The sequence below is a fragment of the Bradyrhizobium sp. WSM2254 genome (assembly GCF_000472645.1).
Taxonomy (GTDB): Bacteria; Pseudomonadota; Alphaproteobacteria; order Rhizobiales; family Xanthobacteraceae; genus Bradyrhizobium; species Bradyrhizobium niftali.
This window is the reverse complement of sequence record NZ_AXAB01000057.1, coordinates 1-54,892: the sequence shown is the minus strand read 5'-3', so window position 1 is coordinate 54,892 and position 54,892 is coordinate 1. Positions and strand designations below refer to the sequence as shown.

47 protein-coding genes and 4 pseudogenes are annotated in these 54,892 nt (G+C 58.7%); 16 read left to right on the top strand and 35 right to left on the bottom strand.

The genetic code is table 11. The features are described 5' to 3' along the window. On the bottom strand, nt 1-383 hold a 383-nt coding region (locus A3M7_RS0133455), incomplete at its 3' end, for an NAD-dependent epimerase/dehydratase family protein (protein WP_027547815.1). A gap of 403 nt (nt 384-786) precedes the next feature. On the opposite strand from A3M7_RS0133455, the gene A3M7_RS0133450 reads away from it, so the two are divergent. Together A3M7_RS0133450 and A3M7_RS47525 are read left to right on the top strand one after the other, a co-directional pair. Continuing rightward, a complete protein-coding gene (locus tag A3M7_RS0133450; protein WP_027547814.1) occupies nt 787-1,032 on the top strand; it encodes a DUF1488 family protein in 246 nt (81 codons plus the stop codon). Nucleotides 1,033-1,904: 872 nt separating this feature from the next. Beyond that, a complete protein-coding gene (locus tag A3M7_RS47525; protein ID WP_027547813.1) occupies nt 1,905-2,132 on the top strand; it encodes a cold-shock protein in 228 nt (75 codons plus the stop codon). A gap of 39 nt (nt 2,133-2,171) precedes the next feature. On the opposite strand, the gene A3M7_RS0133440 is transcribed toward A3M7_RS47525, so the two are convergent. The 4 genes from A3M7_RS0133440 to A3M7_RS0133425 form a co-directional block, all read right to left on the bottom strand. Beyond that, complete coding sequence (locus A3M7_RS0133440) at nt 2,172-2,957, bottom strand: hypothetical protein (protein ID WP_027547812.1); 786 nt, start codon at nt 2,955-2,957, stop codon at nt 2,172-2,174. 396 nt (nt 2,958-3,353) lie between these two features. Beyond that, entirely contained in the window at nt 3,354-4,559 is a 1,206-nt protein-coding gene (locus A3M7_RS45370; protein ID WP_049823854.1) for a glycosyltransferase family 4 protein, read from the bottom strand. A gap of 17 nt (nt 4,560-4,576) precedes the next feature. Next, the gene (locus A3M7_RS0133430) at nt 4,577-5,710 is read right to left on the bottom strand and encodes a radical SAM protein (protein WP_027547811.1); all 1,134 of its coding nucleotides are present in this window, start codon (nt 5,708-5,710) and stop codon (nt 4,577-4,579) included. A 1-nt stretch (nt 5,711) separates the two neighbouring features. Continuing rightward, nucleotides 5,712-7,067: a glycosyltransferase family 4 protein gene (locus A3M7_RS0133425; protein WP_198033855.1), complete on the bottom strand. Its 1,356-nt coding sequence runs from the start codon at nt 7,065-7,067 to the stop codon at nt 5,712-5,714. Between the two features lie 344 nt (nt 7,068-7,411). Here A3M7_RS0133425 and A3M7_RS0133420 point away from each other — a divergent pair, with 344 nt between their 5' ends. Together A3M7_RS0133420 and A3M7_RS0133415 are read left to right on the top strand one after the other, a co-directional pair. After that, nucleotides 7,412-9,553, top strand: coding sequence for a type I secretion system permease/ATPase (locus A3M7_RS0133420; RefSeq protein WP_049823857.1), 2,142 nt, complete (start codon nt 7,412-7,414; stop codon nt 9,551-9,553). A 69-nt stretch (nt 9,554-9,622) separates the two neighbouring features. Beyond that, nucleotides 9,623-11,656: an HlyD family type I secretion periplasmic adaptor subunit gene (locus tag A3M7_RS0133415; RefSeq protein WP_156937054.1), complete on the top strand. Its 2,034-nt coding sequence runs from the start codon at nt 9,623-9,625 to the stop codon at nt 11,654-11,656. Between the two features lie 47 nt (nt 11,657-11,703). On the opposite strand, the gene A3M7_RS45365 is transcribed toward A3M7_RS0133415, so the two are convergent. The 5 genes from A3M7_RS45365 to A3M7_RS0133390 all read right to left on the bottom strand — a co-directional run bounded on the left by A3M7_RS45365 (nt 11,704) and on the right by A3M7_RS0133390 (nt 15,800). Next, entirely contained in the window at nt 11,704-12,078 is a 375-nt protein-coding gene (locus A3M7_RS45365) for a hypothetical protein (protein WP_063629481.1), read from the bottom strand. Nucleotides 12,079-12,208: 130 nt separating this feature from the next. After that, entirely contained in the window at nt 12,209-13,570 is a 1,362-nt protein-coding gene (locus A3M7_RS0133405; protein WP_027547807.1) for a DUF4910 domain-containing protein, read from the bottom strand. Nucleotides 13,571-13,599: 29 nt separating this feature from the next. Then, complete coding sequence (locus A3M7_RS0133400) at nt 13,600-14,835, bottom strand: class I SAM-dependent methyltransferase (RefSeq protein ID WP_027547806.1); 1,236 nt, start codon at nt 14,833-14,835, stop codon at nt 13,600-13,602. Nucleotides 14,836-15,005: 170 nt separating this feature from the next. Then, entirely contained in the window at nt 15,006-15,587 is a 582-nt protein-coding gene (locus tag A3M7_RS45360; protein WP_049823850.1) for a dTDP-4-dehydrorhamnose 3,5-epimerase family protein, read from the bottom strand. A gap of 30 nt (nt 15,588-15,617) precedes the next feature. Then, a complete protein-coding gene (locus A3M7_RS0133390) occupies nt 15,618-15,800 on the bottom strand; it encodes a hypothetical protein (protein ID WP_027547805.1) in 183 nt (60 codons plus the stop codon). Between the two features lie 360 nt (nt 15,801-16,160). On the opposite strand from A3M7_RS0133390, the gene A3M7_RS45355 reads away from it, so the two are divergent. Beyond that, complete coding sequence (locus A3M7_RS45355; RefSeq protein WP_049823849.1) at nt 16,161-17,570, top strand: glutamate-1-semialdehyde 2,1-aminomutase; 1,410 nt, start codon at nt 16,161-16,163, stop codon at nt 17,568-17,570. Between the two features lie 129 nt (nt 17,571-17,699). Here the strand turns inward: A3M7_RS45355 and A3M7_RS50800 are convergent, their stop codons facing one another. The 6 genes and pseudogenes from A3M7_RS50800 to rfbF all read right to left on the bottom strand — a co-directional run bounded on the left by A3M7_RS50800 (nt 17,700) and on the right by rfbF (nt 22,243). Further along, on the bottom strand, nt 17,700-17,972 hold the full coding sequence (locus A3M7_RS50800) for a helix-turn-helix domain-containing protein (protein ID WP_245284373.1): 273 nt from the start codon (nt 17,970-17,972) through the stop codon (nt 17,700-17,702). A gap of 96 nt (nt 17,973-18,068) precedes the next feature. Next, nucleotides 18,069-18,362, bottom strand: a pseudogene (locus A3M7_RS51380) (hypothetical protein); the annotation flags it as partial. A 353-nt stretch (nt 18,363-18,715) separates the two neighbouring features. Continuing rightward, nucleotides 18,716-18,984: pseudogene (locus A3M7_RS51375) on the bottom strand (transposase); the annotation flags it as partial. A 285-nt stretch (nt 18,985-19,269) separates the two neighbouring features. Then, nucleotides 19,270-20,040: a response regulator transcription factor gene (locus tag A3M7_RS45345; RefSeq protein ID WP_049823847.1), complete on the bottom strand. Its 771-nt coding sequence runs from the start codon at nt 20,038-20,040 to the stop codon at nt 19,270-19,272. A 288-nt stretch (nt 20,041-20,328) separates the two neighbouring features. After that, nucleotides 20,329-21,387: an NAD(P)-dependent oxidoreductase gene (locus A3M7_RS0133365; RefSeq protein WP_027547803.1), complete on the bottom strand. Its 1,059-nt coding sequence runs from the start codon at nt 21,385-21,387 to the stop codon at nt 20,329-20,331. Nucleotides 21,388-21,400: 13 nt separating this feature from the next. After that, nucleotides 21,401-22,243, bottom strand: a complete 843-nt coding sequence (gene rfbF, locus A3M7_RS45340; RefSeq protein ID WP_049823846.1) for a glucose-1-phosphate cytidylyltransferase — start codon at nt 22,241-22,243, stop codon at nt 21,401-21,403. A gap of 163 nt (nt 22,244-22,406) precedes the next feature. Between rfbF and A3M7_RS45335 the strand changes: the two genes are divergently transcribed. Then, nucleotides 22,407-23,666: an acyltransferase gene (locus A3M7_RS45335; protein WP_245284372.1), complete on the top strand. Its 1,260-nt coding sequence runs from the start codon at nt 22,407-22,409 to the stop codon at nt 23,664-23,666. 50 nt (nt 23,667-23,716) lie between these two features. On the opposite strand, the gene A3M7_RS50795 is transcribed toward A3M7_RS45335, so the two are convergent. Together A3M7_RS50795 and A3M7_RS50790 are read right to left on the bottom strand one after the other, a co-directional pair. Continuing rightward, a complete protein-coding gene (locus tag A3M7_RS50795; protein ID WP_371090229.1) occupies nt 23,717-24,628 on the bottom strand; it encodes an aldo/keto reductase in 912 nt (303 codons plus the stop codon). A gap of 210 nt (nt 24,629-24,838) precedes the next feature. After that, nucleotides 24,839-25,921 (bottom strand): annotated as a pseudogene (locus A3M7_RS50790) (acyltransferase family protein); the annotation flags it as partial. An 803-nt stretch (nt 25,922-26,724) separates the two neighbouring features. Between A3M7_RS50790 and A3M7_RS45330 the strand changes: the two are divergent. The 3 genes from A3M7_RS45330 to A3M7_RS45325 all read left to right on the top strand — a co-directional run bounded on the left by A3M7_RS45330 (nt 26,725) and on the right by A3M7_RS45325 (nt 32,151). Next, a complete protein-coding gene (locus A3M7_RS45330; protein WP_156937053.1) occupies nt 26,725-29,217 on the top strand; it encodes an Ig-like domain-containing protein in 2,493 nt (830 codons plus the stop codon). A gap of 414 nt (nt 29,218-29,631) precedes the next feature. Further along, nucleotides 29,632-30,642: a glycosyltransferase family 2 protein gene (locus A3M7_RS0133330; RefSeq protein WP_027547802.1), complete on the top strand. Its 1,011-nt coding sequence runs from the start codon at nt 29,632-29,634 to the stop codon at nt 30,640-30,642. Nucleotides 30,643-30,864: 222 nt separating this feature from the next. After that, nucleotides 30,865-32,151 carry a lipopolysaccharide biosynthesis protein gene (locus A3M7_RS45325; protein WP_156937052.1) on the top strand — a complete coding sequence of 429 codons (1,287 nt, stop codon included), beginning with the start codon at nt 30,865-30,867 and terminating at the stop codon, nt 32,149-32,151. Between the two features lie 34 nt (nt 32,152-32,185). On the opposite strand, the gene A3M7_RS0133320 is transcribed toward A3M7_RS45325, so the two are convergent. From A3M7_RS0133320 to A3M7_RS45315, 3 genes are all read right to left on the bottom strand, one after another. Next, nucleotides 32,186-32,911 (bottom strand): FkbM family methyltransferase, encoded by a 726-nt coding sequence (locus tag A3M7_RS0133320; protein ID WP_084302748.1) that lies wholly within the window; start codon nt 32,909-32,911, stop codon nt 32,186-32,188. A 71-nt stretch (nt 32,912-32,982) separates the two neighbouring features. After that, nucleotides 32,983-33,906: a glycosyltransferase family 2 protein gene (locus tag A3M7_RS45320; RefSeq protein ID WP_049823841.1), complete on the bottom strand. Its 924-nt coding sequence runs from the start codon at nt 33,904-33,906 to the stop codon at nt 32,983-32,985. 71 nt (nt 33,907-33,977) lie between these two features. Beyond that, entirely contained in the window at nt 33,978-35,645 is a 1,668-nt protein-coding gene (locus tag A3M7_RS45315) for a hypothetical protein (RefSeq protein ID WP_049823840.1), read from the bottom strand. Between the two features lie 150 nt (nt 35,646-35,795). Here A3M7_RS45315 and A3M7_RS45310 point away from each other — a divergent pair, with 150 nt between their 5' ends. The 5 genes from A3M7_RS45310 (at nt 35,796) to A3M7_RS0133285 (ending at nt 41,807) form a co-directional block, all read left to right on the top strand. Then, nucleotides 35,796-36,965, top strand: a complete 1,170-nt coding sequence (locus tag A3M7_RS45310) for an O-antigen ligase family protein (protein WP_049823839.1) — start codon at nt 35,796-35,798, stop codon at nt 36,963-36,965. A gap of 29 nt (nt 36,966-36,994) precedes the next feature. Next, a complete protein-coding gene (locus A3M7_RS45305) occupies nt 36,995-38,008 on the top strand; it encodes a hypothetical protein (protein WP_156937051.1) in 1,014 nt (337 codons plus the stop codon). Next, entirely contained in the window at nt 38,005-39,150 is a 1,146-nt protein-coding gene (locus A3M7_RS0133295; RefSeq protein WP_084302747.1) for an acyltransferase, read from the top strand. The genes A3M7_RS45305 and A3M7_RS0133295 overlap by 4 nt, the downstream gene beginning before the upstream one ends. A gap of 444 nt (nt 39,151-39,594) precedes the next feature. After that, nucleotides 39,595-40,209: a hypothetical protein gene (locus A3M7_RS49100; protein ID WP_156937050.1), complete on the top strand. Its 615-nt coding sequence runs from the start codon at nt 39,595-39,597 to the stop codon at nt 40,207-40,209. Nucleotides 40,210-40,457: 248 nt separating this feature from the next. Continuing rightward, a complete protein-coding gene (locus A3M7_RS0133285; protein WP_245284371.1) occupies nt 40,458-41,807 on the top strand; it encodes an undecaprenyl-phosphate glucose phosphotransferase in 1,350 nt (449 codons plus the stop codon). A 1,140-nt stretch (nt 41,808-42,947) separates the two neighbouring features. Here A3M7_RS0133285 and speB read toward each other — a convergent pair. Genes speB through A3M7_RS0133250 form a run of 5 tightly spaced genes read right to left on the bottom strand, consistent with a single transcriptional unit; the run spans nt 42,948 to nt 46,913 of the window. Then, nucleotides 42,948-43,907: an agmatinase gene (speB, locus tag A3M7_RS0133270; RefSeq protein ID WP_027547796.1), complete on the bottom strand. Its 960-nt coding sequence runs from the start codon at nt 43,905-43,907 to the stop codon at nt 42,948-42,950. Between the two features lie 18 nt (nt 43,908-43,925). Continuing rightward, nucleotides 43,926-44,714, bottom strand: coding sequence for an amino acid ABC transporter ATP-binding protein (locus A3M7_RS0133265; protein ID WP_027547795.1), 789 nt, complete (start codon nt 44,712-44,714; stop codon nt 43,926-43,928). A 5-nt stretch (nt 44,715-44,719) separates the two neighbouring features. After that, nucleotides 44,720-45,370, bottom strand: coding sequence for an amino acid ABC transporter permease (locus A3M7_RS0133260; RefSeq protein ID WP_027547794.1), 651 nt, complete (start codon nt 45,368-45,370; stop codon nt 44,720-44,722). A 1-nt stretch (nt 45,371) separates the two neighbouring features. Next, complete coding sequence (locus A3M7_RS0133255) at nt 45,372-46,025, bottom strand: amino acid ABC transporter permease (protein ID WP_027547793.1); 654 nt, start codon at nt 46,023-46,025, stop codon at nt 45,372-45,374. A gap of 30 nt (nt 46,026-46,055) precedes the next feature. After that, complete coding sequence (locus tag A3M7_RS0133250) at nt 46,056-46,913, bottom strand: transporter substrate-binding domain-containing protein (protein WP_049823835.1); 858 nt, start codon at nt 46,911-46,913, stop codon at nt 46,056-46,058. 128 nt (nt 46,914-47,041) lie between these two features. Between A3M7_RS0133250 and A3M7_RS0133245 the strand changes: the two genes are divergently transcribed. Next, nucleotides 47,042-47,974, top strand: coding sequence for a LysR family transcriptional regulator (locus tag A3M7_RS0133245; protein WP_027547791.1), 933 nt, complete (start codon nt 47,042-47,044; stop codon nt 47,972-47,974). Between the two features lie 231 nt (nt 47,975-48,205). On the opposite strand, the gene A3M7_RS0133240 is transcribed toward A3M7_RS0133245, so the two are convergent. Beyond that, nucleotides 48,206-48,589 carry a hypothetical protein gene (locus tag A3M7_RS0133240; RefSeq protein ID WP_156937049.1) on the bottom strand — a complete coding sequence of 128 codons (384 nt, stop codon included), beginning with the start codon at nt 48,587-48,589 and terminating at the stop codon, nt 48,206-48,208. Between the two features lie 118 nt (nt 48,590-48,707). Next, on the bottom strand, nt 48,708-49,076 hold the full coding sequence (locus A3M7_RS0133235) for a cupin domain-containing protein (RefSeq protein ID WP_027547789.1): 369 nt from the start codon (nt 49,074-49,076) through the stop codon (nt 48,708-48,710). Between the two features lie 238 nt (nt 49,077-49,314). Here A3M7_RS0133235 and A3M7_RS45295 point away from each other — a divergent pair, with 238 nt between their 5' ends. Continuing rightward, nucleotides 49,315-50,289 carry a helix-turn-helix transcriptional regulator gene (locus A3M7_RS45295; RefSeq protein ID WP_049823834.1) on the top strand — a complete coding sequence of 325 codons (975 nt, stop codon included), beginning with the start codon at nt 49,315-49,317 and terminating at the stop codon, nt 50,287-50,289. A 398-nt stretch (nt 50,290-50,687) separates the two neighbouring features. Here the strand turns inward: A3M7_RS45295 and A3M7_RS0133225 are convergent, their stop codons facing one another. The 7 genes and pseudogenes from A3M7_RS0133225 to A3M7_RS0133200 all read right to left on the bottom strand — a co-directional run. Next, nucleotides 50,688-51,365 carry an RraA family protein gene (locus tag A3M7_RS0133225; protein ID WP_027547788.1) on the bottom strand — a complete coding sequence of 226 codons (678 nt, stop codon included), beginning with the start codon at nt 51,363-51,365 and terminating at the stop codon, nt 50,688-50,690. A gap of 55 nt (nt 51,366-51,420) precedes the next feature. Next, on the bottom strand, nt 51,421-51,885 hold the full coding sequence (locus A3M7_RS51120; protein WP_256374905.1) for an amidohydrolase family protein: 465 nt from the start codon (nt 51,883-51,885) through the stop codon (nt 51,421-51,423). Between the two features lie 73 nt (nt 51,886-51,958). Continuing rightward, nucleotides 51,959-52,321 (bottom strand): annotated as a pseudogene (locus A3M7_RS51115) (amidohydrolase family protein); the annotation flags it as partial. 56 nt (nt 52,322-52,377) lie between these two features. Then, nucleotides 52,378-52,689: a hypothetical protein gene (locus A3M7_RS50785; RefSeq protein ID WP_245284370.1), complete on the bottom strand. Its 312-nt coding sequence runs from the start codon at nt 52,687-52,689 to the stop codon at nt 52,378-52,380. 200 nt (nt 52,690-52,889) lie between these two features. Continuing rightward, the gene (locus A3M7_RS51110; RefSeq protein WP_256374904.1) at nt 52,890-53,024 is read right to left on the bottom strand and encodes a hypothetical protein; all 135 of its coding nucleotides are present in this window, start codon (nt 53,022-53,024) and stop codon (nt 52,890-52,892) included. Nucleotides 53,025-53,485: 461 nt separating this feature from the next. After that, on the bottom strand, nt 53,486-53,974 hold the full coding sequence (locus tag A3M7_RS0133205) for a cyclophilin-like fold protein (RefSeq protein WP_245284369.1): 489 nt from the start codon (nt 53,972-53,974) through the stop codon (nt 53,486-53,488). 72 nt (nt 53,975-54,046) lie between these two features. Beyond that, the coding region (locus A3M7_RS0133200; RefSeq protein WP_027547785.1) for a molybdopterin cofactor-binding domain-containing protein at nt 54,047-54,892 on the bottom strand (846 nt) is incomplete at its 5' end.

Genomic DNA, 54,892 nt, shown 5'->3' with positions numbered 1-54,892 from the left:
GAATCGGCATTGCCGTAGACGGCGCCGGTCGAGGAGAACACGATGCGATGGCAATCTGCGTTGCGCATTGCCTGGAGCAGCGACAGCGTGCCCTGCAAATTGTTGATGTAGTACTTCTGCGGGTCGGTCATGGATTCGCCGACGAGGCTCGCCGCCGCGAAATGCATCACCGCCGTGATCTTGTNATCGGCGAAGGCGCGCGCCAGCGCTGCGCCGTCGAGAAGGTCGCCGGTCACCAGGGGGCCGGCAACGAAGCTGCGATGACCTGTCGAGAGATTGTCATAAACGACGGGCTGATAGCCGGCGGCGGCCAGGGCGCGGCAGGCATGCGAGCCAATATAGCCCGCACCCCCTGTGACGAGGACGGTCGGTCGGTCGGTCATAGTTGCTACCCCGAAACGAAGTCACTAATCGCCCAATCAATCGTCGACAGCATAAACTCTGCGCAGAGCGCAAGCAGAGCGAGCTTCAACCATCCAGGATCCTTTGCGGCGCAATCGAGCGCGACGCTGGTTCGGACAAGCGGACCAGAGACAGCCATTGCGGAGAGTCGATAGCGAACTCGTTTGGCATGAGACGATTTGATGCCCGGGGCCGGTCCCACAACTTGACCGTGATCAGATTCAACATTGCTTTATTTCCCTAGCTTCCATCTCGCGCAAGGCAGTCTTCGCCGGCATAGGGCGTAGTGCAAAAGCAACTCCTGAGCCCCCGGAGCAAACGGCGACGAAGAGTTCACAACGGAGATCCGCTGCGATGCCCCTTCGACATGACCCTTCCGGAGAGATGACCGTTGTTGACCAACATTCAGGCATCCTGTTCGCGATGTTTGACGGTCCCAAACGAGTGATCTGCAAAGTTGATTGGGACGCTCTTATTGATCGCGCAGCGGTCGATGGCGCCGATGAAATGGACATTCGCGCGACCTTTCATCGGCATCGCGAGGCCATCCAGGCTATAGCCAGCCAGAACTATGATGCGGGGCAAGCAAGCCCGATTGTCACGACTTACCAGCTCACCCCGCTTCCCTGACCCTCGAGACCGTTGCCTCTTCGTAACCGCCTGAAAAGGAGCGCCATAGTGTTGGCCCCGCACACCACCAAGCGAAAGGTTGCTCCGCCATGGAGTCATCACGAAATCGAGCAGGTACGGTTCCTCATTTTAGAGGGAAAGAGCTTGCACGCCGTCTCACGACGCCTTGGAAGAACACCACAAGCTGTGAGAAAGATCGTTAGCAGGCTAAAGCTCCCACTCCGGCTTGTCGATCTGACGAGGTGAATCGGCTTCAATCTCCGGCACTCGACTGACGTCATCTCACGCGGACGGTCGGAGAATATCAGACATACTTGTCAAACTTGCGCCTCCCGACGAGACCAAGGCAGGCGCCTGCTCTGCTCATCCCTCTCCGTCGCGGATCGCTTTCGCCCCAGACCCTAGCCGGTTGTCGCGAAAGGGGTGCGTTGCGCGACATTTCATACTGCCGTAGCTCTTTTTGAGTTTAACTGGGCTTTCAGATCGCGATCACTTTGCCACTGCGTCTTTGCAACTAATAGCAAGATGCCGCATATTCTATTCCAGGTCGATCGACGGAGGCATTTCGAGAGGCGCTTGCGCCTACAACACATGCAAAGCAGCAAGCGCATCTGCAAATAAACGCGGCATATTGCTTATTTGCGCAGCAAGAATTAACGAGTCTATTGTGAGGATGTGAGCTTTGGACGGCGAGTTCCGATTTATGCGCGGCATATCGCAGCGCCGGTCAGTCTGGATGAACGAAACTCGACCCTCACCGGACCAAGGGGTAACAGGGGTTTGAGCAAAAAGAAGTCATTCTACGCCCGATGTGAACTTGCTACGCTTTCAATCTTTACGTCGGACTAGATCATGCGGATGCCGGAGGAACTTTGGCTAACGGATTCGTAGTCTGGTTCAATAAGTTTAAGGGTTACGGCTTCATAAGGCCCGACGGCGGAGGCAAGGATGTATTCGTTCATATGTCCGCCGTCGAGGAAGCCGGCATTTCGACGTTGATTCAAGGGCAAAGAGTGAGCTACGAGCTCGCTTCCGTTGCAGGCAAGGTAACAGCCAGTCAGCTGCGAGTCGGCACCCAGGAATCAAAATCTGCAGGATGAATGGATATTTCGTGTCGCCGACAGTTCAAAATCTTCGTCTCAGATTCGGCGATACCGGAGTTCGAGGTTCTCGACCATGTCGTTGTAACGACCAATAAGGTCTATCAGCTCGCCACCATGATCCGACAAAAAACCAGCGATGCTGGAACTAACGATTTGTACAGTCGCGTCGATCTCTTCCAATAGCTCGCGCCGCGCAGCGTCACAGTACTCCGCAATGAGTGCGTCAGCGATCGACAACTCGCTTGCTATCCTCATGGTCTTGAACGTTGGCGCTTCGTGCTGCGGCACAACTTCGAACCAGCGATCTACCCGCGTGTTCCGCTCGCCCGCCCTCGTTCGAGGAGAGCCATCAGCAACTGCTCTTTCGACATCGACAGAAAGCAACTCTAGCGTTTCGTTGTGAAGGCGATCGAGCTCAGTCATGGAATGATCAAACATGCTGCTCAGCTGTGCGAGCTGTAGCCACGCGAGTCTCAAATGTTGATACGGCGACAATCGGTCTTGGTTCCAAGGATAGCTGCCGGCAACAATGCGACAAACAATCAGATCGCCGTATACGGTCCGCAGCTTAAGAAGCGCAGCAAGCTCCGCTTTCAGGCGCTGATGAATGGCCGATATCGCTCCTGTCATCCGCTCCGGCACGAACTCGAATGACGGATCGGACAAGCGCACTAAATTTCCACCGGCCAGTTCGATGATCGAAACAATCCGCTCGTCAATCTCACCGGTCGTTAGCTCATCCACCCTGCTCATTCTCACATAATCCAGCAACGCCCGGCGCTTCGACACCTGGCCAGCTTCGTCGGGCTTGCGAATCCCCACCCCGAAGCCTTTCAGGGTTCAGCCGCTTTCGGAAGCCCCAATCTATGTTCATTATCTAGGCAATGGGAGGGGACTCGAGCTAGTGCTGGCGGATAGTTTAGCCCACCGATAGGATCCAGTCACAAAAGCCCGTGACTCGCCAGGATTTCGATCGCTGGCTGCAGACTTTGGACGCCACGCCCATCGACCATGGCCGGCGCTATCGCCAACCTTAGCGGGACGACCACAAAAGCTGAGATCTCAGCACTGGGAACCGGGGACGCCCGACCTGAAATCAGGCTCCGAGCCACAATCCTCGGTGCCGCCAGCCCGGGCGCGGCATCGCTTCAACCCGATCAACGCATGAGGCGCGCCAATATGCTGCCAGACTTTGTCGTCGAAAGCGCTGGCAATGCCTCAATGGTTGGCTGGTCTGCCGTATGCCGATTGTTGCGACCTTGCGCTGGCGCCCCAGCTTGCGCGTGATAGATTGCCTTGCTGCAGTGTCCGGCCGAGCAGGTCATCATAGATATCCGACGTTCTCGATGCGATATCGGACCAATCGTACCGCAAGGCGCTTTCGCGACGTACTATTTCGCGCTCAGACGCGCTCAGACGCGTCTTCGTCAGCATCAACAGCTTCGCACCCAACTCCTCACAATCACCGACATGGAAAATGTGTTCGGGATCACCCACCACCTCCAGATTAGGTGCGATATCGCTTACCAGCACCGGCAATCCATAGCTAAGCGCTTCAAGCAGCACGATCGGCAGCCCCTCATGGGACGACGGCAAAACAAACAGTGCCGCGTGGGCGTAGAGTTGTCGCAGCCCATCGCCGGTCTGAAACCCGGCCATGACAACGTTCTGGTGGCCTGCCGCTTCTCTCACCAGCTGATCCGCGTACTCATTCTGGTGGTCGATCTTTCCAACTATGGCGAGCTTCCATCCCGGCATTGCCGTAGCCAGGAATGCGCGCAAAAGATCGAGCTGCCGCTTCTCAGGAACAAGCCGGCCGACCGTCAATACGTATCGTCCTGGCTCCAATCCCAACCCGACCACCTGTTCGCTTTGCTGCGGCAAGTCCGAGAACACCACGCCATTCGGCACCACCTCGCAGGGTTTGCCATATTTGGAAGTGACGAGGTCGCCTATGCTGCGACTGACCGCAATGCGCTTGCTAGCATAGCGCATTCCGACAGCTTCGCCGGTCCTCAGGACCATACGCGCCGCCCAGCCCCATTTTTCCCTATTATAGTCCTCACCATGATGCGTGACGACGACCCGCAGGCCGACAGCACGAAGTAACGGCGTTACAATTGCAGGACCTATACCGTGAATGTGCACCAACGCCGGCCGCCGCACCATTGCGACAATTGCGCAGACTACGGAATGCAGCAGAGTCTCCAGATACTTGTTACTTAGAGTCCACAGTCGCAGTACCCGCACCCCCCTCCAGACTTTGGGGACATTCGAGGTGACGTAAGGAGACCGCATGCAGACGGTAACCCCCCTGCCTAGCTCGACCAACCTTGGTGCGAGATTCTCTGCATGCGTCTCGATACCACCCTGAATTTGAGGGAAGCCACGGAAGCCGAACATGTAGATCTCACGCCTTCTCATCTGGACTTCCTCCCAATCTAATTGTTCATAAATGTTCGCAACGGGTAATGCTCGTCCGGGGTTATGCGGCCCTTGACCAGCCGGGCCTTGACATTCTTGTTCAAGAACGACGTTCGCTCGACGTGCGGCGATGGACGCACGTCGGAATAATTAATATAGCTGTCAAAGCATATGCTCTTGCCGATCGAGACCTTGAGCTTGTTCTTGATGACCCATAACAACGGCTCGCCTTTCGGAAGCTGAGGGACCAAGTTGGACCGCATCGCGGTCCGCGCGGTCGTCACCATCCAGCAGTTCTGTCCACAGCTCGCGACCTTCTTCCGTGTCTGCTGGGCGGCCTCGCTATTCATGATCTCGTTCCATGATTCCCGCGCAAGATTTCCCATGGGGAGATCCGAGCGGACGTTGCAGGCCCATACGTCCGACCACGGGTCGATGAAGGCAAAATCCCTACCCGCACTGCACGGGATCAACCGATCATGACCGAGAATCTTCTCGATCAGGCCAAGGTTCAGGTAGGCCCGAAACCAGTTCTTTGGCTTCGGACTGCGCAGCAACGCCGAAATAAGCCCCTCAACTTTCCGCGCGACTGCCTTCCGATCATAGAAGTAATTGTCGTTCTTGTAGAACTGCCACGCATTGTGAAGCGTGGAAGTTGCCAGCTCGAATCCCTCCTTGCGAGCGAACTCGTAGACATTGACGAGCTGATCGACGTTTTCGTCCTGGATGACCATCGCGAAGCCAAGGTCGGTGCCGCCGGCTTCGCGCAGCATACGAAGTCCCGCGATCTTGGTGCTGTAACCGTCCTTCTCGCCGCGAATTCTGTCGCTGGTCTCCTGATCGCCCTCGAGCGAAAAGCGTACCTTGATGTTGGGGTGTTTCTTGATGATCGGAACGAGGCGCTCCGGATGCAGCCCGTTCGACGATATTTCCGTCACTCTTGCCTTCGGATAGAGAAGATCGATCATCTCTCCGAGGTCTTTGCGAAGCGTCGGCTCTCCACCCGAAACATTCAGATTGTCGAAGCCGGATGGAAGCTTCGACAACGTAGCCAGCGACACCTCTTCCTTTGGCTCGGTCGGATTCTGCCATATGTAACACATCTGACATTTGGAGTTGCAGCGGAACGTGGAAATGACGGTAAGGTCCATTTTATGATCCAACTTTCCTGTGTAAGCCGACTGATGCAATCAGATCCTCGTATAACGAGAGTAACGTCGCACCGTGTTCCGCAAGCGAGTACTCGTTCTCGACGGTCTTGCGTGCGTTGCGACCGAACACCTCGCGACGACTGCGATCGACGAGAAGAGTTCTGACTTTTTCGGAGAGTTGAACAACGTCGCCAGGGTCAAACAACAGACCTGTCGTCCCGTCTCTGACCAACTCGGGAATTCCGCCAATGCGGGAAGCGACGATCGGCTTACCATGCGCCATCGCCTCAAGGATCGATAGAGGACTGTTTTCGTGCCACACCGAGGGCACGATAATCAAACCCGCCTCCCTGATTGTGCGCTCGAGGTCGATGCCTGTGAGATGCCCTCTGAACTCCGCCGCGGGGTATTTCCGCCGAAGCTCATCGAAAAGCGGTCCAGTGCCAGCGATCACCAGCCGCCAGGCTCCTTGGGCTGTCGCATGAGCTTTAAGGAGATCCTCAACGCCTTTTTCAGGCGACAAGCGCCCGAAATACAGTGCGTATCCGTCATCTCCGACAGAGGTATCGATACGCGATGCGTCTATCCCGTTCGGAATATGAACCACCTTATCGGCACCGAACCGACGGACAATGGCCTCATACATGAACTTGCTCGGCGCAATGAATTTTCCGACGCGGTGATAGCTTCCCAGCAGCGCGTGATAGCGCGCCTCCGCCCAAAGCAAGGCGCTGCGCCCAAGAGAGCCGTCGGCGCAGCGGCGAGCGAGAATTGTCTCAAAGGCGCCGTCCCCGCATCTCGTACACACCTGTCCGTTGCTAAGCTGCGTATAGACGGGACACACCGGTTTGTAGTCGTGAAGCGTGAGAACGACGGGAACCCCCATTTCCGCTGCTGCGGTGACGATCGAGGGAGTGAGCTGGTGATAGATATTGTGACAGTGCAGTATGTCCGGCTTCTCATCTCGGATGAGGCGCGTAATTTGCGAGACAGCTTCGCATGAATGAATAAAGGATAATGCCGATCTCAGCTTTTCGCGTCTTGATGATGCGCGATACGATTTCTGCGAAACGAAGTACGATTGGAAGCGTGATGGAATATTTCGATCGTCATTCATGGAGAATTCGACGACGTCAACATTCCACCTGCGCATCAACTCCATCTCGTCGAACATCACGACTTCGGAGCCGCCGTTACGAAAGAAGAACTTGTTCGCAAACAACACTTTCAGAGCGTGCCGATCCGATCCATCAAGCCGTTCTCGTCTAGAAGACGGGACATCTTGCTCCGGGCTCAGCCTCGATCGGGCCACCGAAACAGCAACCTCTTCGCTGAAATCGAACGAAGGCTCCGTCATCGCCGCGGTCCTTATCTGGAGACCGAGCCACACTGCGGGGCGGACACTAACGCCTGCAGAACGATGTTCGGTCGGGCGGTGCAAGGCTGATCTTGTCGCAACTACAACCATCAGCAGGATGATAGGCGGCCGCCATGCGCCGATATTGACGGCCGTCAACTCGCCATCGGTGCGCGGCCTAGGATGGGGTGCTGGCCCTCTTCGAGTCGGAATGCCGCCCAATTCTGAGGATACGAGCTGCTTCTAAGGACGCGCTCGGGCGTCAAAACGACATATCTTCATGATCGGCGCGAACTGCATGGTGACTGCCGGATCGCAACTGCTCGATGCAATGCGGAGAGAGGATGCCCGAGCACCTTGAGCCAATTGGCGTAATCCCCGATCAAGGGTTGATCGCGTTGGTCATGATGCTCCGATTTAACGGCCTCGCCATAGATCCTGAGCGCATCCGTCGTCAGTTTGGGACCATCATCAGGGTCGCCGAGGTTCTCCGCTGTGCCAAGGAGCTTGGGCTGAAGGCACGTGTCGTCAGGACCAATTGGTCTAGGCTTTCCGGTCTGCCGATGCCGGCGCTCGCCATCCTTCGGGAGGATAGATTTCTTATCTTCGGAAAGGCCACCGAGGAGCGGGTCATCGCGCTCGAGCCGGGTCGCCCGCAACCGGTCATGATGTCGCGGATGGAACTCGAAGCCGTCTGGGACGGCGCGGTCATTCTGATGACGCGTCGAGCCTCTCTTTCCGATCTGGCGCGGCGTTTCGACATCACGTGGTTTCTCGGCGCAATCAGAAAATACCGGCGATTGCTCCTCGAAGTCCTTGCAGCATCGTTCTGCCTTCAGCTGTTTGCCCTGGTATCGCCGCTCTTCTTCCAGGTGGTTATCGACAAGGTTCTAGTGCATCGCAGCATGAGCACGCTGGACGTACTTGCCATCGGCCTCGTAGCGACCGCGATGTTCGAAACAATCCTTGGAGTTCTACGTACATACCTTTTCTCTCACACCACCAACCGAATCGATGTCGAACTCGGCGCTCGGCTGTTCCGCCACCTGTTGGCGTTGCCGATCGGCTACTTCCAGGCGCGGCGGGTGGGTGACTCTGTCGCGAGGGTCAGGGAACTCGAAAATATCCGCAATTTCGTGACGAGTTCCGCTCTGACCTTGGTCATCGACCTGTCGTTTTCGGTTGTCTTCATTGCAGTGCTGGCCTTCTACTCGCCAACGCTAACCTGGATCGTTCTCGCCTCGCTTCCGGTCTATGTCGCGATTTCTGCCGGAGCGACGCCTCTGTTTCAGCGGCGGCTCGACGAAAAATTCCAGCGGGGTGCGGAGAACCAGGCCTTTCTTGTGGAGAGCGTGACCGCGATGGAAACGCTCAAGGCGATGGCTGTGGAGCCTCAGATGCAACGCCGCTGGGAGCAACAGCTCGCCGGATACGTCGCAGCGAGCTTTCGTGTCATCAGCCTGGCGAACGTGTCCAGCCAATCGGTCCAGCTTGTCAACAAACTGGTCGGCGTCGCCATCCTCTATTTCGGCGCTCGGTTCGTCATCGCTGGCGATCTTACCGTTGGCGAGCTGGTTGCCTTCAATCTGATCTCCGGTCGCATCAGCGCTCCAGTCCTCCGACTAGCCCAGACTTGGCAAGATTTTCACCAAGCCAGACTCTCGATCGCGCGCCTCGGCGACATCCTGAATACAGAGCCGGAGCCTGTTTACAGGCCTGGCAAAATGGCGCTGGCTACGATCCGAGGTGATATTGCGTTCGAACAGGTGACCTTTCGCTATCGCATCGATGGGCCCGAGATCCTTCGAGATGTGCAGCTGCACGTTCCGGCAAGGCAGGTCATTGGAATAGTGGGCTCCTCGGGATCGGGGAAGAGCACTTTGGCCAAACTTGTGCAGCGGCTGTATATCCCCGAGCGAGGCCGGGTTCTGATCGACGGGATCGACGTGACACAGGTAGACCCCGCCTGGCTGCGCAGACAGATCGGTGTAGTTCTCCAGGACAGTGTCCTCTTCAACTGTTCGATCAGGGACAATATCGCCTTCGCGGATCCCGCGACATCGACGGAGCGTGTGGTTGAAGCGGCCACGATGGCCGGTGCACACAATTTCATTCTACAGCTACCGAACGGATACGACACCATAGTCGGCGAACGCGGGAGCAGCCTGTCCGGCGGACAGCGTCAGCGCATTGCGATTGCACGCGCGCTGGTAACCGATCCACGGATCCTGATCTTTGACGAGGCGACCAGCGCACTCGACTACGAGAGTGAGCACATCGTTCAACAGAACATGGCCAAAATCGTGCAGGGCCGTACCGTCCTGATCATTGCGCATCGGCTATCAGCCTTACGAATGGCCGACCGGATCATCACGATTGAAGATGGCCGCCTGGTCGAGGATGGTTCTCATCAAGAGCTGGTCAAGCGCGGAGGACGTTATTCAAAGCTCTTCCGCCTACAGTCGGGCTTCCATGACCTTACATAGACTGTCCTTCGCTTGCGTCGACACCAACAGGCGACACGGTCGAGCTCACGCCGGCATCGACGAGGCCGCATGAGACAGACAACCGCAGAGACGTTCGACGATCCGGGGCTGTTTGTGCTCGACCTCCTGCTCCGATTGCGTGGTGTCGACAGCAGCGTGGATCACATTCGCCAGTTGTCCGGTTACACGCTTATTGGTGTCCCGGAAATGCTCGCTTATGCGAGGGAGCTCAATCTCTCTGCAAGCTGTGTTCTGACCGATTGGGACGGACTATCGGCATCAGCCCTGCCTGGCATCCTCCCGATTCGCAGCGGGAGCTTTCTCCTACTCGGAAAAGTACATGGCCACGAGGCCGTGGTGATGACCGCTGGCGCCGAAAGGCCATCTATCATTTCCAGATACGAGCTTGAGTCCAATTGGGACGGACGGCTCGTCGTGATCGCCCAACGACGCGCCATCATCGCTCGGCTTCTGCGCTTTTCACGATCCTGCCTGGAATTCATTCGGCGTTCAAAGGAGCGCTCCCTGATCGTCGGGGCACGACTGGCTGGTATGTTCTCGTCTCGCGCCGATCGCGCACCTGCAACGTCTGAGCAGCGGCCGGCCGCGCCGACGGAGCCGCCCCGGAATGCGAACAGCGGGAATGCGGTCATTGTTTTCGCGGATCACGCCCGCAAGCTCGGCCGCGCCGTTGTCGGGCTAACGCCTTCCCGCGGGATTCATCCGAGCGAAGCACTCGCTTTCCTCCCCGCAGCGCTCGAAATCATCGAGACCCCTCCTTCGCCGGTTGGACGTACCATCGTCGTCAGCATCACGGCGGGTTTCGTTGTCGCCCTGCTCTGGGCCTGCCTTGGAACCATCGACATTGTTGCTATCGCTCCTGGCAAGATCATCCCGAGCGACCGAACCAAGACCATCCAGCCCTTCGAGACCGCCGTTGTTCGCGCGATCTACGTTCACGACGGCCAAACCGTCAGAGCCGGTGAACGCCTGATTGATCTGGATGCGACCATTTCGGCTGCAGAGCTGAACCACCTCAAGAGCGATCTGATGAGTGCGCAGCTCGACGCCGCCCGCTTGACGGCGTTACTGTCAAATAAGCCTAATCTCGCTTCGGCGTTTAACCCGCCCCCAGCCGCCACACCTACTCTGATCGAGATGCATCGTCGCTTTCTCGTCAGCCAAGCCACCGAGCAGGCTGCCAAACTCGCTGCAATTGACCGCCAAATCTCACAAAAGGAGGCAGAGCGAGCCACTTCGAAGGCGTCGATGGATAAGCTGAAAGCCACAATTGGCCCGCTCCAGCAGCGCGTCGAGATACGCGAGCAGCTGTACCAGAAAGAACTCGGTTCCAAGCTGCAATACTTGGCCGACTACCAAGAGCTACTCGGTCAGCGACAGGAGATACTCGTTCAGCAAAGCCGTTTTGGCGAAGCAGATGCCGCCATCGCGGTTCTGGTGGAGAACCGCAACAAGGCTATCGCCGAATACGAACGAACGTTGCTCGAGGAACTCGCCAAGGCGGAACAGAAGGCTGCCGGTCTAAGCCAGGACGTCATCAAAGCCGAACGGCACACCGGCCTGCAAAACCTGACTGCGCCAATCGATGGCGTCGTACAGCAACTCGCGGTTCATACCGTCGGGGGTGTCGTCACGCCGGCGCAACCAATCATGATGATCGTTCCAATCGATAGCAATCTCGAAGTCGAGGCCATGATCTCGAATCAGGATATCGGCTTCGTCGAGGCAGGCCAGGACGCCGCCATCAAGATCGATACCTTCAATTTCACCCGGTACGGACTGCTACATGGCAAGGTGATCAACATCTCCCAGGATGCTATTCCCCGGAACAAGCCACCAGAGAACGGCAGCACCAGGTCTCTCGGCGCCGGGACAACAAGCAGCGAACCCGATGGACAGGAGCTTGTCTACGCAGCGCGAGTGTCGCTCGACCGCAGCTACATGAACATCGAGAACAAGCGCGTCAGCCTTTCTCCCGGTATGGCCGCCACCGTCGAGATCAAGTCCGGATCACGCAGCGTCATTAGCTATCTCTTATCCCCGATCATGCGGTATAAGCAGGAAAGCTTGCGGGAACGGTAGCGCGCGAGCAACTACGCAAGGGCATTCGCCACGAATACCACGCGCTGTTACCGATGACGTTTCGCGGATGGCGAAGTCAGGATATCGATCAGATGCCGCCAGATCGGAGCTAAACGGCCGGCGCCGACCCCGCAGGCTCCTCCGATGACCTTCACTGCGGCGTCGAGAATCCGACCATGCCGATCTGGCGTTAGCAACTGCATGCCTTCGAGAGCAAGCGCGCTGAGGATCACCATGGCAAGAACAGCCAACGTGCGACGTGTTATGCCGAACGCAAACGCAAAGCCCATTACAGCGAAGGCAGCGAAGTGCTCCAGTTGAAGGCCAGCCAACCTCGGACGACCTTGAATTGGTGTCAGCGTTGCGAACGTGATGAACACGAGTACCACCCACCCGACAATGAGCGCCACCCTTTGGATCATGACCTCTCGCTGGTCCGGGAATGCCAAATTCGACGTGCTGGCGAGCCGTTTCCAGCGGACACCATCAACTCGTCGCCCTTCAGCTGTCTCAACCTCTATCGGCCGGCAAACACCACCCGCCCTAACGAAACTAGTTTGTCGGGCCCGGCTCGCTTTGCTTGATGAGACCGGCTCGGCTCAGCGCGGCGGCCGCTTCCTTTATCACCGCCCAGGGCAATTTGGATCGTTCGGCGATGTCGAGCAGTGAAAGATCTCCGTCCGACATGTTCAGGACCCATAGCAGCCCCATCTGGAAATCTCCGGCCGCGAGCCCGCCCAATCCACGGTAAAGGCCATAATTGCCCAATTTTGGCTCGCAGAACGGCCTCTCGTTCCGAAAGCAGGCGTTGTGCTCGATGACGTCGATAGCTGCAATCGCCTTCGTTAGAGTATCGTACAGCGCAGCAGGGCGAACAAAGTCCAGATTATCGGCCGAGCTGTGATACTCCGCGAATCTACCGAAGGGCGTTCGCATCACGGTCCCGATCGGTAGGTTGAAGCCAGGCGAGCAATATTGCCGCTCGTCATAGCCGTAAGGTGAGAACTCCTGAATTTCGTACGGTTCGCCGCTCTGCTCAAGCACATAGGACCAGGCTCGATCGATCTCTGTGTTGCCGCGGCGGCTCCTCTTGTAGGTCATCGCCCCCGAATCGCCGGCGCAGGTCAACACAAATCCATGCTTCACCCGACCGACATGAGCCTCGTTGAGCGCCAACCAGGTGATCGCTCCAATAGTGCCGGGGATGAAGACGAAGCGATAGGTATACCTGAGCTCCATCTTCCGCAGGTGCTGCGCCAGCGCGGTTGCGACCGCGATCCCGGACAGGTTGTCATTGCAGAGCGACGGATGACAGATATGGCAGGAGATCAGCACCTCGTCCGAGGTACGGCCAAGCAGTCTCAGATCGCCGTAAGTCAGATGACCCGGTGCGAGGCTGGTATCGATACAAACCTCGTAGTCGTCCTCCTGCATTGCCAATAGTTCATTGTGCGGCAGACAGAAGCCCCACGTCTTCTGGTAATAGCTTGTCCGATAGGGAATCCAGTCCGGCTTTTCCGGATCCGAGTAGAGGTGAGGCTTAAGCTCGTCGAGCGTCATGTGCGCGCTCACCGGTATGCTGTAGCCAAGGAGGTGCAAGTTCGACTTCCTGAAATCGATCACGCGCTCGCCGGCGCTGTTCTTGACATATGCATCACGCACGTTCCACTCCGGTGGAACGGTCCAATCAAATACCTGCAGACCGGACGGTACTTCGCACGTGGTAAGCGGGACATAGTTTCGGATGAGATCGATCGTCCTTCGGGTTCCATCCCCCGTTATGCTGCGGGAGATGGGATACATATCCGCAATAAACTCGTGGAGAGCCCGTCCCGTCTTGTCCGCCGACAGGTCAACGGCCGCGTCAGTCTCCCTGAGGTCCGCGAGGTCTGCATGCCTTGCAATGTCATCCATGCTCCACGACCCTCCGGTATCCGGTTGGCTCAATCCACGATCCTGGGCTCGGGAATCGGCACCACGAACTGAGCTCCCCAGCTGCGGGCGAATGACAACTGGCTGACGATCTCCCGCTTCAGGTTCCAGGGTAGAATGAGGATGTAGTCCGGCTTTGTCACGTTGATGCGTTCGGGCTCAAGAATTGGAATGTGAGATCCCGGCAACAACGACCCCTGCTTGTGCGGGTTTCGGTCGACCGTATACTCAATGAGGTCCGAGGTAATGCCGCAGTAGTTCAAGAGTGTGTTGCCCTTGGCTGGGGCGCCGTACCCGACAACACGCTTGCCCTGTCGCTTTGCATCCTCAAGAAAGGAAAGAAGCTTTTGCCTGGTTTCCATAGCGCGCTCTTCGAACGCGTCGTAGTGATCAAGGTTGGCATATCCGGCATCGATTTCGCGGCGCCTGAGATCCAGCACCCGATGAGAGATCGGATGCCATCCCTTATTGGCGTGCTGAGCATAGATTCGCAACGAGCCACCATGGGTCGGCAACTCTTCGACATCAAACAATGTCAGGCCGTGAGCCGCAAAGATCTTCTCGACAGCGATAAACGAGAAGTATGAAAAATGCTCGTGATAGATCGTGTCGATCTGGCACTCGTCAAACAGACGCATCAGATGGGGGAACTCCATCGTGATGACCCCCGCGTCGGCGAGAAGAAGGCTCATGCCTTTGACGAAGTCATTCAAATTTGGCACGTGAGCCAGGACATTGTTTCCGATCAACAGATCAGCGCGCAGCCCCTCGCGTCGCAAGGTACGGGCAGCACGTTCGCCGAAGAACTCCACACGAGTCGGAATGCCCTTCGCGCGCGCAACGGCAGCGACGTTCTGAGCCGGCTCGATGCCTAGAACCGGCACATCGGCTTCGACAAAGTACTGCAGCAAATAGCCGTCGTTGCTCGCGATCTCGACGACCTTGCTGTTTGCCCCGAGTGCGAACCTTTCGATGACTCGGGTGACGTAGGACTTAGCATGCTGCAGCCATGAATCGCTGTAGGATGAAAAGTAGGCATAGTCTCCAAAGATATTCTCCGGCGCCTCCCATTCCTCGATCTGGACAAGGAAGCACTCTCCGCAAACGTAAGCCCGCAACGGAAAAAAACGCTCGTCTTGCTTGGCTTTCTCGTTCCGAAGATAGGAGTTTGCCAACGGAGACATTCCGAGATCGATAAACACGCGTTCAAGAGGCGCGCTGCAGAAACGACAACAGCTCAACTCCATTGCATGCGCAGTTGGTGCTTTGACGTTAAGGGTGGATGCCGCTTCTTTCAGCATTTTATGGCTCCTGCCGGGGGCGATCTGTGATGTCACCGACACGCTAGCGTTGGTCGGGGCAGAGCTATTGACGGTCGTCAAGTCACGTTTGCTTTTTGCGAACGTGGGGCCCTCACCTACGACCTCTTGGGGACAGCGATATTCATGCGGGCCTTCAATTCGTCCCCGATATTGCTGTGGGGCTTCCACGTCCTGTCACGATCCGAGAGCACCCGCACCTCTGCCGGCCAGGAAATTCCAAGCGAAGGATCGTCATGCGGCAACCCGCCTTCCGCGCCTGGCGTGTAATAGTTGCTGATTAGATAAATCAGCTCCGTATCGTCAGTGAGCGTGATGAAACCATGCGCGAAGCGCTCCGGTATGTAGAGCCCGCGGCCATTGTCCGCCGAGAGGTTAACGATGACATGTCGCAAGTAGGTCGCCGATTCCGGCCTCAGGTCGACGATCACGTCGGCCACCGCCCCCTTGGTGCATCGGACGTACTTGTTCTCCGTCGCCGGGGGATACTGAAAATGCAGGCCGCGCAGCGTACCGCGTTTTGCGTTGTAGCTGATACTTGCCTGTGCGACGACAGGCTTGAGACCGTGCGCAAGAAATGTGTCGGCGCAGAATACCCGAGCGAAGTATCCCCGGTTGTCCTGATGCCTATCTATCTCCACCGTGTAGGCGCCGGCGAGGATTGTTTCGGAAAATATCATGCGGCAGATGAAATAGCTGGGTTCAGGCGACTAGAGGAACACGACCCGACAGAGTTTGACGGCAAGCCACAGCAGAGCTAGATCCCACGCAACGACGCTGACCAGCGCAAATGCGACACCGAGGACAGGCCAGTCGAGAATTCGGCTCGCCGCTTTCGCGGCCCTGAACTGGGTTGCGTAGGTTGCGGTTCTGAGTTGATCGAATTCAGACATTGCCCAATCCGTGACGTGACCTCAGGACAGCCTAGCCAGAGCTGAATTCGCCAATCTGACAAAGCTCAATAACGGTGGGCTATGCGATGGCAGCGCTCAAACGATGCTGTGGGTAGCGGGGTGCTGCACCCCGCCAGGCCAGCTGCGCCCGCCCCAAAACGGAGATTGTCGAAAGGCCGACTAGCTTTGCGCTCCGCCTGAGCCGAACTGCGGCAATTGGAGAAGATCGCCTGGAATCCTGGTCGCGGCTGCGGCCAAGTTGAGGACTCTCAAATACGTGACATCCTTGTGTCATCAAATGCAGCCGGGCGGCGCGCAACTGCGGTTCTTCGAAAATCGCGCGTTGAGAGGGCTTTGGCAATGAACATTAGGTCAAGTTTTTTCTCGGAAACAAATCTGGACAACTTCGCAACGTCTGGATCGCTGCGATTTCGAGCGCGCGCCGCGATCCCGGGCGGAGCACATACTTACGCGAAGGGCGACGATCAGTACCCCCTCCTCTCGCCAGGCTTCATCGCGAGAGGCTTGGGCTGCCATGTATGGGACGTCGACGGCAACGAGTTCATCGAATACGGAATGGGGCTGCGCGCGGTGTCGCTAGGCCATGGCTTTCCAGCTGTCGTGAAGGCCGCAGTCGGGCAGCTGTCACAAGGCACAAACTTTACGCGGCCCTCGGCACTTGAGGTCGAATGTGCGGAGCGCCTGATCGAGCTCGTCCCCGCCGCCGAAATGGCGAAATTCACCAAGGACGGATCGACGGCCACGACGGCCGCCATCCGGCTTGCCCGAGCTTATACAGGCCGGGACATGATAGCGCTTTGCTCCGATCAGCCCTTCTTCTCTTACGACGACTGGGCGATCTGCACGACACCCATGAACGCCGGCATTCCTCGGGCTATGGCGCAGTTGACACAGGGATTCCGGTACAATGACCTGTCCTCGGCGGAGGCGCTGTTTGCCCGATACCCGGGTCGGGTGGCAGCCCTGATCCTCGAAGCCGAAAAGGAGGTGCCGCCGACGCCGGGATATCTCGCCACACTGCGCAAACTGTGTCATCGGAACGGTGCCCTCTTGATCATCGACGAGATGATCACTGGCTTTCGATGGCCGGAGTGCTCCGCCCAACGTCACCATGGAATTGAGGCCGACCTATCGACCTTCGGCAAGGCGATGGGCAACGGCATCGCAATTTCTGCGCTGCTCGGCAGACGTGAAATCATGGAGCTGGGCGGCCTTAATCACGATCGCGATCGCGTCTTCCTGCTTTCGACGACGCATGGTGCCGAGACTCACGCTTTGGCTGCGGCCCTGGCCGTCATGAACACCTATCGTGACGAACCAGTCATCGAGACGCTCCACCGCCAAGGAAGTCGCCTGAAGGCCGGCATCGAAAACTCCACGCAGCGCCGCGGACTATCCCGCTATTTCAAACTCGCCGGCCGGACGTCCAATATGGTCTATGCTTGTTGTGATCGTGACGGAGTGCCATCACAGACCTTCCGCACATTGTTTCTCCAGGAGACAATCCGCCGCGGCTTGCTAGCGCCCTCACTGGTCACAAGCTATTCGCACAGTAACGATGATATCGACCGAACCATCGAGGCCATCGACGGCGCACTCGCCGTATATCAGAAGGCGTTGGAGGACGGGCCGGAAGCCCATCTGATTGGCAGACCGGTCGCACCGGTGTTCCGTCGACGGGCCACTTCGACTTCGGCCGGAACGTCGAGAACGAAAGTTCGTGGTTCAAGCGATGCGAAAGCCAGTTAATCGATCAAAGCCTAGCGCGCGGCGGGTTGTATTTGTGATAGCCTCAATCTAATCACGTTCGGCATCCGAGGATAACCCGCCGCGAACCACAAAGAACAGTCGCGGCGAGACGTCACAACACGAAACGGTTTAATCAACGGCTCGCCCGTTGGAAATCCTCGCGAGCCCCTCAAGATCGGTGAACTTGATCGTCTTGCGATTGGGAAGGTCGATGACCTTCTTCGCCTTGAACTCGGCCAGGGTACGACAAACCGTTTCGAGCGACGTCCCAACGTGATCGGCGATATCAGCCCGCGGTAACTGAAGTCGGAGCGCGCCAGGACGTTTGGGGTCCGCAGGCAAGTGTGGCCGAATGCGCAACAAGAGCCAGGCGATGCGCGCCACGCAGTTCTTCTGGCTCATGGTCATCACCAAGGTGAGGGTATCTGCCAGCACCTGGTGAGCCCCACAGGGCTCATCGCTCCGGCACACCCCAGAGGTCCTCGATCGGATAACGCGACAATCTGTCACGGCCTCTGCAGTAAACTGCTGATGGGTTGAATGGGTCGGCATAACGACATCGCCGGGCCAGTAGAAAGCAAGTATCTGGCGATTTCCGTTCTCAAGAAGGCGGACTGCCCGCACGACCCCCTCAACGATCTCGATCTTCTGAGCTTCTTCCTCTCCTTCCCAAAAGAGAGCCCTGCAGCGAGGCACGAAGGACGTAGACGGGCGTCGAAAATCGGGAACGTTGGTCGATCTATGAACTTGCGAAGAAAGTTTACCCTGGAGTAAAGCGGATTCTGTAAGCATTTGAATTCACCTCAATACGTAACCCAATACGTTGAAGTGTAGGCGGACCTAATCCGAAGGATATTCAGGCTAAAGCGTTAGGATTCTACGGGTTCCGTATAAGCCGGTTGGCCTAATCCGTCGGGCGAAAAAACTATTCGCTGCCTATGCCGCGCTCAAAAGAGCAAAAAGCTCGTGCAAGCTTGCAGTGAAGGTGCTCACGCGCGTATCACCTGTGCCCAATTACACAGCGCCTTCTGTCGGATCGATTTTTCGGAAGAGTTGCGGTTGAGGAGCGCAATTGCCCTTGCTGCACGATTTCATCCGAAGCGACGAGCCTCCACGAGGCTTCCACAATTCCCATGGCAACCAGTCGCGTGCGCCAGAGCGTTGCGCATGAGGTTGACGCGGCAACGCTGCCAGCTGGCGTTGAGAACCTTGTCCTCGTTGGGGGGAGACGACGCCGCGAAGGCCGCGTCGACCTCGAGGAGACGAATATCCGTTGCAGAGAACCTCGCGCCGGCCATCGCCGTTGACGCCGACGGCGACGATCGCCGCGACCGGGACGATGCATCCCTGCTGGCTCACCCTTCACTTAGGTGGCGTCGATCCACAGATATAGCCAGTCGCCTTCGATCGGACGATAAGGCTTTCACCTTGTTCGTCCACGAGCGTGCGGAGCTTCATGATATCGTCGATCATCGGTGGTTCCTCAGTTGCGTTGGCGTGTCGCAACCCAATCCTACCGGCGACTCTCCAGTCTCCACAAAGCTGCCGACCCGCTAGGACAAGATCTCAGGCGCGTAGGTGGGCTTTGCCCTGTCGAGCTCCACATTCACCGGGGACACGGCCCCGGGATTGCATCTCTAGCAGCCGGCGCCGAGCAAGACGTTGTTGCCAAGCGCGCGCAAGCTGGAAAATGCAGCGCTCACCCGGCTGGTCTTCGAAAGAGAGGCCTGTCCGTGGGCTGCGCCCATCGATCGCCAACGATCAACTCCGAACCTGGGCCTGAGCCATTACCCCGGTCGATCGAGAACCTCTTGCTTCTCATTCTGCTAGCCAACCTGTCCCTGGGCCCGACCAACTTCGCGGCTATAAAGGCCGCCTCCGTCCGATTACGGGCACAAAGCGCGCGCAGGAGCGCCGCTGTGTGGATCTTGCTGGTTCCTTCCGCGATGCTTAGCTCGCGCGCAATCTCTTTGTTCGACATTCCTTGGGCCAGCAGCGGGAGAATTTCGTTCTGCCGGCGCGTCAATCGCAGAGCCTCCAAATTGAAGTTGACCGTCTGAGGGGGCTCTGGTCGGCCTACATCATCATCGGCTAACCACCGCGGAACATAGATGCGTCCAGACAGCAAATCGCCGACCGCGGACAGCAATTCCTCATCCGACTGAAGCTTGGGCAAGAATCCATGAAAGCCAGCCGAAAGACATTTCAGCACGTCCGCGCGGCTGCTCGAAGCCGACATCACTGCAATACGAGTAGCGGGCCTCAAGTCAACGACTTCCGAGAGAACCGCGAGCGAACGTTGATTAAGACAACCTAGATCGACCAGGATCAAATCGATGCCTGTCTCCAGCTCAAAATTCTCGAGCTGTGACGTGTCTATGACGCGGGACTTCTTAAACCTGGCCTCAACTACTTCTCGGAGACCACTGCGATAAACACTGTGCTGATCAACTATTAGAATGACTGGCACTGCTCAATCTCCGAGCAATCCCGTACTCTTACCCGGGACTCTCACATCGTTGGCAGCTTGAACTGATGAAACGGCAAAACAACCTCACCGATTGGTACTTCTGCTCGGTGTTCCCTTCCCCCCGGCTATACGCTGCCACCCAAAGTTAGGATTGCCGCATTGCAACAATATTACGATTGGTTGTGGAAAAGTCAACTGGTTATGGCAATTCGTTTCCCAACGCTGCCGCGCCGACGGGCCTCGACTTGGCTCCATCGGCGTCGGCAGACAAATACGCGAACCTTCTCGCTAAGTGCGCGCGAGCGCCGGCACGATTTCGGGAATCGGCGTCCACCGCAAATGAAGATCCAACTGCTCGGTGTGCTGCAGGTGTCGAAGCTCCGAAAGGCGTGTAAATGGCGCGGCATTGAAGGTCGCTTCGTCTAGTTGGATGCGCTGGAATACCCCGCTCAATTGCCGCGCGCCACGCTGCGCATTCCATTGGCAGCGGAAATTCGGCATGTGGGCCCTAATCTTCGCAAAGGAGACGCGATAGCTGCGATTGTCTGGACCACTCGGGCCAAACGAAAGATCGCAATCGATGAAAGTGTCGTTCACGATCTCCGCGATCTCGCGCACCGTATAGTTCTGACTTTCATCGCCGACATTGAACGCCTCGGCGCAAACCGCTTCGCGGGGAGCGTCTAAAGCGCACAGGATGGCCTGGCAGATGTCCTCGATGTGGACCAACGGACGACAGGGGGTGCCGTCGCTCATGACGCGAATTTTCCCTGTTGTGAACGCCCACCCCGCAAGGTTGTTCAGGACGAGATCGAAGCGCTGCCGGGGAGACGCTCCAAACGCGGTGGCGTTACGCAGAAACACGGGCGTGAACCGTGAGTCAGTCAGTTCGACGAGATCGCGCTCGACGAGCACTTTGCATCGCGCATAAGCCGTCTGAGGTTCACAAGAAGACATCTCGGATTTCACCTCGCTGCCGGCCGCTCCATAGATGCTGCAAGAGGACGCATAGATGAATCGCCCGATTCCCGCCTCCCTGCACTTGCGGGCAAATTCTACGGAGCCGCGATGGTTGATCTCCATCGTGATCGCAGGATCATTCTCTCCCAGCGGATCATTAGAGAGCTCCGCGAGGTGCACCACAGCGTCAAACCCCTCCAAATCAGACAGTGACAGCTGCCGCGTATCGCGCGACATGACCATTGGCCGCGTCCTGCCGTCATCGAACAGCCAGCCGCGGCGGTAGAGGCCCGTATCGATCCCGATCGCATCGTAACCGTGCTCAAGCAGTCTCGGGCCGAGCACCGCACCGATATATCCGTCAGCTCCAGTGAAGAGAACGCGCATCTGCTTCATCTCCTCAGATTGTTGCCCGATCGGCGATTGCGGGGTGCGATATCTTGGTGCTTCCATTCGCGGCACCGCCCTTATTCCAGACGCACCAGGGTGGATCTCCGGTATCCCAGAGATCCTGGAGAATGGCCTTGTCGCGCAAGGTGTCCATGTTCTGCCAGTAGCCACGGTGCCTGTAGACAGCCAGTTGGTCCTGTTCGGTCAGACGGGCGAGCGGCTCGTTTTCCCAGCTCGTACTGTCGTCGTCGATGAGATCGAGGGACTGAGGTTCGACAACGAAGAAACCTCCGTTGATGACCTGACCGTCGCTCGCGTCCTTCTCGCGAAAGCCGGCCGCGCGGGGGCGGTCAGACGAGAGATTGATCGCACCAAAGCGGCCGGGTAGCTGGACCGCGGTGACCGTCGCCAGGGCGCCCTGCTGATGGTGGAATTTGATTAGCGCACGTATGTCGACGTCGCTGACGCCATCGCCGTATGTCATGCAGAAGGTCGAATTCCCGAGATGCTCGCGCACTCGTTTGAGGCGCCCCCCGGTCATCGTCCTCTCTCCGGTATCGACCAGCGTCACCTGCCAGGGCTCCGATCCGTTTCGATGCATTTCGATGCGGTTGCGCTGAAGGTCGAGCGTGAAGTCTCCCTGGTGAGACAAGTAGCTCATGAAATAGTCCTTGATCACCGTGCCCTTGTAGCCACAGCAAATGACGAACTCGTTGAGGCCGTAATGGGAATAGAGCTTCATGATATGCCACAGGATCGGACGACCACCGATCTCAACCAGCGGCTTCGGCACCACCGAAGTCTGCTCGCTCAATCTCGTACCGTAGCCGCCGGCGAGAATAACAACCTTCATAGGGATCTCCTGTCCTAGGTTCCCCACCGAAACATGCGCAGATGCATTTTCGGATGGCGCAGTTCGGACCGTAGCTCGCTGGAGGCACGACCAAGTTGATGACCGTCAACTCGGCAGAACGACATCGGTTGATGCCGCTCGCCGCGTCATCACAAGCGTTCGCGTGCGTAACGATTTGACGTTCATCAACTTGCCGATCGGCGCTGCCGATATTCAGAGATCGAGGCGAACGCCAACAACCCTGGCAGAACACGCGATGACATCGATCGGTGACAAGTGGGACACAGCGAAGGGACGGCCCGCGGGTTTCGATCTCCTGCGCATCTCATTGGCAGTCGCCGTCATCCTTTGGCACTCAGTCGCGGTTTGCTACGGTTTGCCCGCCGAGCAATGGTTCTATGGTGGATCATTGAAGCCCGCTGTCTGGCTTATCGTCCCCGCCTTCTTTGCCCTCAGCGGATTCCTCGTCGCAGGAAGCCTCGAGCGGAACAGCCTTCCGGCGTTCGTCACGCTGCGGGTTATCAGGATATTCCCTGCCCTGACTGCGGAAGTCGTGATCTCGGCTATGCTGATCGGCCCGCTCTTCACAAACCTGGCCCTGTCGCAATATTTCACTGACCCCGACTTCCTTCGCTATTTCCTCAATGCAATCGGTGACGTTCACTTCTATTTGCCCGGCGTATTTTCCGACTTGCCCGTGGCAAACATGGTCAACAGCCAGCTTTGGACCGTTCCGCACGAACTCGAATGTTATGTTGCCATCAGTGCGGCTGCGTTAATCGGCTTGACGAGGCGTCACCGGCTCTTCTTGTTCGCAGTCCTGTTCGTCGTGTGCGTATTGGCGCTGCGTGACATTGTTGGCGGGAAGCCCGCCTCGACTGCCGCTCCTCCGGGCCGGATGCTAGTTCTCGCCTTCCTGTGCGGAGTGGCGCTGTTCCTGAATCGAACCCGGATCGTGTTTTCGCGCTGGCTGCTGCTGGTCAGCCTTGTAGGCTTCATTGCTTCCGTGCTCGCCTCGAACCGCGCCGGGGAGGATCTGGCCGCACTCTTCGTCAGCTACCTCACGGTCTATCTCGGGCTACTCAATTTCAACGTCGGACCTGTCACCCGGGTGGCCGATTACTCGTATGGCATCTATCTTTACGGGTTTCCCGTTCAGCAAACAGTTGCTCAGCTCTTGCCGAACTACCGCATTTGGTACGTCAATTTTGGGATCAGCCTTGCCGTGACTTCGATCTTCGCGATTGCATCCTGGCATCTGCTCGAATCCAGGGTGATGGCGGGGAAGAAGCCGATCCTGGCGTTCGTCTCAATGCTCGGGGATCGAGTGCGGTGTATGCTGGTAACCGCGTGGGGTTTGCTGTTTCGCCGCCCAGTTGAAGCCGGTACTGCGCCTGCCAAGCCGCCGGCTCCGACAAACTGAGCGATATGAGCCAACCGGGGGGAGCCACGGAAAACAAAACCCGAGCTGCCTCAAGTCCTCGAGAGGCGACGGGTCAGTCGACGAAATAAGCCCATTTGCCCATAGGTCGCAGGATCGGGGCCGATCCTTCCATCAGGCCGATCGAGCCTCGAAATGACCGCGTGGTCGTCGCTGGTCAAATCAAAATCGAACACGTCGATGTTCTCGGCCATGCGGGCCGCGTTTGCCGATTTCGGTATCGCGATCGTGCCATTTTCGAAGTGCCAGCGAAGCACGATCTGCGCAGGCGAACAGCCGCACCGCTCTGCGATGGCCAATATTCTCGGATTGGTGAGAGCCGCGCCCCGCCCAAGCGGACTCCATGCCTGAGTGACGATGCCATAGCGCTCGTGGAAATTCCGCAGCTCGCGCTGTTGGAACGCTGGATGCAGCTCGACCTGATTGACCGCCGGTACGACGCCGGTCTCATGCACGATGCGTTCCAGATGATCGGCCATGAAGTTCGATACACCAATCGACCGGACACGTCCCTGCTTCTGGAGCTCGATGAGCGCGCGCCAAGTCTCGATATATGCCCGCCGTTGAGGGCATGGCCAATGGATCAGATAGAGATCGACTACGTCGAGTTGCAATCTGGCAGAGCTTGCGTCGAACGCACGCATTGTCCGATCGTATCCGTGATCCTCATTGCGAAGCTTCGTCGTGATGTAGAACTGGTTTCTTACCCGCTTCAGGGCCGCGCCCACTCCGCTCTCGTTTCCATAATCTGCAGCAGTGTCGATCAAGCGATAGCCTGCGTTGATCGCGGATGTGATGACTTCCGGCGCAATCGCATTGTCGATCTGCCAGGCTCCAAAGCCGAGTTGGGGCAATACATGACCGTCGTTGAGCAACGCCATCGGGACTCGAGTTGCAACCGCTGCAAGGTGCCCTCGCGACGGTTCTGCCTGCTTCAGCGGCATTCCAGAGGCAGCCGACGGCAAGGACGGTCCGGCTCCAGCGGCGGCAGGGGGCACCGTGGCACGATCAGATGCGAATGCGTATGGCAGAGCGGCGGCGTCAACAACCACCGTCGGATGCAGCAGACGGCCGCCGGTCCAGCCGAGAAGCATCTTGGCCTTCAACCAGTCACGGATCGTTGGGGTGCGGCTTTCAAAAACGAGATAGAAGATTGCCGCTGTGAACAGGCAGGCCAGGATGAAACTTGCGTGAAGCCCGATCGAGGCCAGCGTGAATTCCTGGCGATCACTGGCAACGGTGACGTTCAGGAGCAGCAGGATCGGATAGTGAACCGCATAGAGGGAAAAGCTGAACTTTGCGAGCTCTCTGCCGGCTCGAAGAGATGAAGGCAGCGACACCTTCAGATGGTCTATACCAACAATGAATGCGGCCGTGCCTAATCCGACCGACATGCTGAACGAGGCCCATTGAGGGAAGAGGCCCTTCAATGTGAGAAAATACAGTGCCATCATGCTCAAGAGAAAGCAGCAGCACCACGCCCAGGCCGGTGCAACCACCGCATAGGCGATCACGCCGAGGCACCAGATGAAAAAAAAGAAGACAAACTTCAGACCGACATGCGTGCCGCCGGTGTCATGGTGTTCGGCGAGCGCAAACAGCCCGAAGACCGTGACGATCATCGCGATGTAGGCTGGCTTCTTACGCACCGAAATCAGCGCAAAAAACAGCACATAATACCAGAACTCGTTCGACAAGCTCCAGAGGGCTGCATTTCCTGCGAATTCCGAACAGGCTATCGTCTGGAGAAACAGGCCGTTGCAGATCGCAGCGGCCGCGCTAAACGGCGCGTGAAAGATGACCGCATTGTTGTAGACGTCCTGATGCGAGGACACATATATCTGCCACCCCGCTGACTGCCGGGCCGAGATATAGAGGCAGAAGGATATCGTCAGCGCGGGCAGGAGCACGACATAGAGGCGCGATAAGCGCGCCGAGAAATAGTCGACTGCGTTCGGCCGTCCTTGCAAGGCTCTAACCAGAGCGGGCCCGCCCACAAGGTAACCGCTCAAAACAAAGAACACGAGAACAGCCGCGGGGCCATTCGCGCTTGCTGCCCACAGAATGGAATAGACCGCTCTCATTGCCGGGTCGTAACTCTCGCCCGGCAGCTTCTCCATGAACATCAACTGATAGGAATGGAATGCCAGGACCTCGACGGCGGCGAGGCCGCGTGCAAGATCGAGCCAGTCCGATAGAACACTCGAAATTCCGGTCTGTGCACGAAAGCCGATCACGTGATGCCTTCCGTCTCGAACCCTTCGGCGAACCACAGAAGAGACGCCATTCCTCTCGCTTAGACCCAACCGTTCCAATCGAGTTGACGATGCTCAATAATGAGCGGCGCAACAATAAGAGATGCGGACACCCTCTCGTCGCACGGATTTCGACCACCGTACTCGTCGACGGGTCGATGCTCAAAGCTTCAAAGGTCGGAGGCGGCATGCGCCTCACTGAGGCGGGACAATTCGACGCAACGTGCTCAACGTGCGACCACCGCACTGCGGGCGAAAGACAAAATCGGCCGGTATTTCCTCGCTGTAGCAGGGGTAGCGATCAAGCGGCTCCTGCTGCCTCAAGAGGCATACGCCCCTATTGCACGGTGATGATGAGAGAACGCCTCACTGCTACCCCATTCCGCAACAAATCAATCACATTGACGACAGATTCTGTTGCAAGCGTAAAACACGAATGCGCCGGGTTGCATTTGTAGGTCGTTGCGCTGACGACCCGGTTGCTCAAAATGAGTGCAGTCGCAGAAGCTGCAAAGAGTTCGTTGCGACGCGTCGATTGAACTTTACTGCGGCTTGGTTCATGCTTTCTGGAAAGGCTCAGGGTGATTCGGCAAGTCCGATTTCGGTAATGCGAGACAATGGCCGCAGGGCGTCCGGCCGGTTCTTGCAACTTTCGAGTATCAGCAGAAACAGCGTTTAGTTGGCGCGAACGGCGTGACGTCGATCGTGCGTTCTGTCCTCGCACGTTCGCGGGCAGCCTTGAATGCTGTCTCACATTCACACATTCGAACGACTAGGAAAGTGAAATGGGGATTTCGTTATCGGAGCTGATCAAACAGAACACGCTTGGGCAGAGCGAGGGGTATCCTGCCGGTGTTCCGCACAGTTACAGTTGGTACAAGGGTTGGAATCCTGGCGGTCAGATGACACCGCCTGCCGGCTTCACCGCGGTCGAGGGTTGGGGGCAGGTCTATACGGAGGAAGGCGCTCCGGCGTCTCCAGGTGCGGACGTCGAAGTCGCGAACGCAAAAACCTACGTTCATATCAAGGAGACCGGTCAGTGGGTGCTGGTCCAGGACCAGTCAAAGCTTGGCATCGGAGGCGGACATTTCGTCTCTGATTTCGCCGGTAACTCAGCTTATCCGATGACGGTGACTCGCTTGTCAAACGGAGCGGCGAACTTTGATGCGCCTTCGGCCGGATACAACGATCATTTCTGGTATGGATCGCGCGGGACCTACGCGGCTGGCACGGTCGATGGCGTTTACGTCCAGATGGACATGAGGACGACCGATGCCAACGCGAAGCTGGTGGGCATGGTCGGCGTGGACTGGTGGCGCAACGCGACGGCTCCGTTTCTTGCCGATCACAGCAACAATCCAGGTGTCGGCGGCAGCAACTGGGTTGAGCTATCAACCCAGTGGAAGACGGTCGGTTACTACTCCTTGAGCACTGCGGCGTTCCAAGCAGACTTGCCTCCGCCGTTGCTTGGATCTTCACCTCCGGTCGAGCCTTCCGACACGGTGGCACCGGCATCACCCACGATAGTCGCACTCACGCCGGATACAGGTACCGCCGGAGACAACGTCACCAACGCCAAGCAATTGACGTTGAGCGGAACGGCAGAAGCGGGCAGCACCATCAAGGTATTTGAGGGCACCACCGTGATTGGCACGGCCAAGGCCAGTGCGAGCGGCACCTGGAGCCTGACCACGGCCCAATTGCCGGACGGCAATCATGCTTTCACCGCAACCGCCACTGACGCTGCAGGCAACGTCAGTTCAAAATCCGCTTCTCGCAGCATCCTTGTGGACACGCTGGCGCCGGTGGCCCCCAGGATCACGGCATTCACACCGGATAGTGGTACCGTCGCGGCCAAGACGACGAACACCGGGCAACTGACGTTGAGCGGCACGGCGGAAGCGGGCAGCACGGTTAAGGTCGTTGAGGGAACGACCGTGATTGGCACGACCAAAGCTGACGCGGGCGGCGCCTGGAGCCTGACAACGGCCCAGTTGGCTGCCGGGAACCATGCCTTTGCTGCGATGGCCACTGACGCTGCGGGCAACGTCAGCACGAAATCTGCTGCCCTGAATGTGACGGTGAGCGCGCCCGTCACCTCACCACCGGCAACTGGAAATAACTTGCTGGTCAACGGGTCGTTCGAGGCAACGTCCTTGGCGCCCTTCGCTGGCGGGCGTTGGGGAGCTTACAAGTCGGTGTCCGGCTGGACCGCGATCTCCGGCGGCACGATCGAGCTCTGGAACAATCTCGGTGGAGTCAAGGCCAGCGACGGCGGCAATTTTGGCGAGCTCGACTATGCCGGCGCGCGAGATGGATTCTACCAGGACGTCAAGACGGTCGCTGGACAAGCTTATCAACTGTCCTTCGATGCGCGGTCACGACCCGGCTTCACCGGTGCGACCTGCTCGATCGAAGTGTTGTGGAATGGCTCAGTCATTGCGACCGTTCCGCCTAGCAGTAGTTGGGACACCTTTGATTTCAAGGTCGTGGGCACCGGCAGCAACGATCGCCTTACCTTCCGCGAGGTAGCCAGCCAGGGTAGCGACGGCCTGGGTGCCCTCTATGACAATATCCAACTCACCGTCGCCACGGCGACGCCTGCCGATTCACTACCGGGGGCCGCGGATAAGAATCTCCTGGTGAACGGATCGTTCGAGTCATCTGCGCTGGCGCCCCTCCAAGCCGGCCGCTGGGGGGCCTTCGATGCTATTCCGGGCTGGCACGCCATCAGTGGCGGAACCATCGAGCTCTGGAATAATCTGAACGGCGTGAAAGCAAGTGACGGCGGCAATTACGGCGAATTGGACTATGCCGGAGCTCGCGACGGACTTTACCAGGATGTGGAAACCGTGGCCGGCCAGCAATACGTCCTTTCCTTCGATGCGCGCTCGCGGCCGGGCTTCACAAGCTCGACCTGCTCGATCGAAGTCCTCTGGAATGGCTCGGTCCTTGGGGTCGTTCCGCCCGACAGCACCTGGCAAAACTATGATTTCACGGTGACCGGTACGGGCGGACAGGATCGCGTGACATTCCGCGAGGTTACGAGCCAAGGCAGCGACGGGCTCGGCGCGCTCTATGACAATGTATCTTTGGTTGCAAAGCCGGCGAGCTCTGCCTCGGCGTCCCTGCTGAGCAGTGCAAATCAGGCGTTCGCGCTACTGAGCCAGTATACCGCGACCGATGCGACCACAGCCGGCGCCGTGACGAACGGGCCTCTCGCCGTCGATCCGAACGCTTCACTCGTGCAGACGCTCTCGTTGCCTGCCCAACACTAGTTTTCTCGCAATGGGATAGACCAAACCTCGGGGCGCCGTTTCACGGCCCCCGCATTTTGTTTTGCGCCCGCCCGCGCGGAACGCCCTCACGCAAGCAGCCGCGGCCTGGCGAACAACGGCCGACGGAATTGATAGCCGTCAACTCGGCCCCGTCTGTCGCAGTTTAGATGACGCCGGGCGCGCCCAGAATGATGCCGTTCGCCGTCCATGACGCCTTTGTGCGATTTCACACGTGGGAGGAGCTGGCCGTGCATTCCAGCAAGTTCACTTCCGATCGGGAACCAAGCAATACCGGATCGAGCGTCTCATGGCGATTGCCGCGACGACACGTCTGACAATCGAAATTCCATGACACATTCGGCAAATATCACGGAGTGTCCGCCCTCGAAGCATGCGAATGCGGTCGCGAGTCGTATGCCTCCGGCCACGGCAAGCCATCCCTACGTGACGATTGCAATTCCCACGTATAACCGGGCCGCCCTATTGAAGGGATGCATCGCTTCAGCCCTGGCGCAGACCTACCCTCATTTCGAGGTTCTCGTTTCGAACAATGCTTCGCCAGACGATACCGCACAGACCTTGGACGAATTTAGCGACCCACGATTGCGCGTCATCACCCAGGAAACGAACATTGGCCTGCTGCCGAATTGGAATGCATGTCTCTCGAATGCCCGAGGCGAATACATCATCCTCGTCTCCGATGACGACAGAATAATGCCGTCGCTGCTCGAGCGATGCGTGGCCCTCATTGACCAATACCCGCAACTTCCAATCGTCATTACCCTAAGCAATCTACATGCGGCCTCGCTCGGCCAGACGCGCCCGCCGCGCGTCAGTCGGACTCTCGATACCGGCATTCGGGACGGCACCACGATTCTGAATGCGTTCCTGACCGACCAGATCACAGTTAACGTATGCGGCGTAGTGATGCGCACTGCCCTCCTGCGCGAGCGCGGCGGCATCCCGCTGGATCTACCGCACACAGCCGACGTCGCTGCATGGGCGCCGCTGCTACTTCTCGGCAAAGCAGGTCTCATCAACGAGGCCTGTGCGACCTACACCTATCACGACGATTCCGAGACGGCTCGATTGGGGGTGGAACAGCTCCTGCACGACGGACGCAAGGTAGCCGATTTGATCGCGCAGACTGCGGAATCCAGTGTCCAGGACACACAGCTGCGCAAAACCATTCAGCTCCAGGCCCGGCGCTGCTTTGCGCGTCGGGGACTGATCACGCTGACAGATTTTCGTAAGGGCGGTGCGAGCATAGCGGAGATGTCGAGCGTGGCTTGGCAATTTCGCCGGGATCTCCACGGCGTGAGCCTGCAAGCCGTCCTTCGTTTCGTTGCTGTCGCCCTTTGTCCGCCGTTTCTCGCCGCCCGCCTGCGTCGCCTGAGGCGCAGCACCCCGGAACAACTCGCTTGACGGTAACGGCACGGATGGTGGCCCGTCTCCCGGCCCACGAGCCTGACAGAAATCGCACGGTCGGCCACAGCATGTCGGCCTAAACCGTTATTGACGCCTCTCAAATTTGGCCGGTTCTTGCCCCCATAGGCTGCCCCGAAAGTCATTGGTTTTCCGATCGAGCTGACCGGACGCGAGATGAATGCGATGGTGATCTGTCATGCCTGATTCCTTGCCTGCATCATGAGCACACCAGTCTTGCCCGACTCACCCGGCCGCCTCCTCGTCGATCTAATGGTCATGGCCATGCGGGCGAGCGTCATGGGCTGCAAATTCGGCCTCGCCCTGTTCATTGCCCGCTATCTTGATCTGTCGTCGCTGGGTCTCTATGGCCTCGCCGCCGGCGCGATCGCAGCCGTTCCGATCGTGGTCAATCTCGGTATGAACCACCTGCTGATGCGCGACGCCGTAACGGCTTCCACCAGCGAAATGATCGACAGCATGCGCCACTATTGGTGCTTCGTGGCCCTTGCCTACACGGTTCTTCTGACGATCGCGACGCTGGTGACCGCCCTCCTCGGCACTCCGCCTCTCTGGATCATCATCGTCGCCGTGATCATGTTCGAGCATGTGGGCAACGACATTTTCTACCTCCTTTCAAGCCTGCAGCGCCACGCCTGGGCGAACGCCATCGGCTTCATTCGCGGCGCAGCCTGGATCCTCATCTATGTTCCGCTCGCCGTTTGGGACACCAGCTTCAGGTCGCTTCCGTATCTGTTCGGCTTCTGGTTGGTGGGAGGGGTCGCCTCGGTGTGGCTGTTCGCCTTCCTGAGCCGGTCATGGCCATGGCTGACATCGTTCTCCCGGCCGCTCCGACTTTCAGTGATCACCGACGCGATCCGGAAGTCCTTCCTCATGCTGTTGAGCGACCTAGGCTTTATTACGAGCCAATACATCGACCGCTACCTGATCACACTGTTCCTGGGTCTGAAAGTCGCCGGCGTCTACTTCCTTTTCTGGACGGTCGGCAGTTCCGCAACCACCTTCCTGTCTCTGGTTCTTCAGCAAAAGCAGCGCCCATCGCTAATCAGCGCATATCGGACTAGCGGCCCCTCGGCGCATCGTCAGCTGGCGTGGCGCTTCCTGCAGAGAACTGCGCTTGCGACTGTTGCGCTCAGCACGGCGGTCGGATTTACTTTCCAGGTCCTTCTGCCATGGATCGCTCAGCCCGCGCTCGTCGCCCAGTGGTCGGCATTCTGGCTGATCGTAGCTGGACTGGCGGTTCGTTATATGGCCGATTTCGGCGCGCTGGCCCTGTTTACAGCGCATCTCGACCGTCTGACGACGGTCACGAATCTGACCTCGGTAGGCGTTCTGGTGATAGCACAATTGGCGCTGTTGCCGTTCGCCGGGCTCCATGGCGCCGGCGCGGCAATCCTGTTGACGTCACTCATCATGGCCCTGTGGCGCTACTGGCTGCTGTTCGGCTTCCCGATCTCAAACGCCTATTCTCGCCGAGTGGGTGCCTAATGGCAGATTCGGCGATCTCAGGAATGTTCGGCAATTAGTCGCAGCTGAGACCATCAGCGTAATGCGTCCGCCTGAATACACAATCTACCTCGAGAAGCGACGCGGAATCCCGGGAGTAGTAGGTCACAGGACGTAACTGGCTCAGCGTAAAGCCAGCCTCTCGCATGAAGCGGAGTGCCTCATCGAACTTCCAGGTATCCTCATAAAGATGGATCAAGGGCAATTCGAGTTGAACGCCATGCAGGCGATGAAGCGAGTTTGCACCTCCACGCAGGACGCTCTGCTCAAATCCCTGCGTATCAACCTTCAGGAAAACACGCTCGCCGACGAACTCCTCAAATATCGAATCGAGCGTGGCGATCTGGACCTTGTCGATGCGAACCACTTGGGATTCGTAGATGCTGTTCCGACCGATCTCCGTCTGGTTGACTATCGAGCTCATGGCCGTGTTCTTGCTCACATTGATCTGGATGATGCCGTTGACATCGCCCAGCGCCAAATTTCGGCACTCCCATTTCTGATCGGCCTCGCACCTCTTCTCTAGTCTCTTGAACACATCAACCACCGGCTCGAAGGAGACGATCCTCCCCGTATAACCTTGCGATTTTAGGTCGTGTACGAACTGGCCCTCGTTCGCGCCGACGTCCAGAACAAGGTTTACGGAACGGGATCGGAGGAACTCCGCCAAACTCGGATGATGACGACGAATTTCGTATCCTGCTGACCTCACGAACGATTTCAGTCGGTCTTTCACCACCATGTCTATGCTCCTGTCAGTTTCAGTCCAGCTCGGTTTTCCCGGTTATATCGCGCGCGGGTAGGACAGACGGCTCACCGCCTGCCGAATTGGCTTCGACGCCATCTCAGGAGCGGTGACACGATTGCTCTCCCTACTCGGGTCCGCCGCAGGCCGACCTTCACCAGGTCCAAGGCCGGCGATGGAAGTGGCGGCATCAGATCATCGCGCGTGAAGAACATTCCATCGCCCCGATCAACGTCACATTCAGCGGCCTCCCTCACGCGATCTCGCCAGGAGGCCAGCTCATGCAGGGGCATTGGACCTTTTTCCGTCCAGTCAGGCTGCAAGCCCTTCGCAAGCGCTCGGTTCGCCTCGTGCTTAAACAGCCCCGGCTGCTGTTGACGTATCGCCAGTCGCTTGGATATCTGCGTCGGCGAGCGATATGGGAAATGCTTCAAACGTATCCGCGACGGAGATGTCCGTCCGCGATTATGTGGCCAGATCAGTCCGCCCCAACGGAGATCGCCTCGATGGCGAACGAATCGCGGTTCGCTCCAGTTGTTCTGATAGTACCTGAGCCGCTCTTGCACGGGGCGGGCGAGCCATTCAGCCGGGTTCTCTTCGTAGTTCTTCAAATCGGCGTCCGTGAAATAGAAATTCATTGTCGCCGAAAGAACGAAGCCATAGCTTTGGGGCACGTTCCCAAGGAACTGCGCCGGATCATCGATGAAGAACTCGTCAGAATCGAGCCTGCACCACCAGTCCCCCGGCGACGCTACATGCCGTCGCGTTTCAAATATTTCGCCACGGAGCTCATCGGTGAACGTCCGATCGTCGTGGCCAACAAGCTCGATCTTGGGATAGCAATTCGCGAGGTCCTGAAGCGTCTCCCAGGTTCCATCGACGCTTCCATTGTCAAAAACGAAGATCCGATCGCTCCATTCGAGAGCCGCTTTCAACGTCTCGCCGACAATGTCGTTCTCGTCTCGAACGCAACAAATGCTGAATATCTTCATGTCGAGGATTACCCTTGGTACCGGCGACGGCTACCGACGCGTCACATGGCACTCTCATGGCACTATTCTATTCACCCCTTCAGTGGAGGCATTCTGGGTGATCGTGCGCCAATCCCGGCGCCGTTTTCCTCGTAGTCAGCCCATCCGACGGGATGAAGCCCCCTCATCCCATCCCCTCTTTGAACGGCCATCAACAAGTTCTTTATCGGATCGTGATCCTCAACGGCGGTGACCGGGTTGGGCGCCGGAGACATGGTGCTCTTGGCAAGCTCGGGACCGAAGATGCCACCTAAGCCAAGCAGAATTCCGCCAGCGACTGCCAATGCGACAAGCTGCGAGACTTGCGGAAACACCGGCGCTGTTGGCGTTATCGCCTTCTGCACCACTCTAAGACTGGAGAGTTGGCTCTTCTTGGCCACTTCGGAGCTTATCTGCTCTTCGAGAATTCGAGTTGCATACTGTGCGGCGGCCGACGACGAGGTCGCGAGAACTCGTTTCAATCTCCCGTATTCTGCTTCCTTCGCGGAAAGCGACGCCAGCTCCTTGTTTACCTTCTCGAGCTCAGTACCGAGCTGATTCAGGAGCTCCATCTGCCCATTGAGTTCGGCATTCAGCTTCATCAGCGTCGCCATGTTGTCCTGGTAGACCTTGATCAGAAGCAACGGCGGCTGCTCCTCAAACTGCTCAGGCGGCTTTGCGACCGGGTCAAGACCCTTACGGCCATCCTGCCCTCCGAGCGTGGTTACCATCCGACTGACGGCCTTGTTCTGCGCAACTGGCCGCAATACGGCCAATTGGTCGGCGACCGACAGTTTCTGCCCCTTCTTGTCCTCGATCGCACCTCGCGTCGTGGCGATCAGCGCAGACAGATCACTGGCACGTTTGAGAAGCAGCTGCCGCTGGTCGTCGACGGCATAGATCGAGGCCTCGACGGAGAAGCGCTTCAGTTCTGCAGCTGCTATCTCGGCCTCCTCCTCCAGCCGCTTCGTTTGTTGCTGGAAGAACTCCTGTGCACCTGGCATTTGCACGTCGAGGCTTTGCACGGTGACCAACGCGTTCGCGAGCTCGTTCAGATAGCTCGCGGCGACCACCGGATCCCTGTGACGGAATGTTATCCTCAATAGATCGGAGCGCCCCTCCTGTTTCGCGTTCACGCGGTCTCGCAAGCTGAGAATGCCCGCTTGGTTGCGCTCTATGTCCTCTTCCGTCTCGTCAACCGGCTTCGCCTGCGCCTTCGGTTCTGCAGGCTCTTTGGCGAACACGTCTCGAAGATCAATCTCCCTTCCCCATGCCATAACTCTGGCCAAAAGCGTCGGGTTTGAGTCGGACGATAGTCTCTCGTAACCGACGTTCTTCGCCGCCTCCAGGATGACCAGATCGATCTTGGCGATGCGCGACAGTGATTCCATTCGGCTTTGGAGGTCAACGCCCTCCCCGAACGGCGTGGCCGCCGCGTTAGTGGAAGATCGTTCCTTGATCCCCTGCCCGGCGCGAAGCAAGACGTATGCTTCGTAGCGCTCTCCAACCGCAGCGTAGTAAAGAAAGGCCGCGCCGGACGTCAGCAACAGGCACAGATATATGACCCATTGCCGACGCCATAACAGACCGAACGCGCTGGCTAATACACTGCTCGTGCCACGTTCCACTGTCGACTCCAATTCTTCTGACAGCTTAAGGTCCACCGAAGCGTTCGGGCGGGTATTGACGATCGTCAACTCAGACTTGGCAATTCCCGACATGTTGATCCGACAGGTCGGTCCCGGATAGGGCGCTCCCGTTCGGAGGGGCGACGCGGAACCGAAAGGTCAGAAGCGCGGAGTACGCCTGCTGTGAACGATCTAGCTCTGGGAAGAGAGGGTACACCGCACCTCGCTTCCGGTTCGACGACCATGCAGGGTCGCTTCTTCGTGGTGACCTGCTTTGGGCTCGTCTTCCTGAACTGCCTGACCTTTCTCTATCATTTCACCGGCTCGACGGTATTCAACGTCCTGAGTAATTCGACAAGCCTGCTTCTGATCCTGTGGTCTGCGCGCCACGTGCTGATCGCGAACGAGAGAAGCTACCTTTACAATGCCCTGTTGACGCTCGCTTGCATCTTCACAGGCGCGAGCTACCTGGTGAACTTTGGCGCTTTCGAGCTGTCCGATGGGTTGAAGCTTGTCTCAATCTACTCGTTCTACGTAGCGGGCCGCGGTATGGCCGAGCGGGTGCAGCCGTCCGAAAAGCGTTGCATCTATGTGCTCGCGGCATTGCCGCTCCTGTTCAAGGTGATCGGCCACACTCAAGTCTATACCGGTATCGAATATCCTGACGTGTTCTCCTACTTCCCGAACACAAACACGGCAGCGTTGTACTTCTCGGCCCTGTTCTTTGCCTTGTCTCCCTGGTTCGGAAACAAGGTCCTGGTCGCACAGTTCATAAACGCTGCCATCATGAATCGTGTTGGCCCAGCCCTGGCGACCATCATCTCCATTGGCCTTTGGTCTTTTTTCCCATTGCGACCACAGGTCTTCGTCGCGCTCATCTTGTTGGCATGCGCCAGCGTTGCAGCCTACGCCGTCGGCGCGCTGGATCGACTGATAACCGGATTGAACGCAATCGCGCTGATCTGGAGCCTCGATCCGAGCACCGTCGCCCGAATGTCGACAAAACAGTTGATCGATTTGACCGGAACGACGGACATGTCTGCGTTCTTCCGCGTCACACACTGGACGAACATATGGCAGATATATTCATCGCTCGGAATCGGCGGAATATTGTTCGGATATGGCGCAAGTCAGACCGGTGTCCTGACTGTCCTGCCGCTACCGCCGCACAATGACTACCTGCGCGTATTGGCAGAGTATGGGCTGCTGAACTTCCTGGTCTTCGCCATCTTCGTCTTCACCATCGTTTTTTCGCTGAAGGATCGGGCGGCGAAGACCATGTACACGGTGCTCCTCATCTACTTTCTATCCGAGAACCTCATCGATAATTTCACATCGATGACGTTGTTCTTTTGCTACGCGGGCCGGTTTACGTCGCCGAAATGGCTTGCACACAGCCCGTCCAGCGCATGAGCAAGGAAGTGTAGTTGATGGACTTCTCAATGTCAGATCTCATCAAACAGAACACTCCTGGGAATAGCGAAGGCTTTCCTGCAGGCGTGCCCCCAAGCTACAACTGGTACCAGGGTTGGAATGATGGCGGGCTTTGGTCGCCGCCCGCGGATTTCACCGCGGTCGAAGGCTGGGGACAAGTCTATCCGAAGGTGGGGTCACCGCCGTATTCAAATCCTGACGCGGCCGTCGAGGTCGCCAACGCCAAGACCTACGTTCGCTTCAAGCACACTGGTGAATGGACGTTGGTGCAAGACCAGTCGAGGACGCAATTGACTGGAGGACATTTCGTCTCAGACTTCGTTGGTAATGTTGCCATTCCGATGAAAGCCACCCCTGTGGCCGGCACGACGATCGCCTTTGGTGCGCCTCCGGCCGGCTACAACAATCACTTTTGGTACAAGGCGCGCGGAACCTATCCGGCTGGCGCTGTGGATGCCGTCTATGTCCAGATGGAGATGAGGGTTACCGATCCGAACCTGCATCTCGTGGCCATGGTCGGCGCCGACTGGTGGCGCGACGCGCGAGCACCCTATCTTGACGACCACCGCAACAATCCAGGGATCGGTGGCAGCAACTGGATCGAACTTTCGACTCAGTGGAAGACGATCGGATTCTATTCCATGAGCGCTGATGGCTTTCGCGCGAGCCCAGCTCCGCCGCTGCGCGGATTGGTCAAGGAGATACTGCCCGCGCCCCCTTCGACACCGACCCGAAGCGGCGAGATTCTCATCCAAGGCAAATCGGCTGCTCCCGGGGCCCGTTCCAGCCGGTGGAAGAATTCAGCGGACAACGACAAAGATAGATCTTCTCCGTCGGCAGACGGACGGCAGCAGCTTATTGAGGCCGGTTCACGCCCCATCCCTGCCGATTCAACAGCAACCGCGCAAGCCTTCTCAAACGACTGCCTTCTGGCCTTTGCTCTGACACTGGGAACACTGGCCAAAGTCCGCCGTAACAACCCGCCGTGTCGCCAACGAACAAGCCGGAACGCGGCGACATGACAGTCAAAGCGTGGACAATTCCAGTTCTTCGCGTTGCATCCGATGAGATGCTGCATCTGGATCTGCTTCGATTCGTCGCCTCTATCGGCATCGTAGTTCGACATTCTTTCGAGTTCTTCTTTCCGGCGGCCATTCGGCCTACGCTACCGAGCGGCCTTGCCCTGTTCGTTGACCTTTTTTTCGTGATCTCCGGATTTGTTATTGCGCATGTCTATCAGGGAAAAGTCGAGTCTCTCGCCGATTATGGATCATTTCTCCAACGACGTGTCGGCCGGCTCATGCCGCTGCACTGGTTGACGCTGGCGGCTTCTATCATTGTCTGGTCTGTATTCGTCGTGCTCGGCAAGGCGGGAAATCACCAACCATCTTTTGAGGCGACATGCATCGCGGAAACCGCCCTTCTCCTCAATGCGATGTTGACCTGCGGCAACGGAATTTCGTTCAGCAGTGTATCCTGGTCGATTGGCGCGGAAATGGTGATGTATCTGATGTTTCCGCTCTTCGCCTGGGCAGCGGTCAGATCAAGGCTTGGGCTTCTGGCGGCGTCCTTCCTTGTTCTTGTTACCATGATCGCCGTCGATCTCACTCACAATTCCGTCGACCGCTCGTGGGTCGACGTGTGGCCGCCCTTCAGGGCGCTTCCTTCCTTCATGATTGGTATTTGCCTGTTTTGCTTTCGGCACAAAATTCAGATCATTCCTGCGCCGGGGCGAGCTTTGCTATTGTCAATGGCGCTATTGCTGATCTCGATGATCACCTATACCCATCATCTCATCTCGCTGGGGCTCGTGTATGTCGTCGCGATCACCGCGATGGCGGCCGATCAGAGTACTGCACCACCCTTTGTGAAGCGCCTAGCTCCCTTAGGCCAACTCACCTATTCAATCTATATGTGGCATTCCCTGGTGATTCTGATTGTCATGAATGCAATCGCCGACAAGCTCTTTCACGCGTCGCCCGGCCTGATGGTCCCGTTCTGCATAGTTTCCTGGTTGATCATATTCGCCATCTCCTATTTCTCCTACTTTGTGATTGAAACGCCGGCTCGGCGCTATATCGACGGTCTCGGGCGAGCGAATAAGCGTAGCGTCGCAGACGTCGTTGTATCCGAGAGCGAAGGGTTACGACGTCAAACAAGCTAACCGTAGCAACACGCGGCTGATCGGCCCCAAATCGCAGATCCATTCTTGACGATCGTCAAGTCGGCCGCGCGCCCGGTGCCTACGATATGAGAAGACGTTTAACTGGTTATGGGTCGGTCCATGTCTGACACTTGCCATTTTGTCCCGTCCTGCTCGCGGCCCGCTGCTATTGCGCGTAACGTCCTCGAGCGATCTGCCTCGGGTTGGCTCCTGTCGCTAGGCCTCATTGGAATTCTGGCCGTCTCCACGGAGAGTGCCGATGCGGCGAGCGGGAGACCGGACGCCGTCACCTCTGTGAGTCTCGCTTCGAGGGTCATCGCGCAAAACAGCGTTGGGTATAGCCAGGCATATCCTGCCGGCGCCCCCAAGACATCCTCCTGGTGCAACGGCGCCTCCAAGCCCGAGAACGGCGAACCTCCCGCCGACTTCAATGCCGTCACAGGAATGGCATCGGTATTTCCAAAATTCGGGGCGAACACACCGAACAAGGACGGCAAGATCCTCGTCGCCAACGGAAAGACATTTGTACGCCTTCGCAGCACGAAGGAATGGATCCTGGTGCAGGACCAGACAGAGAACGAGATCGTTGGAGCCCATTTTGACGCGATGGTTCCCAAGAACGTTGCTGTCCAGATGAAGATCGAAGTTCAGACGGATGGAGGCACCCTTGTTGACGGTCCCCCTCCCGGCCGCAACGACCTGATGTGGCTCGTGAGACGCGGCGGTTTCGCCGCCGGAGCCGTCGATTCTGTCTACGTCCAGATAGACATGAAGACGACGGACCCCGAAATGAAAGTGGTTGCCAACGTTGGGGCCGACTGGTGGCGTTCTCCGGACTCGCCGCACAACGGCGCCAATAATCGAGGGGCCGGCAACAGCAACTGGGTCGAGCTCTCCCCGGATTGGTCCACACTCTACTTCTTTTCGGGCAGCACCGCGCAGTTTGTCGCAGACCCGCCTCCACCCCTGGCCGAGTCTCCGCTTCCTGCTACAGCCGCCGGCACGCAGCGCACTGCAGCTGGACCCTCGCCGTGTCTGCGGACCTTGACGCCGCGATAGGCACCCTAACGCAGTTGATACTCGCGATTTCCGTCGCCGAAATGTCGCGTGGAGCTACATCGATATCATCGGGTCTGTAGTCTCTCGATGTAGGCTTTTGAATATACCCTTGCTTTCGTTAGTGCATTGCCGCGTGCAGTCTTTGGAATGAGCCCCTTATGTCATTAACCACATACGGTTCGAAGTCCTCATCCTCGATGTTGGTAAGACGCGGCGTCTCACTGCAAAGACCGCTTCAATTTGCCATTATGGCAGGCGACTTCCTGCTCATCCTGCTCAGCTATGTTGCCGCCAACCAAATTCACCGCAAATTCATGGCAACACTGGCCGAGCGAGAACTTTCGGTCGGCGTCGCGTTGCTTGTGGCGACCGCGTTCGTCGCGATCGCCTTCTTCAGAGGATGCTACGATAACCACAATCTGGCCAATACGAGCTGGCAGTTGCGTAAGGCCTCATCCGTGTGGCTTCTCTCACTCGCGATTCTCGCATTTTCTGCTTTCCTGCTCAGATCGACCGCCGAGCTCTCCCGCATCACTATCGTTCTGTTTGCAGCGGCCGGCCTTGTCGGTCTGGGCGCGCATCGCGCGATCTGGCGCCTCGCCTTGAACTCTTCTTTCGCGCGAAGACATTCCGTCAAACGAAGGGTCGTGCTGATCAGCGGCGAGCCGCTCGACTTTACTTCAAGCCGCTTCAAGGACTTGCGCAAGAACGGCTTTCAGGTGGTACGTCACTTCGTTCTGGACGCTACGCTAAAGTCTGACGACGCAGCAATTGAGCGCGAGCTGACGACCATCATTCGAATTTCGCGCACAGCAGGCGCCGACGAATTTCTTCTTGCCTTCAATTGGAACGACCTGCCGCTGTTTCAACACCTAAGCCAATGTCTGCGCCAGGTGCCAAATCCGGTTCGCCTGCTGCCGGATTTTGAAATCGCCGACCTTGTATCGCGGCCATTCGTACCCATTGGCGGATCAGTCGCGATCGAAATCCAGCGAGCGCCTCTTTCGGTCAGCGAGCGAGCCTTGAAACGCGGCGTCGATATTGGACTTGCCTCGTTCGGATTGTTGTTCCTTGCCCCTTTGCTTGTCATGACGGCGCTGCTGGTCAAGCTCGACTCCCCGGGCAGCATCATATTTCGTCAGACGCGCCGCGGCTTCAACGGCGGGTTGTTCGACATCTGGAAATTCCGCAGCATGACGGTCTCGGAGAATGGTTCCGAGATCAAGCAGGCAAGCAAACAGGATGCGCGGGTTACCAGGATCGGGCGGATCTTGCGCAAGACCAGCATCGACGAATTGCCTCAACTGTGGAACGTGCTGCGCGGAGAAATGTCGCTAGTGGGTCCGCGGCCGCACGCTCTCGCGCATGACAACTATTACGACCAGATGATTGGCAATTATGCCTGTCGCCGTCACGTCAAACCCGGCCTCACCGGCTGGGCTCAGGTGAACGGCCTTCGCGGCGAGACACCTACCATCGACCTGATGAAGAAACGCGTTGAATACGATGTCTGGTACGTCACCAATTGGAGCATTTGGTTGGACATTCGCATCATGATCCGGACCGTGGTTACGCTCTCGGGCCAGGACGTTTATTGAACCATTCTTGTCGTAGCTCGCGACGCGGATCGCGCCGATTCCGGCATCGATCTGCTCGAATTGCAGGTGGGATCACCATTCCCATCGCCCGCCGGAAGACCTAGCAAATGCATACCGACCGCGCGCAGCTCTCTCGTTGATTTTCGCCGCGAGACACGCTGCCAATCGGTGCCACCCTTTGCGGGATTTCAGCACGAACGTTTTACGAATTTCGCCACTCGTAGCACGGCGTGCGACCACAAAAAGTGTCGCACGAGACCCGTTCTGTTCTCAACGCCTCTGCCAATAACGCATTGAAGAGAAATGAGTTTTGGGTGGTGGGCGCACCAGGGCTCGAACCTGGGACCCGCTGATTAAGAGACATGGCGCTGGCATTGACTTTTCAAGAGAATTTTTCCAACCAAGCCAAAATCCAAGCATTGGAGATCAACGGCTTACAGTGGAAAATCCAACCGCAAAAGCGAGTTGCCCTTCGTCGATCGACGGATCCGCACAAGGCAAAGGTCACCCGTTCGAATCGTCTCGGGCGCGCCAGTTTCGACACCACTCGGAATAGAACAGCGAACTCGGCGTGCGAAATTCGATGTTGTGATCCGCACGCTTTTGGTCGCCGGTGGGCGGTGCAGTCCTTACCCTAAATTGATAGGCGAAGTGCCTTCCTCGGAGGCTCGTGGGTCGTGAGCGTATCCAGCCCGTCGATCAGGTCCATGACCTTCGCGCGCTGACCGTCCCGATCGCAGGCTCGACAAGCTCACGGAATTTCTGGGTAACGGTCTTGTCGCCGAATGGTCGCTCTACGTCGCCAAGCGGAACTGCCATGTCGACGCGATGCTTCGTGCCGGCTTTGGGCTCGGCCTCGACGGGCGCGATCCATGCGGCACCGCCCAATCGTTGGATTCATGTTCAGGGCGATTACGGGTTTGATTTGGATGGAAATACTTGTCCGAAGGAGTCAGGGCCGTACCGTAAGGCTGCAAGAACTCCGGCGGAAGGAGATCGCAGCGCGAGCGGAGGCGCCCAGAGGCCAAACAATCGTGGTGTTCGGGCCGGAAGTTGCGCCACACGATGCAGCAAGCCTTCTGCGCCAACTGGCGAATGAGATTGAAAAGCACGGGCTGCTTTGCTCGAAGTTGCGCGCTGTCAGGTCGTCGTCGCTGGTTGCGTGAAGATCCTGCCGATCGCGTTGAGCAGTATCTGCGCGGCGAGGATTGCAGTAGAGCCGGTGTGATCATAGTCAGGCGCGACCTCGACCAGGTCGATCCCGACAATGCGGCCTCGACTGGCAAGGCCTGCTATCAGTTCCAGCACTTCGTAATAGATGAAGCCGCCGTGGCTCGGCGTGCCGGTGCCGGGTGCGATCGACGGATCGAAGCCGTCAATGTCGATCGTAAGGTAATAGCGCCTTCCAGCCGGAATACGCATCAGCACTGCCTCGACGCCGAGCTTGCGTATCTGCCGCACGGACAGAATGTCGGAGCGCATGGCACGGGCCGCCTCGTAGCCTTCCTTGGCCGTCGAAGACACGTTGCGGATGCCGAGCTGCGTCAGGCCGGTGACCCAGGACCTCTCGGCGGCCCGCCGCATCGGACTGCCATGGCCGTAGCGAACGCCGTGGCGCTCGTCGACGAAGTCGAGATGAGCATCGATCTGGACCAGATGGATCGGATCCTGATCGCTGAAGGCGGCGATGCAGGGGATATTGATCGAATGATCGCCGCCAAGCACCACCGGCAAGGCGCCGGCCGCCAGGATATTGCGGACCCCGAGCTCGATATTGGCGTGGCTTGCGATCGTATCGGTATGGATGATGTCGGCGTCGCCGAGATCGACGATGCGCACGCCTTCAAGATAGGTGACGTCGTCCTCGTGATCGTAGGCGCCGGCATGGCCGAAGGAGAATAGCGTCGATGCTTCACGAATGGCCCGAGGCCCAAAGCGCGCACCGGCACGCCATTGAGTTCCGAAGTCGAAGGGCGCGCCGAGGATCGCGACATCCGCCTCGATCCGGTCCCAGTCCTGGACATAGGGACTCTTGGCGAAGGTCGCGATGCCGACGAAGGGCAGGTCGAGACGACCCTTCTCGTAAGCGTGAGTGGTCATGATCTTCCTTTCCGTCCCTCACAGCGCTCGTTCGCGCCAGGTTTCGAGGAATTGTCTGAGCCGCTCGCTCTGCGGCGCCCTGAAGAGGTCTTGCGGCGCCCCCGCCTCGACGATCCGACCGCGATCCATGAAGACCGTGCGGTTCGCCGCATGAGCCGCAAAGCCCATCTCGTGCGTCACGATCACCATGGTCATGCCGTCGGCCGCCAGCGCCTTCATCACCGAAAGCACCTCGCCGACCAGCTCGGGATCGAGCGCGGATGTCGGTTCGTCGAAAAGCATCACCTTCGGCCTCACCGCCAGCGCCCGCGCGATCGCAACGCGCTGCTTCTGGCCGCCCGACAACTGATCGGGGAAGTGCCCAGCATGGCTGGTGAGCCCGACGCGCCCGAGCATGGCAAGCCCGGTCTCCTCCGCCTCCTGCTTGGAAAGGCCGCGCGCCAGCCGCAGCGCAAGTGTGACGTTCGCGAGGACCGGAAGGTGCGGCCAGAGATGGAAATGCTGGAACACCATGCCGAGCGGAGCCCGCACGGCTGCGAGTTCGGCCTCGCCGGCCGGTTCTCGTCCCATCGGCGTCTCGCGCCAGCCTATCAAGCGGCCGAGGATGCTGACCTCGCCCTCGTCATAGGCGTCGAGGAAAGCGACGCAGCGCAGCAGCGTGCTCTTGCCCGAGCCCGAGGGGCCGATGATGCACAGGACGTCGCCGTCCCTGACGTCGAGGTCGATGCCGTCGAGCACCGTGCGATCGCCGAACCGCTTCATCAGGCCGCGAATGCGGATGGCCGGAACAGGTGATGCTTGCGACATGCGGCTCATGATTTCCCAACTGCGAGGTGGCGTTCCGCCGCGTCGCCGGCACGCGCCAGCGCCTCGACGGCGATCCAGTAGAGCAGCGCGGCGGTGAGATAGGGCGCGATAGCGGAGAAGGTGAGGTTGCTCACCTCTCCGGCGACCTTTGTCAGCTCGGGCACGGTAATGACCGAAAGGACGGCCGATTCCTTAAGCAGGTTGATGGCCTGGCCGATGGCCGGCGGCAGAACGAGTCGCGCCGCTCGTGGTATACGGACATGCAGGAAAATCTGTCCTCGAGACAGGCCGAGCACTGCGGCGGCCTCGATCTCGCCACGTGGCACTGCGTTCAGGCCGGCGCGGTAGATCTCCGCGAAAAAGCCTGCACCATAGAGGCCGAGCCCGGCGATGCCGGCCGTCTCGGCATCGAGCACGATGCCGAAGGCCGGGCCTCCGTAATAGGCGAGGAACAGCAGGATCACGAGCGGCGCGCCGCGCATCAGCTCGACATAGAGCCGGGCTGGAACCGCAATCAGCCAGCTTTGGGAACGCAGGCCCAGCGCCAGCGGCAGCGCGACCAGCGCCGCGACGACGAGTCCAGCTGCCGTGAGGGTCAGCGTCGTTGCGAAGGCCGCGGCGAAGAGCCCGCCATAGGTTTCGAGGAATGTGCCCATCTCAGCTTCGCCCGGCGCTGGCGAGGCGGCGTTCGAGTAAGAGACCCGCACCCGCCAACAGCGCGGCGATCGCGAGATAGGCGATCAGCGCGATCGCGTAGGTTTCGAGCGGGCGGAAGGTCGCCGATGCGATCTGCTGCGCGCGCCGCGTGATCTCGGTGACGGCGATCACCGAGACGAGCGACGAATTCTTGATGAGAGTCAGCGCCTCTCCGACCAGCGCCGGCAGCATCAGCCGCACCGCTTGCGGCAGTTCGATCCGCAGAAGGATGGCGCGCCGCGACAGGCCGAGCATCCTGGCGGCCTCGCTTTGGCCGGCTGGAACCGCTACCAGTCCGGCACGATAGATTTCCGACTGGAAAGCGGCGGTATTGAGCGAGAGCCCGATGATGGCGGCGATCGTCGGCACCAGCGTGAGGCCCAGCGCCGCCGGCAGATAGAACACGATCAGCAGTTGCACGAGGATCGGCGTGCCGCGCCAGAACGATCGGTAAAGTCCGCTCGTGGCGACGGCTATCGGCCGACCCGACAGCGTCGCTCGCGCCAAAAAGACGCCAAGCGGACAACCGACCAGAAGCGCTGCACCGCTGATGGCGAGCGTCACCGCTAGCCCATCCAGCAGCACGGCGCCATTCTGCGCGATCAGGTCCCACATGACGCGGAATTCCGGTGCGTGGCGGCTCTCCTATTTTTCCGGAACGGGCAAGGTGTTGGGCAACTGCATCGGTGCGCCGAACCATTTGGTCTGCAGCTCAGCGAGCTTGCCCGAGGCGTTGAGCTTGACGAGTTCGGAATCGATCAGCGCATCAAGCGTGGCGCTGTCGGGATCATTGCGGCCGGCCCAGGTAAAATATGTCTTGGGCCCGAAAGTCGGCAGCACGACCTCGAAAATGCCGGGCCGCTGGCGCGCGGCCTCGAGCAGGTTTGGCAGTGAGTTGACCACCGCGCGGATGCGCCCGGCGGCGAGATCCGCATAAGCCTCGCTGAAATCGGTATAGGTCGTGATGCGACCGACCGGCGTGGCCTTCGCCTTGAGATCGGCCGCGAGCGTTTCCAGCGCCTGAAGCTGCGCGGAACCCGCCTGCGATCCGGCCGGCTTTCCGGCGATGTCTTCGGGCTTGGCGATCTCGGCGTCGCCCTTGCGCTTCAGCACCGCCATGGTCGCGTCGGCGATCGGGACCGACAGGTGATAGGTCTGATAGCGCTCCTTCGTCGCCGTGACCGAAGTCACCACATAGTCGAAGCGGTCGGCGGCGAGGCCCGGCAGTATCCCTTGCCAGGGCAGGTCAAGCCGTTCGAGCTGGACGCCCGGAAGCGTCTTCATCACCTCAGTCATGATGTCGGCGGAGTAGCCGACGATCTGGCCGTTCTCGACGAATTCGAAAGGCGGAAACCGGGCCTCGGTACCGACCGTCAGCTTGCCCTTGGATTTGACTGTCGCCAGAAGCTCGGCGCTCGTGGCCGGTACGGCGAAAACAGCAACGCATGCGGCGGCAGCGATTCCGGACAACAGTATCCTGCCAAAATTCGCGGTGGTGGACATGTCCGTTTCCCTCTTTGCAGCCGCCGCGGCGGCACGTTCCTAGTAGGGAAAGCACACCACGGAAGTCACTACAGAAGAATAGGAAAGTGTTTATACTTATATCAGAAAATATGATGTAATGAGGTATCATGCAGGTCGCGCAATCCGATCTTCGTTCGCTCGCGGTGTTCCGGGCCGTCGTGGAACATCGCAGCTTTCTGGGAGCACAGATCGCGCTGGGGTTGAGTCAGTCGGCCGTCAGCTTCCACATCAAGGCGCTCGAGGAACGGTTCGGCTTCCGGCTCTGCCGGCGCGGTCGCGGCGGCTTCGAACTCACTGACCGCGGCGCGGCGGTTTACGAGAAGTCCAAGGCGCTGTTCCTCTCTCTCAACGCCTTCGAGAGTGACATCGGCACGCTGAAACACCGGATAACCGGGACCTTGCGCCTTGGGCTGGTCGACAACACCATCACCGATGAAGATCTGCCGATCTATAAGGTGATCGCCGCGCTTAGCCGCAAGGCGCCGGACGCGACGGTTCAGATCGTTATCGATGCGCCGGAGGCGCTCGTCGCCGAACTCGGCAACGGCGGCATCGACATCGCTATCCTGCCGGAGGTTCAGTCCTATCAGGGCCTCAAATTCTCCTATCTGCGGGACGAGCGACATTCGCTCTATTGCGCCACCGGACACCCTCTCTTCACCGCGCCGGAAGAAGCTTTGAACGCGGCCGCTATCGGGGAATACGCGTTCGTCGTCAGGCTCTACGCCAACAAGCGAGAGCTTCAGCACTTTCCCAATGCCGTCGCCCGCGCCACAGCCTCGAACATGGAGGCGCAAGCCATGTTCGTGCTCTCCGGCCAGTATCTGGGCTATCTGCCCGATCACTATGCCCATGCCTGGGTGAAGCAGGCGCGATTCCGCGCGCTCCTGTCCAGTGAAACCAACATCCCGTCGAAGTTCGTGATCGCGACCCGTCTGGCGGAGCGTGCTCCGTCCGTGCTCGACCTCTTTATTCAGGAGCTCGCGGGTATCGCTTCCGAGCGGCTGCATGGAGTGCTCGCCAGGGAAGTACGCGGATAGAGCGGGCTCGTCATCTCGGAAATTATATCGCAACTTCAATTACATAAGAGTTCGTGGTTTTGTTCTGAATGGCGCGCCATTTCGGTACAAAACTGGGCACTCCAAAACCTGCCGATTTTGCGCTGGATGCGGCGACGAGCGTGCGCAGGAGAACGCTTTGATCGCGATTGAGCGTCTTCGCGTTTGCACCCGGCCAAGACCTCAAAACGGACATGGATGCCACCTTACGCTTCATTGAATGATGACCGCGTTTACCGGTTCGGCGGACGTCACCTCGCTTTGGTGGCCTTTGCCGCTGACATCGCTCATGACGAGCCCCATACCTGCTTCGATCATGGCTGTTTCGCCCGTGCTGCACGTAATCTTCAAGCTGCCGGTTAAACAGAACAACACCTGTGGCTTCGGTGACGGGTGCTGTTTCCCAACCCAGCCCACCGGAAGCCTGATAACTACGAACTGTGTCGCGGGCTGACCGTCCGAGGCATTGAGCGGCGCCGCCGGTGGAGCAAAGTCCTGCAGCGTCAGTGCGATTTCGGTCACGCTGAAGCGAGTGTCGCCATTATCGTCGGTATAGAGGCGCAACAGCGCCATAGCAGGTGTTGTGGCTTGCGACACTGGTCTCCTCCTCGTCCACATGCACGGCAGAATTCGCAAGGCCCTCCAAGCCCGTGTCTGCACCGTGTCCTCGCGACCCTCAGCGCCAGTTTGTTGCCCCCGCGCGCCTCACACCGCCTCACTTGACTGCAGCTGCGAGCGGCTGCCCTTTTTCGACGACGTAAGTGGCGATCACCTTGGCGCCATCCGCTCCGGTCTTTGCATCGTGAATGGTGTGCGGCGATATTTTGTAGGACTCACCGGCCTTGAGCATCCGCGGCGGTTCACCCTCGACCAGCAATTCGAAACCACCCTCGATGACGTAGCCCGACTCGGGCCCCGGATGAGTGTGACGCCCAATTGAAACGTTCGGCCCAATCTCGGCGATGCCGATCACCGTCTCGTACGCGGTCCCGGGCACCTCGAAACGCTGCAACGGGATACGCTTGATGTTCTGCGTCTGAGCAGTTGCGACCGGCAAGTTTTGCTGCGCCGCGACCGGAAGCATCCAGGTCAACGCCGCAAGTGCGGCGCAAATCGCTAACGTAGATTTCGGCATGTGTCTTCTCCTCGATCTGACAGCGGTCCATTCTCTAGGTCTGCTCCAGCCCTGTCTTGGACTCGTGCGAAGTCCCGCTATGCCGTGGACGAACTGGCAATTTTCTCATCTCGCCTGCAGGCTAGACAGCATTTCCACCCCCGAATACAATCTTGGAATTGCGAGTAGCGGCGCGGGGGAGACCACGATGAAGGTCGAGGCGCGAGACTACGCTTCCCTACATTTTTCGACGCTTGGGCTTCCCCCTCCGAAGCGTCTGCCTGCCCTGCGCGATCTATTCGACCAGGCGGTCCGTCTCCAGATCGATGCTGAGCCTGGCCATGCGGTCGAAATGAAGATGAACGTGGCACCCGGCCTGCGCCGCGCGCAGATGCTTTCCTCATTCACGGCACGCCTGACGCGACCGTCGCAGATGCTCGCCGATGGCGAGGACACGGTCTGCCTGATGATAAAGACCGGTGGCCACATGGCCCTCACGCAGGGCCGGCGCGAGGGCATACCAAAAGTTGGGGATGGAGTGCTCCTGGTTTATCGTGAGCCGGCTTTCCTGCGATTCGTGGATGCCACCTACCTGTCAGTGCGGGTGCCGTTCAGTGCGATCGCGCCGCTTGCAAGGAATGTCGCGGCCGCTGCCGCGCACTGCATTCCGCGCGATACGGAGGCATTGTCACTTCTGCAATCTTATGTGGCGAGCCTGCCCGAACGCATCGCCGACCCGCAACTCGGTCGTCTTGCGGCAATGCACGTCTATGACCTTGTCGCTCTGGCGATCGGTGCGACAGACGAGGGGCGGGAGATTGCCAGTCAGCGAGGCGTCCGCGTCGCACGCCTCGAAGCAATCAAGGGTCATCTGATCCAAAACGTCGCGCTTAGTCTGGATCAGGTCGCCGCGCGTCAGGGTATTTCGCCGCGCTACATCCAGATGCTGTTTGAGGAGGCCGGAACCACTTTCTCGGACTTTGTCCTCGAGCGACGGCTCGAGGCGGCCCGAACTATGCTGACAAGTCCTCGCTTCGCGGCCTGCTCGATCGCCGCAATCGCACTCGAGGCCGGCTTCGGCGATCTTTCCTATTTCAACCGTCGCTTCAAGCGAAGATATCTCATGACACCCACGGATCTGCGCATGCTAACGACGCTAGGTTCGGACTTCCCACTCCGCTAATTGCACCAGAGCGATTGCATGGTGATGTCTGCTTCAGAACTGAGCCACCAGAATGTCCGCCGGCGGCCCATCACGTCGGCCTAGGCATCGCCCAGCATGGCCGTTATCGAGGGGTAACCCGGACCGCGGAAGCAACCGCCCATGAGGCGTAGCGCAAAATCGCACAACGTCGCGGATTTGCCGATTGGAGCGAATAGCAGGACACGACATCATAGGGGAACGGCGAAGCAGTAGTGCCCATCTTCATCGGCCGTGGCGCGCCAAATTATGCATATTTTGCGGCTGGATGCGTGGTCATGGTCGCGGTCATCTCCTGGGTGCGTAAGTAAATACGCCTTGCTTCCCTCGCGCAGGCTGACCGTCGTCATCTTAGCGCGGCGCGACTCCGCACTCCGCTGTCAAGCAACTCCTTCGCAGTTAAGCTCGCGCAGCGTCTTGTCCACCCACGAGGCATCGTGCGTGCCGGCCATGATGTTCGCGATCTGCTTCTGCTCGGCCTCGTACTTTGCTGTGGCGGCTCCGAGTATCTCATCGACATCGTCAAACGGCACGCAGAGCATCCCGTCATCATCTCCGATGATGAGATCGCCGGGCTCGATCACCATGCCATCAATCGCGATCGGAACATTAATCTCGCCGGGTCCGTTCTTGTAAGGTCCGCGATGGGTGACGCCTGCGGCGAAAACGGGAAAGTTCTGCCCCCGGATAAAGCCGGCGTCCCTAACCGCACCATCGATGACGATGCCCGCAAGCCCACTCTTGATCATTCGCGTGAGCATCATTTCGCCGCTCAGCGCATTGGTGAGATCACTCCCTGCATCGACGACGATGACATCACCGGCTTCGGCGATCGCCATCGCCTTGTGGATCATCAGATTGTCCCCCGGACGCGTCTTGACCGTCAGCGCCACGCCCGCCATCCCGCCGGTCTGATGCATAGGCCGAACCCGCGCTCCTGCGGCCGTCATCCGGGACATGCTGTCGCTGACATTTGCGACCGGCAAACGGGCAAAGCGTTCGACGATTTCGCGAGCCACTTTTCTTTGACGCTTCTGAATTCTGAACCCTACGGACATGCGTTATCCTTCTCGATGTTCTCAAAATGAAACCGTTGCGCTCTCGCCGAAAGCCCTAGAAGCCGAACAGTTCGGCGGGATTTTCGACTAGGATGCGCCGGCGCGTTTTTTCGTCCGGCGCCCAATCTGCAAGCAGATCGAGCAACAGGGCATCGTCCGGCTTGGTGCCGCGCTGGGTGGGATGCGGCCAGTCGGTGCCCCATAGGATGCGTTGCGGCGCAGCCTGCACGTATGTCCGCGCCACTTCGCTGGAATCTGCGTAGGGCGGACCGAGCTTGCTGTCCTCATAGGGCTCGGTCACTTTCACCCAGGTGCGCCCCTCGTCCAGCATGCGGCGAACTGCGGCGAACGCCGGATGCTTGAGACCGTCCGGCTGTGGGATACGCCCGAGATGGTCGATCACCACCTTGGTGGGAAGTGACCGGATGACGCTCTCGTGGGTGACGATCTGATCGCCCGTCATCAGGATTTGCACGTGCCAGCCGAGCGGGCTCACCCGCCTCGCGAGCGTGGTCAGCATCTCCGGCGTCGTCGTTCCCCAGCTTCTGGGGAGACACGAAGTTGACGCGGATGGCGCGAACGCCGGCATCGGCAAGCGTCCGCAGCTCGGCATCCTTGACCTCGGTGTCAACGACGGCCACGCCGCGCGACGCGGCGCCGAGCTGGCCGAGCGCGTTCACGAGACAGCGGTTGTCGATGCCATAGGTCGACGGCTGCACCACCACGCTTCGCGTGGTGCCGAGCCGCCGCTGCAGCAGCCGATAATCGGCGACGGTAGCACCAGGCGGAAAGCCCTGGCGCCAATGCGGCGAGACGGGAAACCGTTCGTCATAGACGTGATAATGGCAGTCGCACGAGTTGGCCGGTAGGTCCAAGCGCGGCGGCGCCGATCCGACGCTGTTGGGCACCGCCTGCTCAAGCCCGGCAGCCCAAGCGCTCGTGCTCGCAGCCAACATGCCTGCGAGAACGGAGCGCCGCGTGATGGAATGGTCCTGCACTTTGCTGCGCGTGTTCATGATTTCACTGCCACCATTTCTGTTGCGCGCGCGGCGCTACGTCCGAGTACGAGAACACAGACCGCGGCCACACCGCAGAGCAGCGCGAGCGGCAGCATCCCGAGCACGAAGCTGCCCGTCCACTCCTTGGTGACCCCGACCACATTCACCACCAGGCCGCCGCCAATCAGATTGGCGATGGCATTGATGCCGGCAAGGCCTGCCGCGAGCGTGCTCGCCGAAAGCCAGCTCGCCGAAAGTGCCCAGAATGGCCCCTTGAAGGCATATGCGCCGACGAGACAGCAGGTGACCATGATGATCGTCGGCACGACCGCGGTTCCTGTCATGCCCAACGCCGTGAATCCACCGGCGGCGAGCAAGAGCGGAATGGCGGTGTGCCAGCGGCGCTCACTGGTCTTGTCCGAATGGCGCCCCACAAAACCATGAGCACGGTCGCGATGCCGTATGGGATCGCATTGACAAAGCCGGTCTGCAGGTTCGTCAGGCCAAACGATTTCAGCAATTGCGGTCAGACTGACAGCACGCTGCCGGTGGCGGATGCGCCGGAGCAGACCAGGGCCATGACGAGGAAATACTTGTTGGTGGCGAGCTGCCAGAGCGAGAGATGTCCGACCGGCTTGCGCGCGGCGGACGCCGCTTCCATGCGTCCAGCCAGCCATTCCCGCTGCTCCGCGATCAGCCAGGACGCCTGCGCCGGCTTGCCAGTCAGGACGAACAGGCACAGCGCAGGAAGCTGGCAACGCCGTGGTTTTCCTAATGAGCAACGGCTTCATGAATGGCGAGACGCTCCACATCGACGGCGGCGCCCGTCTCATCTGAATGCGCTTCGAGTGTCATCGTTTGTGGCGCCAAATCGGTGTTCACAGACGGTGTTACCGGTCATGGGATCCGCAAACCAATCCCTTGGGTTTGGACGTCAGCTTCGGTCATAACCGGCGTCCGTCGCCCAGACACCGACCTCCCACTATGCCATCGAGACCGGGCATGTTGGCGGCGACATCCTCGACATCCTACCGACCACGGGAAGAACCGCTACTTCCTGAACAGAGTCCGTCAACTGAGGCCGAGCCTCGCAGTCTGCATCGCCGCGCTTTACGGGGCTGTTCAGTGCGCACGCTCAATATGCACAGTGACGGGTCCAGGTTGATCAAAAATCGAAGCGTTACCGACCGCTTGTCCAAGGATGATGATGCCTGGCTGCGGGACTTGGCCGTCACGATAATAACATTCAAAGTGATCCGAAGTCCAAAGCCCGAGCGTCCCCTTCGAGAAATGCGTTTGTCGCGCGACCTCCTTCAAAGGCGAAGGCAGATTGCCGGTCTTTTCCTGGCGCAAGTGATCCCGCATTTGGATCGTAACCGGCAATATACCGAGGAGTGATCTGGCCGCGTCGTTGTCGGCCAATTCGGCAGTCACCTCGCCCCATTCAGAGGAAATCAGGATGCGTTCCTGTGCCATGAGTGTTCCCTTCAGTCCGAGGATGAAGACGATCGCCGCCAATGTTGTCACGGGCATGTGGCGTGTTCTTGCGATCATCGTCCGCTTCTCCTCGCAGTCGCGCTTCTTTAGCAGGCCAGAAAAGGATGCCGTCATGAGGTGCGCTCATAAATCCCCGCATAGCAAAGGCGTCCCGCTTAACTGAGGGGAATGTCGTAGTGCGCCCAGTCACGTTACATCTGGCATCGCGGCAAGGAACTTGTCTAAGGTGATCGGATACTCACGGATGCGCACGCCGGTCGCGTTGTAGACGGCGTTGGCCACCGCGGCCGCGACACCGGTCAGGCCTAGTTCGCCGATACCCTTTGCCTGCAGGGGAGACATCGTCGGATCTAATTCGTCGACAAAGATCACCTCCAGGTGTGGAACATCCGCATGGACCGGCACCTCGTAGCCGGCAAGATCATGATTCACAAAGAAGCCGAGCCGAGTGTCGACGACCATCTCCTCCATCAGTGCGGCGCCTATCCCCATAGTCATGCCGCCGATCACCTGACTCCGGGCCGTCTTGGGATTGAGAATGCGGCCTGCCGCGCAAACCGCGAGCATGCGCCTGACCCGGATCTCGCCGGTGAAGGAATCGACTGCCACCTCGACGAAATGTGCACCGAAAGTCTGCTGTTCGAACCGCTTCGACAGGTCGCCATACTCCATGAAATCTTCGGCAAGGATGTCGCCTGACTGCGCGGCCGCCCCGAGCGGTACCGCGCGGTTGCCGGACCGCACCTCCCCGTCCGCGAACACGATATCCACCGAGTTGAAGCCGAGCTTTTGCGCGACAGCTTCGCGCAACTTGGCGCAGGCCGCGTAGACTCCCGCGGTGACCGAAGGTGAGCCCTGCTGACCGCCCGATCCCGGCGTCTCCGGGAACGCGGAATCTCCGAGCTTGGCGACCACCTTGTCGATCGATACGCCCATCATTTCGGCGGCTGTCTGCGCGACGATCGTGTAGCTGCCGGTGCCGATATCGGTCATGTCCGTTTCCACCGTCACCACGCCGCCGCTGTCGAGCCG

Bases quoted from the DNA above. Each gene is read 5' to 3' on its own strand.
- A3M7_RS0133330 (WP_027547802.1), top strand. From the start codon at position 29,632: ATGCCTCCGGCCACGGCAAGCCATCCCTACGTGACGATTGCAATTCCC.
- A3M7_RS0133415 (WP_156937054.1), top strand. From the start codon at position 9,623: ATGAGACAGACAACCGCAGAGACGTTCGACGATCCGGGGCTGTTTGTG.
- rfbF (WP_049823846.1), bottom strand. From the start codon at position 22,243: ATGAAGGTTGTTATTCTCGCCGGCGGCTACGGTACGAGATTGAGCGAG.
- A3M7_RS45370 (WP_049823854.1), bottom strand. From the start codon at position 4,559: ATGAGAAGGCGTGAGATCTACATGTTCGGCTTCCGTGGCTTCCCTCAA.
- A3M7_RS0133420 (WP_049823857.1), top strand. From the start codon at position 7,412: ATGCCCGAGCACCTTGAGCCAATTGGCGTAATCCCCGATCAAGGGTTG.
- A3M7_RS45330 (WP_156937053.1), top strand. From the start codon at position 26,725: ATGGGGATTTCGTTATCGGAGCTGATCAAACAGAACACGCTTGGGCAG.
- A3M7_RS50800 (WP_245284373.1), bottom strand. From the start codon at position 17,972: ATGAGCCAGAAGAACTGCGTGGCGCGCATCGCCTGGCTCTTGTTGCGC.
- A3M7_RS0133205 (WP_245284369.1), bottom strand. From the start codon at position 53,974: ATGACGGCATCCTTTTCTGGCCTGCTAAAGAAGCGCGACTGCGAGGAG.
- A3M7_RS0133250 (WP_049823835.1), bottom strand. From the start codon at position 46,913: ATGTCCACCACCGCGAATTTTGGCAGGATACTGTTGTCCGGAATCGCT.
- speB (WP_027547796.1), bottom strand. From the start codon at position 43,907: ATGACCACTCACGCTTACGAGAAGGGTCGTCTCGACCTGCCCTTCGTC.
- A3M7_RS50795 (WP_371090229.1), bottom strand. From the start codon at position 24,628: ATGCCGCTGAAGCAGGCAGAACCGTCGCGAGGGCACCTTGCAGCGGTT.
- A3M7_RS45355 (WP_049823849.1), top strand. From the start codon at position 16,161: ATGAACATTAGGTCAAGTTTTTTCTCGGAAACAAATCTGGACAACTTC.
- A3M7_RS0133285 (WP_245284371.1), top strand. From the start codon at position 40,458: ATGGCAGGCGACTTCCTGCTCATCCTGCTCAGCTATGTTGCCGCCAAC.
- A3M7_RS0133235 (WP_027547789.1), bottom strand. From the start codon at position 49,076: ATGCTTCCGGTCGCGGCGCAGCAAAACTTGCCGGTCGCAACTGCTCAG.
- A3M7_RS0133365 (WP_027547803.1), bottom strand. From the start codon at position 21,387: ATGCGCGTTCTCTTCACTGGAGCTGACGGATATATCGGTGCGGTGCTC.
- A3M7_RS0133260 (WP_027547794.1), bottom strand. From the start codon at position 45,370: ATGGGCACATTCCTCGAAACCTATGGCGGGCTCTTCGCCGCGGCCTTC.
- A3M7_RS45360 (WP_049823850.1), bottom strand. From the start codon at position 15,587: ATGATATTTTCCGAAACAATCCTCGCCGGCGCCTACACGGTGGAGATA.
- A3M7_RS0133450 (WP_027547814.1), top strand. From the start codon at position 787: ATGACCGTTGTTGACCAACATTCAGGCATCCTGTTCGCGATGTTTGAC.
- A3M7_RS45310 (WP_049823839.1), top strand. From the start codon at position 35,796: ATGCAGGGTCGCTTCTTCGTGGTGACCTGCTTTGGGCTCGTCTTCCTG.
- A3M7_RS0133225 (WP_027547788.1), bottom strand. From the start codon at position 51,365: ATGTCCGTAGGGTTCAGAATTCAGAAGCGTCAAAGAAAAGTGGCTCGC.
- A3M7_RS45315 (WP_049823840.1), bottom strand. From the start codon at position 35,645: ATGTCGGGAATTGCCAAGTCTGAGTTGACGATCGTCAATACCCGCCCG.
- A3M7_RS0133390 (WP_027547805.1), bottom strand. From the start codon at position 15,800: ATGTCTGAATTCGATCAACTCAGAACCGCAACCTACGCAACCCAGTTC.
- A3M7_RS49100 (WP_156937050.1), top strand. From the start codon at position 39,595: ATGGCATCGGTATTTCCAAAATTCGGGGCGAACACACCGAACAAGGAC.
- A3M7_RS0133245 (WP_027547791.1), top strand. From the start codon at position 47,042: ATGCAGGTCGCGCAATCCGATCTTCGTTCGCTCGCGGTGTTCCGGGCC.
- A3M7_RS0133265 (WP_027547795.1), bottom strand. From the start codon at position 44,714: ATGTCGCAAGCATCACCTGTTCCGGCCATCCGCATTCGCGGCCTGATG.
- A3M7_RS45305 (WP_156937051.1), top strand. From the start codon at position 36,995: ATGTCAGATCTCATCAAACAGAACACTCCTGGGAATAGCGAAGGCTTT.
- A3M7_RS0133400 (WP_027547806.1), bottom strand. From the start codon at position 14,835: ATGGAGTTGAGCTGTTGTCGTTTCTGCAGCGCGCCTCTTGAACGCGTG.
- A3M7_RS0133255 (WP_027547793.1), bottom strand. From the start codon at position 46,025: ATGTGGGACCTGATCGCGCAGAATGGCGCCGTGCTGCTGGATGGGCTA.
- A3M7_RS0133430 (WP_027547811.1), bottom strand. From the start codon at position 5,710: ATGGACCTTACCGTCATTTCCACGTTCCGCTGCAACTCCAAATGTCAG.
- A3M7_RS45295 (WP_049823834.1), top strand. From the start codon at position 49,315: ATGAAGGTCGAGGCGCGAGACTACGCTTCCCTACATTTTTCGACGCTT.
- A3M7_RS0133425 (WP_198033855.1), bottom strand. From the start codon at position 7,067: ATGACGGAGCCTTCGTTCGATTTCAGCGAAGAGGTTGCTGTTTCGGTG.
- A3M7_RS0133295 (WP_084302747.1), top strand. From the start codon at position 38,005: ATGACAGTCAAAGCGTGGACAATTCCAGTTCTTCGCGTTGCATCCGAT.
- A3M7_RS51120 (WP_256374905.1), bottom strand. From the start codon at position 51,885: ATGCTGACCACGCTCGCGAGGCGGGTGAGCCCGCTCGGCTGGCACGTG.
- A3M7_RS0133405 (WP_027547807.1), bottom strand. From the start codon at position 13,570: ATGGATGACATTGCAAGGCATGCAGACCTCGCGGACCTCAGGGAGACT.
- A3M7_RS45325 (WP_156937052.1), top strand. From the start codon at position 30,865: ATGAGCACACCAGTCTTGCCCGACTCACCCGGCCGCCTCCTCGTCGAT.
- A3M7_RS0133320 (WP_084302748.1), bottom strand. From the start codon at position 32,911: ATGGTGGTGAAAGACCGACTGAAATCGTTCGTGAGGTCAGCAGGATAC.
- A3M7_RS45320 (WP_049823841.1), bottom strand. From the start codon at position 33,906: ATGAAGATATTCAGCATTTGTTGCGTTCGAGACGAGAACGACATTGTC.
- A3M7_RS45365 (WP_063629481.1), bottom strand. From the start codon at position 12,078: ATGATCCAAAGGGTGGCGCTCATTGTCGGGTGGGTGGTACTCGTGTTC.
- A3M7_RS51110 (WP_256374904.1), bottom strand. From the start codon at position 53,024: ATGGAAGCGGCGTCCGCCGCGCGCAAGCCGGTCGGACATCTCTCGCTC.